This is a genomic window from Curtobacterium sp. AC273 (assembly GCF_979253735.1).
The window spans coordinates 220,736-274,615 of the sequence record NZ_CEEDDU010000009.1 but is presented as its reverse complement, the minus strand read 5'-3'; the positions used below and the strand labels follow the sequence as shown (position 1 = coordinate 274,615).

63 protein-coding genes and 13 pseudogenes (1 of these 76 running past the window's edge) are annotated in these 53,880 nt (G+C 71.9%); 34 read left to right on the top strand and 42 right to left on the bottom strand.

Annotation, left to right across the window (positions count from 1 at the left end):
* Window positions 1-47 precede the first annotated feature (47 nt).
* Together ACZ8AI_RS16535 and ACZ8AI_RS16530 are read right to left on the bottom strand one after the other, a co-directional pair.
* On the bottom strand, window positions 48-275 hold the full coding sequence (locus ACZ8AI_RS16535; RefSeq protein WP_464859056.1) for a hypothetical protein: 228 nt from the start codon (window positions 273-275) through the stop codon (window positions 48-50).
* A complete protein-coding gene (locus ACZ8AI_RS16530) occupies window positions 272-712 on the bottom strand; it encodes a hypothetical protein (protein WP_464859055.1) in 441 nt (146 codons plus the stop codon). Before ACZ8AI_RS16530 ends, ACZ8AI_RS16535 begins: the two co-directional genes overlap by 4 nt.
* A gap of 206 nt (window positions 713-918) precedes the next feature.
* Between ACZ8AI_RS16530 and ACZ8AI_RS16525 the strand changes: the two genes are divergently transcribed.
* Window positions 919-1,290: a hypothetical protein gene (locus tag ACZ8AI_RS16525; RefSeq protein WP_464859054.1), complete on the top strand. Its 372-nt coding sequence runs from the start codon at window positions 919-921 to the stop codon at window positions 1,288-1,290.
* Complete coding sequence (locus tag ACZ8AI_RS16520) at window positions 1,248-2,192, top strand: hypothetical protein (RefSeq protein ID WP_464859053.1); 945 nt, start codon at window positions 1,248-1,250, stop codon at window positions 2,190-2,192. Before ACZ8AI_RS16525 ends, ACZ8AI_RS16520 begins: the two co-directional genes overlap by 43 nt.
* Before the next feature lie 60 nt (window positions 2,193-2,252).
* Here the strand turns inward: ACZ8AI_RS16520 and ACZ8AI_RS16515 are convergent, their stop codons facing one another.
* Window positions 2,253-2,777, bottom strand: coding sequence for a hypothetical protein (locus ACZ8AI_RS16515; protein ID WP_464859052.1), 525 nt, complete (start codon window positions 2,775-2,777; stop codon window positions 2,253-2,255).
* 134 nt (window positions 2,778-2,911) lie between these two features.
* On the opposite strand from ACZ8AI_RS16515, the pseudogene ACZ8AI_RS16510 reads away from it, so the two are divergent.
* From ACZ8AI_RS16510 to ACZ8AI_RS16450, 13 genes and pseudogenes are all read left to right on the top strand, one after another.
* A pseudogene (locus ACZ8AI_RS16510) lies at window positions 2,912-3,473 on the top strand (6-phosphofructokinase); the annotation flags it as partial.
* A 151-nt stretch (window positions 3,474-3,624) separates the two neighbouring features.
* Window positions 3,625-3,882 carry a 6-phosphofructokinase gene (locus tag ACZ8AI_RS16505; RefSeq protein ID WP_464859241.1) on the top strand — a complete coding sequence of 86 codons (258 nt, stop codon included), beginning with the start codon at window positions 3,625-3,627 and terminating at the stop codon, window positions 3,880-3,882.
* A 258-nt stretch (window positions 3,883-4,140) separates the two neighbouring features.
* Entirely contained in the window at window positions 4,141-4,356 is a 216-nt protein-coding gene (locus ACZ8AI_RS16500; RefSeq protein ID WP_464859240.1) for an alcohol dehydrogenase catalytic domain-containing protein, read from the top strand.
* Window positions 4,328-4,603 (top strand): hypothetical protein, encoded by a 276-nt coding sequence (locus ACZ8AI_RS16495; RefSeq protein WP_464859051.1) that lies wholly within the window; start codon window positions 4,328-4,330, stop codon window positions 4,601-4,603. The genes ACZ8AI_RS16500 and ACZ8AI_RS16495 overlap by 29 nt, the downstream gene beginning before the upstream one ends.
* A 685-nt stretch (window positions 4,604-5,288) precedes the next feature.
* Window positions 5,289-7,229 carry a hypothetical protein gene (locus ACZ8AI_RS16490; RefSeq protein WP_464859050.1) on the top strand — a complete coding sequence of 647 codons (1,941 nt, stop codon included), beginning with the start codon at window positions 5,289-5,291 and terminating at the stop codon, window positions 7,227-7,229.
* A gap of 67 nt (window positions 7,230-7,296) precedes the next feature.
* A complete protein-coding gene (locus tag ACZ8AI_RS16485) occupies window positions 7,297-7,617 on the top strand; it encodes an ATP-binding cassette domain-containing protein (RefSeq protein WP_464859049.1) in 321 nt (106 codons plus the stop codon).
* Window positions 7,599-7,670, top strand: a pseudogene (locus ACZ8AI_RS16480) (hypothetical protein); the annotation flags it as partial. The gene ACZ8AI_RS16485 and the pseudogene ACZ8AI_RS16480, both read left to right, overlap by 19 nt.
* Window positions 7,671-7,691: 21 nt before the next feature.
* The gene (locus ACZ8AI_RS16475; RefSeq protein WP_464859048.1) at window positions 7,692-7,820 is read left to right on the top strand and encodes a hypothetical protein; all 129 of its coding nucleotides are present in this window, start codon (window positions 7,692-7,694) and stop codon (window positions 7,818-7,820) included.
* Between the two features lie 448 nt (window positions 7,821-8,268).
* Window positions 8,269-8,391, top strand: a complete 123-nt coding sequence (locus tag ACZ8AI_RS16470; protein WP_464859047.1) for a hypothetical protein — start codon at window positions 8,269-8,271, stop codon at window positions 8,389-8,391.
* Window positions 8,373-8,915, top strand: coding sequence for a hypothetical protein (locus ACZ8AI_RS16465; RefSeq protein ID WP_464859046.1), 543 nt, complete (start codon window positions 8,373-8,375; stop codon window positions 8,913-8,915). The genes ACZ8AI_RS16470 and ACZ8AI_RS16465 overlap by 19 nt, the downstream gene beginning before the upstream one ends.
* The gene (locus ACZ8AI_RS16460) at window positions 8,894-9,250 is read left to right on the top strand and encodes a hypothetical protein (protein WP_464859045.1); all 357 of its coding nucleotides are present in this window, start codon (window positions 8,894-8,896) and stop codon (window positions 9,248-9,250) included. The genes ACZ8AI_RS16465 and ACZ8AI_RS16460 overlap by 22 nt, the downstream gene beginning before the upstream one ends.
* Window positions 9,190-9,507 (top strand): hypothetical protein, encoded by a 318-nt coding sequence (locus ACZ8AI_RS16455; protein ID WP_464859044.1) that lies wholly within the window; start codon window positions 9,190-9,192, stop codon window positions 9,505-9,507. Before ACZ8AI_RS16460 ends, ACZ8AI_RS16455 begins: the two co-directional genes overlap by 61 nt.
* A gap of 382 nt (window positions 9,508-9,889) precedes the next feature.
* Window positions 9,890-10,309, top strand: a complete 420-nt coding sequence (locus ACZ8AI_RS16450; RefSeq protein WP_464859043.1) for a hypothetical protein — start codon at window positions 9,890-9,892, stop codon at window positions 10,307-10,309.
* A 210-nt stretch (window positions 10,310-10,519) separates the two neighbouring features.
* Here ACZ8AI_RS16450 and ACZ8AI_RS16445 read toward each other — a convergent pair whose 3' ends face one another.
* The 16 genes and pseudogenes from ACZ8AI_RS16445 to ACZ8AI_RS16370 form a co-directional block, all read right to left on the bottom strand.
* Window positions 10,520-11,395 (bottom strand): aminotransferase class III-fold pyridoxal phosphate-dependent enzyme, encoded by an 876-nt coding sequence (locus ACZ8AI_RS16445; RefSeq protein ID WP_464859042.1) that lies wholly within the window; start codon window positions 11,393-11,395, stop codon window positions 10,520-10,522.
* Window positions 11,396-11,936: 541 nt separating this feature from the next.
* A pseudogene (locus ACZ8AI_RS16440) lies at window positions 11,937-12,002 on the bottom strand (hypothetical protein); the annotation flags it as partial.
* A 230-nt stretch (window positions 12,003-12,232) separates the two neighbouring features.
* Window positions 12,233-12,310, bottom strand: a pseudogene (locus ACZ8AI_RS16435) (hypothetical protein); the annotation flags it as partial.
* Window positions 12,311-12,368: 58 nt separating this feature from the next.
* A pseudogene (locus ACZ8AI_RS16430) lies at window positions 12,369-12,449 on the bottom strand (hypothetical protein); the annotation flags it as partial.
* Window positions 12,450-12,559: 110 nt separating this feature from the next.
* Window positions 12,560-12,745 (bottom strand): annotated as a pseudogene (locus tag ACZ8AI_RS16425) (hypothetical protein); the annotation flags it as partial.
* A gap of 323 nt (window positions 12,746-13,068) precedes the next feature.
* The gene (locus ACZ8AI_RS16420) at window positions 13,069-13,371 is read right to left on the bottom strand and encodes a uroporphyrinogen-III synthase (RefSeq protein ID WP_464859041.1); all 303 of its coding nucleotides are present in this window, start codon (window positions 13,369-13,371) and stop codon (window positions 13,069-13,071) included.
* Window positions 13,372-13,765: 394 nt separating this feature from the next.
* Window positions 13,766-14,717, bottom strand: a pseudogene (hemC, locus tag ACZ8AI_RS16415) (hydroxymethylbilane synthase); the annotation flags it as partial.
* Window positions 14,714-15,947, bottom strand: a pseudogene (locus tag ACZ8AI_RS16410) (ferrochelatase). The pseudogenes ACZ8AI_RS16410 and hemC, both read right to left, overlap by 4 nt.
* On the bottom strand, window positions 15,944-16,687 hold the full coding sequence (gene hemQ / locus ACZ8AI_RS16405; RefSeq protein ID WP_464859040.1) for a hydrogen peroxide-dependent heme synthase: 744 nt from the start codon (window positions 16,685-16,687) through the stop codon (window positions 15,944-15,946). The pseudogene ACZ8AI_RS16410 and the gene hemQ overlap by 4 nt, the downstream one beginning before the upstream one ends.
* Before the next feature lie 95 nt (window positions 16,688-16,782).
* Window positions 16,783-17,013, bottom strand: coding sequence for a DUF3618 domain-containing protein (locus ACZ8AI_RS16400; RefSeq protein ID WP_071291573.1), 231 nt, complete (start codon window positions 17,011-17,013; stop codon window positions 16,783-16,785).
* Between the two features lie 127 nt (window positions 17,014-17,140).
* Window positions 17,141-17,524, bottom strand: a complete 384-nt coding sequence (locus tag ACZ8AI_RS16395; RefSeq protein WP_464859039.1) for a phage holin family protein — start codon at window positions 17,522-17,524, stop codon at window positions 17,141-17,143.
* Window positions 17,521-17,775: a hypothetical protein gene (locus ACZ8AI_RS16390; protein WP_071291575.1), complete on the bottom strand. Its 255-nt coding sequence runs from the start codon at window positions 17,773-17,775 to the stop codon at window positions 17,521-17,523. The genes ACZ8AI_RS16395 and ACZ8AI_RS16390 overlap by 4 nt, the downstream gene beginning before the upstream one ends.
* A 544-nt stretch (window positions 17,776-18,319) precedes the next feature.
* On the bottom strand, window positions 18,320-18,622 hold the full coding sequence (locus ACZ8AI_RS16385) for a hypothetical protein (RefSeq protein ID WP_464859038.1): 303 nt from the start codon (window positions 18,620-18,622) through the stop codon (window positions 18,320-18,322).
* A 335-nt stretch (window positions 18,623-18,957) separates the two neighbouring features.
* Entirely contained in the window at window positions 18,958-19,323 is a 366-nt protein-coding gene (locus ACZ8AI_RS16380) for an FAD-dependent oxidoreductase (RefSeq protein ID WP_464859037.1), read from the bottom strand.
* Between the two features lie 185 nt (window positions 19,324-19,508).
* Window positions 19,509-19,652 (bottom strand): annotated as a pseudogene (locus ACZ8AI_RS16375) (uroporphyrinogen decarboxylase); the annotation flags it as partial.
* A 94-nt stretch (window positions 19,653-19,746) separates the two neighbouring features.
* Entirely contained in the window at window positions 19,747-20,076 is a 330-nt protein-coding gene (locus tag ACZ8AI_RS16370; protein ID WP_464859036.1) for a uroporphyrinogen decarboxylase family protein, read from the bottom strand.
* Between the two features lie 392 nt (window positions 20,077-20,468).
* Between ACZ8AI_RS16370 and ACZ8AI_RS16365 the strand changes: the two genes are divergently transcribed.
* The 4 genes and pseudogenes from ACZ8AI_RS16365 to ACZ8AI_RS16350 form a co-directional block, all read left to right on the top strand.
* The gene (locus ACZ8AI_RS16365) at window positions 20,469-21,395 is read left to right on the top strand and encodes a hypothetical protein (RefSeq protein ID WP_464859035.1); all 927 of its coding nucleotides are present in this window, start codon (window positions 20,469-20,471) and stop codon (window positions 21,393-21,395) included.
* A gap of 24 nt (window positions 21,396-21,419) precedes the next feature.
* Window positions 21,420-21,554, top strand: coding sequence for a hypothetical protein (locus ACZ8AI_RS16360; RefSeq protein WP_464859034.1), 135 nt, complete (start codon window positions 21,420-21,422; stop codon window positions 21,552-21,554).
* On the top strand, window positions 21,547-21,870 hold the full coding sequence (locus ACZ8AI_RS16355; protein WP_464859033.1) for a hypothetical protein: 324 nt from the start codon (window positions 21,547-21,549) through the stop codon (window positions 21,868-21,870). The genes ACZ8AI_RS16360 and ACZ8AI_RS16355 overlap by 8 nt, the downstream gene beginning before the upstream one ends.
* Before the next feature lie 13 nt (window positions 21,871-21,883).
* A pseudogene (locus ACZ8AI_RS16350) lies at window positions 21,884-21,952 on the top strand (NTP pyrophosphohydrolase); the annotation flags it as partial.
* Window positions 21,953-22,247: 295 nt separating this feature from the next.
* Here ACZ8AI_RS16350 and ACZ8AI_RS16345 read toward each other — a convergent pair.
* Together ACZ8AI_RS16345 and ACZ8AI_RS16340 are read right to left on the bottom strand one after the other, a co-directional pair.
* On the bottom strand, window positions 22,248-22,631 hold the full coding sequence (locus tag ACZ8AI_RS16345) for a hypothetical protein (RefSeq protein WP_464859276.1): 384 nt from the start codon (window positions 22,629-22,631) through the stop codon (window positions 22,248-22,250).
* Window positions 22,628-22,966 carry a hypothetical protein gene (locus ACZ8AI_RS16340; protein WP_464859032.1) on the bottom strand — a complete coding sequence of 113 codons (339 nt, stop codon included), beginning with the start codon at window positions 22,964-22,966 and terminating at the stop codon, window positions 22,628-22,630. The genes ACZ8AI_RS16345 and ACZ8AI_RS16340 overlap by 4 nt, the downstream gene beginning before the upstream one ends.
* On the opposite strand from ACZ8AI_RS16340, the gene ACZ8AI_RS16335 reads away from it, so the two are divergent.
* From ACZ8AI_RS16335 to ACZ8AI_RS16325, 3 genes are read left to right on the top strand one after another with little or no spacing between them, the layout of a single operon-like run.
* Complete coding sequence (locus tag ACZ8AI_RS16335) at window positions 22,951-23,883, top strand: DUF4232 domain-containing protein (RefSeq protein WP_464859031.1); 933 nt, start codon at window positions 22,951-22,953, stop codon at window positions 23,881-23,883. The genes ACZ8AI_RS16340 and ACZ8AI_RS16335 overlap by 16 nt on opposite strands.
* Window positions 23,867-23,941 (top strand): phosphotransferase, encoded by a 75-nt coding sequence (locus ACZ8AI_RS16330; protein WP_464859239.1) that lies wholly within the window; start codon window positions 23,867-23,869, stop codon window positions 23,939-23,941. Before ACZ8AI_RS16335 ends, ACZ8AI_RS16330 begins: the two co-directional genes overlap by 17 nt.
* A gap of 27 nt (window positions 23,942-23,968) precedes the next feature.
* Complete coding sequence (locus ACZ8AI_RS16325) at window positions 23,969-24,325, top strand: hypothetical protein (RefSeq protein ID WP_464859030.1); 357 nt, start codon at window positions 23,969-23,971, stop codon at window positions 24,323-24,325.
* A 131-nt stretch (window positions 24,326-24,456) separates the two neighbouring features.
* Here ACZ8AI_RS16325 and ACZ8AI_RS16320 read toward each other — a convergent pair whose 3' ends face one another.
* The 4 genes and pseudogenes from ACZ8AI_RS16320 to ACZ8AI_RS16305 all read right to left on the bottom strand — a co-directional run bounded on the left by ACZ8AI_RS16320 (window position 24,457) and on the right by ACZ8AI_RS16305 (window position 27,179).
* Window positions 24,457-24,723, bottom strand: a complete 267-nt coding sequence (locus tag ACZ8AI_RS16320) for a hypothetical protein (RefSeq protein ID WP_464859275.1) — start codon at window positions 24,721-24,723, stop codon at window positions 24,457-24,459.
* A 1-nt stretch (window position 24,724) separates the two neighbouring features.
* A pseudogene (locus ACZ8AI_RS16315) lies at window positions 24,725-24,823 on the bottom strand (serine hydrolase); the annotation flags it as partial.
* Window positions 24,824-24,844: 21 nt separating this feature from the next.
* Window positions 24,845-25,216 (bottom strand): hypothetical protein, encoded by a 372-nt coding sequence (locus tag ACZ8AI_RS16310; protein ID WP_464859029.1) that lies wholly within the window; start codon window positions 25,214-25,216, stop codon window positions 24,845-24,847.
* A pseudogene (locus ACZ8AI_RS16305) lies at window positions 25,216-27,179 on the bottom strand (M13 family metallopeptidase). Before ACZ8AI_RS16305 ends, ACZ8AI_RS16310 begins: the two are co-directional and overlap by 1 nt.
* 1,587 nt (window positions 27,180-28,766) lie before the next feature.
* On the opposite strand from ACZ8AI_RS16305, the gene ACZ8AI_RS16300 reads away from it, so the two are divergent.
* Together ACZ8AI_RS16300 and ACZ8AI_RS16295 are read left to right on the top strand one after the other, a co-directional pair.
* On the top strand, window positions 28,767-30,104 hold the full coding sequence (locus tag ACZ8AI_RS16300; protein WP_464859028.1) for a uracil-xanthine permease family protein: 1,338 nt from the start codon (window positions 28,767-28,769) through the stop codon (window positions 30,102-30,104).
* 178 nt (window positions 30,105-30,282) lie between these two features.
* Window positions 30,283-31,594: pseudogene (locus tag ACZ8AI_RS16295) on the top strand (MATE family efflux transporter).
* 159 nt (window positions 31,595-31,753) lie between these two features.
* Here the strand turns inward: ACZ8AI_RS16295 and ACZ8AI_RS16290 are convergent.
* The 3 genes from ACZ8AI_RS16290 to ACZ8AI_RS16280 form a co-directional block, all read right to left on the bottom strand.
* Window positions 31,754-32,011, bottom strand: coding sequence for a hypothetical protein (locus ACZ8AI_RS16290; protein ID WP_464859027.1), 258 nt, complete (start codon window positions 32,009-32,011; stop codon window positions 31,754-31,756).
* Window positions 32,008-32,535, bottom strand: coding sequence for a hypothetical protein (locus ACZ8AI_RS16285; RefSeq protein WP_464859026.1), 528 nt, complete (start codon window positions 32,533-32,535; stop codon window positions 32,008-32,010). Before ACZ8AI_RS16285 ends, ACZ8AI_RS16290 begins: the two co-directional genes overlap by 4 nt.
* Before the next feature lie 131 nt (window positions 32,536-32,666).
* Window positions 32,667-33,800, bottom strand: coding sequence for a substrate-binding domain-containing protein (locus ACZ8AI_RS16280; RefSeq protein ID WP_464859025.1), 1,134 nt, complete (start codon window positions 33,798-33,800; stop codon window positions 32,667-32,669).
* A gap of 77 nt (window positions 33,801-33,877) precedes the next feature.
* Between ACZ8AI_RS16280 and ACZ8AI_RS16275 the strand changes: the two genes are divergently transcribed.
* The 4 genes from ACZ8AI_RS16275 to ACZ8AI_RS16260 all read left to right on the top strand — a co-directional run bounded on the left by ACZ8AI_RS16275 (window position 33,878) and on the right by ACZ8AI_RS16260 (window position 37,997).
* Entirely contained in the window at window positions 33,878-35,173 is a 1,296-nt protein-coding gene (locus tag ACZ8AI_RS16275) for an MFS transporter (RefSeq protein ID WP_464859024.1), read from the top strand.
* A gap of 10 nt (window positions 35,174-35,183) precedes the next feature.
* Window positions 35,184-35,879 carry an endonuclease NucS gene (gene nucS / locus ACZ8AI_RS16270; protein ID WP_071291590.1) on the top strand — a complete coding sequence of 232 codons (696 nt, stop codon included), beginning with the start codon at window positions 35,184-35,186 and terminating at the stop codon, window positions 35,877-35,879.
* A gap of 70 nt (window positions 35,880-35,949) precedes the next feature.
* On the top strand, window positions 35,950-36,606 hold the full coding sequence (locus ACZ8AI_RS16265) for an HAD hydrolase-like protein (protein ID WP_071291591.1): 657 nt from the start codon (window positions 35,950-35,952) through the stop codon (window positions 36,604-36,606).
* Window positions 36,603-37,997, top strand: a complete 1,395-nt coding sequence (locus tag ACZ8AI_RS16260) for an MFS transporter (RefSeq protein WP_464859023.1) — start codon at window positions 36,603-36,605, stop codon at window positions 37,995-37,997. The genes ACZ8AI_RS16265 and ACZ8AI_RS16260 overlap by 4 nt, the downstream gene beginning before the upstream one ends.
* Here ACZ8AI_RS16260 and ACZ8AI_RS16255 read toward each other — a convergent pair.
* From ACZ8AI_RS16255 to ACZ8AI_RS16230, 6 genes are all read right to left on the bottom strand, one after another.
* Complete coding sequence (locus ACZ8AI_RS16255) at window positions 37,892-38,725, bottom strand: SDR family oxidoreductase (RefSeq protein WP_464859022.1); 834 nt, start codon at window positions 38,723-38,725, stop codon at window positions 37,892-37,894. The genes ACZ8AI_RS16260 and ACZ8AI_RS16255 overlap by 106 nt on opposite strands.
* A complete protein-coding gene (locus tag ACZ8AI_RS16250) occupies window positions 38,722-39,435 on the bottom strand; it encodes a nucleoside/nucleotide kinase family protein (RefSeq protein WP_464859021.1) in 714 nt (237 codons plus the stop codon). Before ACZ8AI_RS16250 ends, ACZ8AI_RS16255 begins: the two co-directional genes overlap by 4 nt.
* A gap of 251 nt (window positions 39,436-39,686) precedes the next feature.
* Complete coding sequence (locus ACZ8AI_RS16245) at window positions 39,687-40,064, bottom strand: NUDIX hydrolase (protein ID WP_464859020.1); 378 nt, start codon at window positions 40,062-40,064, stop codon at window positions 39,687-39,689.
* Between the two features lie 137 nt (window positions 40,065-40,201).
* The gene (locus ACZ8AI_RS16240; RefSeq protein WP_464859019.1) at window positions 40,202-42,214 is read right to left on the bottom strand and encodes a carboxylesterase family protein; all 2,013 of its coding nucleotides are present in this window, start codon (window positions 42,212-42,214) and stop codon (window positions 40,202-40,204) included.
* A 76-nt stretch (window positions 42,215-42,290) separates the two neighbouring features.
* Complete coding sequence (locus ACZ8AI_RS16235) at window positions 42,291-42,836, bottom strand: MFS transporter (protein ID WP_464859018.1); 546 nt, start codon at window positions 42,834-42,836, stop codon at window positions 42,291-42,293.
* Window positions 42,787-43,479 (bottom strand): MFS transporter, encoded by a 693-nt coding sequence (locus ACZ8AI_RS16230; protein ID WP_464859017.1) that lies wholly within the window; start codon window positions 43,477-43,479, stop codon window positions 42,787-42,789. Before ACZ8AI_RS16230 ends, ACZ8AI_RS16235 begins: the two co-directional genes overlap by 50 nt.
* A gap of 137 nt (window positions 43,480-43,616) precedes the next feature.
* Between ACZ8AI_RS16230 and ACZ8AI_RS16225 the strand changes: the two genes are divergently transcribed.
* Together ACZ8AI_RS16225 and ACZ8AI_RS16220 are read left to right on the top strand one after the other, a co-directional pair.
* Window positions 43,617-44,192, top strand: coding sequence for a sugar phosphate isomerase/epimerase family protein (locus tag ACZ8AI_RS16225; protein WP_464859016.1), 576 nt, complete (start codon window positions 43,617-43,619; stop codon window positions 44,190-44,192).
* 222 nt (window positions 44,193-44,414) lie between these two features.
* Window positions 44,415-45,518 carry a Gfo/Idh/MocA family protein gene (locus ACZ8AI_RS16220; protein WP_464859015.1) on the top strand — a complete coding sequence of 368 codons (1,104 nt, stop codon included), beginning with the start codon at window positions 44,415-44,417 and terminating at the stop codon, window positions 45,516-45,518.
* Here ACZ8AI_RS16220 and ACZ8AI_RS16215 read toward each other — a convergent pair.
* The 6 genes from ACZ8AI_RS16215 to ACZ8AI_RS16190 form a co-directional block, all read right to left on the bottom strand.
* Window positions 45,508-46,194, bottom strand: coding sequence for a TetR/AcrR family transcriptional regulator (locus ACZ8AI_RS16215; protein WP_464859014.1), 687 nt, complete (start codon window positions 46,192-46,194; stop codon window positions 45,508-45,510). The genes ACZ8AI_RS16220 and ACZ8AI_RS16215 overlap by 11 nt on opposite strands.
* A gap of 113 nt (window positions 46,195-46,307) precedes the next feature.
* Window positions 46,308-46,865 carry a MarR family winged helix-turn-helix transcriptional regulator gene (locus ACZ8AI_RS16210; RefSeq protein WP_071291601.1) on the bottom strand — a complete coding sequence of 186 codons (558 nt, stop codon included), beginning with the start codon at window positions 46,863-46,865 and terminating at the stop codon, window positions 46,308-46,310.
* A gap of 47 nt (window positions 46,866-46,912) precedes the next feature.
* Window positions 46,913-47,095, bottom strand: coding sequence for a hypothetical protein (locus ACZ8AI_RS16205; protein ID WP_071291602.1), 183 nt, complete (start codon window positions 47,093-47,095; stop codon window positions 46,913-46,915).
* A 155-nt stretch (window positions 47,096-47,250) separates the two neighbouring features.
* Window positions 47,251-47,472: a glycoside hydrolase family 6 protein gene (locus tag ACZ8AI_RS16200; RefSeq protein WP_464859013.1), complete on the bottom strand. Its 222-nt coding sequence runs from the start codon at window positions 47,470-47,472 to the stop codon at window positions 47,251-47,253.
* Window positions 47,473-47,486: 14 nt separating this feature from the next.
* Window positions 47,487-48,224 (bottom strand): glycoside hydrolase family 6 protein, encoded by a 738-nt coding sequence (locus tag ACZ8AI_RS16195; RefSeq protein ID WP_464859012.1) that lies wholly within the window; start codon window positions 48,222-48,224, stop codon window positions 47,487-47,489.
* Window positions 48,225-48,400: 176 nt separating this feature from the next.
* Complete coding sequence (locus ACZ8AI_RS16190; protein WP_464859011.1) at window positions 48,401-48,724, bottom strand: PIN domain-containing protein; 324 nt, start codon at window positions 48,722-48,724, stop codon at window positions 48,401-48,403.
* Between the two features lie 585 nt (window positions 48,725-49,309).
* Between ACZ8AI_RS16190 and ACZ8AI_RS16185 the strand changes: the two genes are divergently transcribed.
* Window positions 49,310-49,750, top strand: coding sequence for an Hsp20/alpha crystallin family protein (locus ACZ8AI_RS16185; protein WP_464859010.1), 441 nt, complete (start codon window positions 49,310-49,312; stop codon window positions 49,748-49,750).
* Between the two features lie 11 nt (window positions 49,751-49,761).
* Entirely contained in the window at window positions 49,762-50,130 is a 369-nt protein-coding gene (locus ACZ8AI_RS16180) for a hypothetical protein (RefSeq protein ID WP_464859009.1), read from the top strand.
* On the opposite strand, the gene ACZ8AI_RS16175 is transcribed toward ACZ8AI_RS16180, so the two are convergent.
* Both ACZ8AI_RS16175 and ACZ8AI_RS16170 read right to left on the bottom strand, forming a co-directional pair.
* Window positions 50,117-50,998 carry a manganese catalase gene (locus ACZ8AI_RS16175; protein WP_464859008.1) on the bottom strand — a complete coding sequence of 294 codons (882 nt, stop codon included), beginning with the start codon at window positions 50,996-50,998 and terminating at the stop codon, window positions 50,117-50,119. The two genes, ACZ8AI_RS16180 and ACZ8AI_RS16175, sit on opposite strands and share 14 nt — an antisense overlap.
* A 54-nt stretch (window positions 50,999-51,052) precedes the next feature.
* Window positions 51,053-51,862 (bottom strand): SDR family oxidoreductase, encoded by an 810-nt coding sequence (locus ACZ8AI_RS16170; protein ID WP_464859007.1) that lies wholly within the window; start codon window positions 51,860-51,862, stop codon window positions 51,053-51,055.
* A gap of 167 nt (window positions 51,863-52,029) precedes the next feature.
* Between ACZ8AI_RS16170 and ACZ8AI_RS16165 the strand changes: the two genes are divergently transcribed.
* Window positions 52,030-53,403, top strand: coding sequence for an SDR family NAD(P)-dependent oxidoreductase (locus tag ACZ8AI_RS16165; protein WP_464859006.1), 1,374 nt, complete (start codon window positions 52,030-52,032; stop codon window positions 53,401-53,403).
* Between the two features lie 229 nt (window positions 53,404-53,632).
* On the top strand, window positions 53,633-53,880 hold the 5' portion of the coding sequence (locus ACZ8AI_RS16160) for a sensor histidine kinase (protein WP_175477465.1). Its footprint extends 979 nt past the window's final position; the window shows 248 of its 1,227 coding nt (coding positions 1-248); the start codon lies at window positions 53,633-53,635; its stop codon lies beyond the right edge, outside the window.

The following is a 53,880-nucleotide window of genomic DNA, read 5'->3' as shown; positions in this document are numbered from 1 at the left end:
ACGAATGGCGCCACCCCGCGGGGCGGCGCCGTGTCGTCGGATGGGTGTTACTTGATCTGTGCGGTGATGGTCGCGACGCCCACGAGGAGGTTGGCCTTGACGGCGTCGGTCTTGAAGGTGCTGTTGAGCAGCTTCGCGGCGTCGGCGGAGACGTGGACCGTGGTGCCGGTCAGGATCGCGTTGTCGCCCTCGAGTTGCAGCGGCTTGAGGGTGCCACCGTGCAGGGAGAACAGGTACGTTCGCGACGGCGACCTTGCCGTTGACCAGGACGTCACCGTAGAGCTTGGACGAAGCCCGGGTTCACGACGAAGTTCTCCAGCGTCACCGTGGTGTCACCGGCGGAGAGGGTCAGCCCCGAGTCGTCGTGGTTCAGCAGGCCCTGCACGTACGGGCGGTAGTTGCCGTCCGGCGACCAGTGTACGTCACCGAACCCGAGGTGATCGGGAACGGTGACCGAACCGTCGGCGAGCTTGGCGTTGCCCGAGACACCCGGGGTCAGCTTCAGCGCGGTGAGCGCGCCGGTAGCTCTTGTCGAGCGCCACGGCGGTGTTGCTGTCGACCTCGGGACCGAGGCCACCGGGCCGGGGATCTTCGGAGAGCTGGAGGACACGGTGTCGTCGGCCTGCGCGGCCGAGACACCGAACGCTGCGCCGCCGAGGACGAGCGCGCCGGTCGTGGCGAGGGTGATCGAGGTCTTGAGTGACTTGCGCATGAGGTTCATTCCTTTGCTGGGCCGCGCTCGGCGCGATTTCCCCTGTGGACACGCCGAACACACCCCGTGCGAGGGTGGAGAACCAGCAACGTGCGGTTGGAAAGGCCCGGGTGTTTCCCGGTTGATGCAGGTGACTGGCACTCGGCAAAGGGTTTGGAGCAGTTCTGCGTCGTTATCGTTCTGTTATCGAAGCGGGGGACGACCACGTGCCAGGCTCGTGGGATGCAGCACCAGCAGTCCGTCCTCATCGCCGGGTGCGGCGACCTCGGCACCGAGACCGCCTCCGCTTCGCCGCGGAGGGGTACGCCGTCACCGGGCTCCGTCGGAACGCCGACCGCATCCCGGCACCCATCGTCGGGCGGAGCGTCGACCTGCGGCGCGAGGTCCCCGAGGTCGCTCCGGACACCGCCGTGGTGGTCGTGGCGTTCGCCGCCGGTAGCCGCGACGTCGACGAGTACCGCGCCACCTACGTCGACGGGCTCCGCAACGTGCTGGACGGCACGACGCCTCGGCCGCCTCCCTGCGCCTGCTCGTCGTGTCCTCCACGGCGGTGTACGACGTCGACGGCAGCACGGTGACCGAGGAGACCCTGGTCCGCGGTGGGACCCTGACCGCTCAGGTGCTGGTCGAGGCCGAGGCGCTGCTGCGTGCACGTGCTCCCGACGCGGTGCTCGTCCGGCTCTCCGGCATCCACGGCCCCGGTCGCGAACGGCTCGTCGACCAGGTGCGGTCCGGCGCCGCCCGACTCGCGCCGGGCCCCTCACCGCACACGAACCGGATCCACCGCGACGAGTGGCCGCGGCCCTCGTGCACCTCGCGGGCGTCGGGACCCCGCCCTCCACGTACCCGGTACCGACGACGAACCCGCCCGGCTCGACGACGTGCTCCGGTTCCTGGGCCGACGAGCTCGGGATGCCCGAACCGGCGCGGGGCGAGGGCGGCGGGCGCCAGGCCGGTGGCGACAAGCGGCTGTCGAACGCGCTGCTGCGGTCCACCGGCTGGGGACCGGTTGCACCCGACGTTCCGCGAGGGCTACCGCGCCGTCCTCGCCGGCACCGGGACGCGCCACCCTGACCCGCCGCCGCTGACCTGCCGCGCGACCCCGCCTAGTGGTGGCGGTGGTCCTGGACGTCATCCGCGGCCCGAACGACGGCTTCCGGAACCCCGAGCCGCCGATGAGCCGCACGATGCGCCCCCGGTGTCCCCGCCACGGTTCGAGCAGTTCGAGCATCCCGTCGTCGTCGACCGGGCCGCCCGTGAGCGCCCACCCGACGAGGGCCGGCACGTGGTAGTCGCCGACGCTCGGGGAGTCCGGGTCGCCGTGGGAGCGCTGCGCGGTCTCGGCAGCCGTCCACCCGATGCCCGGCACCGACTGCAGGCGCGCGGACACGACGGCTCCACCGCGGCCGAGCGACAGCGTGCGCTCGAGCGCCGGGGCGACGCGGACCGCCCGCATCACCGTCGCCGACCGGCCGACTGACGCCACAGCGCGGTGCCACTCCCAGCTCGGATCCGCCCCACTCCTCGGACGTGGCGACCGTCATCCCCGCGGTGCCGGGCCGGGCGCCGGTGTGTCGTGGCGACGCAGCAGGTACCGCCACGCACGCCAGGCCTGCCGCGAGGTGACCTTCTGCTCCATGATCGCCGGCACGAGCATCGCGAACACGGTGTTCGTCCGCAGCAGCCGCAGGCCGAAGCCGGTGCCGGGCTGCCGCCAGAACGCGTGGCCGGACACGTCGAGGTCGGACCAGTCGTCGCCACGGCCGAGCAGGTCGGCGGCGTGCTGGACAGCCCAGGACGCCCCGCTCCCATGCCGACACCTCGATCGTGTCGCCGCTCGGCCGGATCGCCACGGAAGCGGGGGCCGGCGCGGCGTCCGGAGCGCGAGCCAGACGGAGCCGACCACCGCGAAGGCCGGGTCGCCGGAGCCGCGCTGCAGGGGCCGCAGGGTCGACGGACCTCGCGCCTCCAGGCCGCAGACCGTGTCGACGCGGGTCGCCTCGCCGGACGCACCCGCATCGCCGGCGGGCGGCGTCGGGGACGAGGCGGAAGCGAGCAGGGACACACCGGGATGGTAATGCGCAACCACCGTCAGTCATGATGGGGGCTGTCACACCACTACCCGACGACGGAGTTCCCATGCGCATCGGCATCCTCACCTCCGAGGCGACTGCCCTGGCCTGAAACGCGGTCATCCGCGTGATCGTGCTGAAGGGCATCGCGATCTACGGCCACGACTTCGTCGGGTTCCGCGACGGCTGGCGCGGCGTCGTCGACGGCGACATCGTCCCCCTCGGCCGCAAGGACATCCAGGGCATCGCGAAGCAGGGCGGCACGATCCTCGACGAGCTGCACGAACCCGTTCGAGGGACCCGAACGGCGGCGTCGAGAACATCTCCGGCGATCGCTGGAGCGGCATGGCATCGACGCCATCACCGTCGCGATCGGCGGCGAGGGCACCCTGGCCGCGGCGAAGCGCCTGACCGACGCGGCCTGCAGATCGTCGGCGTCCTGAAGATCATCGACAACGACCTCGGCGCGACCGACTACACGTTCGGCTTCGACACCGCCGTCGCGATCGCGACCGAGGCGATGGACCGCCTCCTGCACCACGGTGAGTCGCACCTGCTGCATGGTCGCCGAGGTGATGGGCCGGCACGTCGGCTGGATCGCCCTGCACTCCGGCATGGCCGCGGGCGTGCACGCGATCCTCATCCCCGAGCAGAAGACGAGCATGGAGCAGATCGCCGCGGTGCGGGCCGCCTACGACCGCGGACGTGCGCCGCTGGTCGTCGTCGCGGAGGGCTTCGTCCCGAACGAGGACAACGCGCACACCGAGCGCGGACTCGACGCCTTCGGCCGACCCCTGGCTCGGCGGCATCGGCGAGCGCCTCGCGCTGTTCATCGAGGAGATGACGGGCATCGAGACGCGTGCCACCACCCTCGGCCACATCCAGCGCGGTGGCACGCCGACCGCGTACGACCGCGTGTCGACGCGGCTCGGCCTGGCGGCCATCGACGCCGTGGTCGAGGAGCGGTGGGGACGGATGGTCGCGCTGAAGGGGACGGACATCGAGCCGCGTCAGTACGTTGCGCGGACGCGCTCGGCGAGGCTGAAGACGGTGCCGCAGGCGCAGGCACGACGAAGGCCGCCATCATGTTCGAGGTAGGCGGAGAGCGGGGCGTGGTCGGGGTCGGGGTCGGAGTCGGGTCGTGGGCCGGGTCGAATCGGGCGTACTCGGTCGAAACGGGCGTAGCTGGATCCGGAACTTCACGCCGAGTACGCCCGGTTCCACCGACCATCGCGACCGTTCTGGGGAAAGAACCGACGGCAGCCTGGAGGCGCGGGTAGCGTCCGGACCGCGTGACCCGCGCAGTCCTCGTCTCCAGTTCCACCGCCCCCGCCGTCACCGAGATCGACGTCCCCGATCCCGGGGAGGGCGAGGGCGCTCGTCGACGTCGCCTACTCGAGCGTCAACTACAAGGACGGTCTCGCCCTGGCGGGCGACCCCGGCGTCGCCCGTGTCGACCCGCTGGTGCCCGGCATCGACGTCGTCGGGACCGTGGCCGCGCTCGGGCCCCGCCCGTGTGCACGACGTCCGCATCGGCGACTGGGTGACGCTCAACGGCGCCGGACTGGGTGAGACCCGGCACGGTGGGTGGGCCGCCCACGCGGTGGTGCCGTCCGCCCTGCTCGTCGTGCTGCCCGAATCGGTGCCCGAGGACTTCGCGGCCGCGATCGGCACCGCGGGCTTCACCGCGGCGTTGAGCGTGCTGGCGCTCTCGCGCTTCGTCGAGCCGGGCGACGGACCCGTTCTGGTGACCGGGTCCTCCGGGCGGGGTCGGCTCGGTACGCGATCCCCCTCCTCGCCGGCCGCGGCCACCAGGTGACCGCGTCGACCGGTCGGACCGCCAACGCCGAGTCCCTCCGGGTGCTCGGAGCGGCCGAGGTCGTGGACCGCGGAGCCTTCGCCGAGCGCGGGAAGCCGATGCAGAAGGCGACGTGGGCGGAGCGGTGGACAGCGTCGGCGGTGCAACCCTGGCGAACGTCCTCGCTGCGACGGTGGGGGGGTGCCGTGACGGCGTGCGGGCCTGGCGCAGGACGGCAGGCATCCCCACGACGGTGCTCCCGTTATCCTGCGCGGCGTCTCCCTGCTCGGGATCAACTCGGTGGACGCGCCGCTCGATGTCCGTCGTCGAGCGTGGGAGCTGCTCGCCGACGAACTCGACCCGTCCCTGCTCGCCGGGGTGACGCGCACGGTCGGACTCGAGGAAGCGATCACGCTCGGTCCGGAGATCGTCGCCGGACGCGTGCACGGCCGGACCATCGTCGACACCTCCGCACGTGAAACACTGATGTACTGTTATTCCACAAACGCTTGCATATTGACACAGTTAGGGGTCGGCATTCCGCACGTCCGACTTGTGAGGCGTACTGCATGCCGGTCCGAAGTCCACCGTCGAGAACTCCCCCCGCAAGCTGCTGCGCGACGTCGTCTACGACAAGATCACTCGCCGAGGCCCGCGACGGCTTGCTGCAGCACGGCGAACGGCTCAACGACGACGAGCTCGTCGAGTGGCTCGGCGTCAGTCACTTACCCCCATCCGCGAGGCGATCGCGAAGCTCGTCGACATCGGCCTCGCCGTCGAGATGGAGGCGAACCGGTACACCCGCGTCGCCACCCCGACCCTCGACGACTGGGTCATCGCCACCCGTGCCATGACCGGGTTCTTCGAGCTCAGCCTGCGCTGGGGCGTCCCAGTACAGCGACGCCGACGTCACCGCGCTCGAGAAGCTCCTCGACCGAGCCGACGGGCTGCGCCGGGTGCGCGACCACGGGTTCAGCGGAGCCGTGACCGAGATCTTCGAGTTCGCCATCGCCCACTCCGGCAACCTCGCTCGTGCAGGTCGCCGCCGAGGGAGCGCTCGAGCGCGTGCGGTTCACGCTCAACCCGACGCCCGCGTTCGAGCAGTACGAGTCGGAGGCGTTCTTCTCGATCCTCCGCGAGGCAGCTCGAGGAACGCGACGGCGAAGACCGCGGCCAGGCCGGCCGGGCACTCACCCGGAACTTGAGCAGCACATCGAGGCCGTCCGCAACCGGCCCGGAGCTGACCGTGGCGGACGAGCAGTCGAACGGCGGCACACGCCCTCTGCTCGACGAGACCTTCGCCGACGTCCTCGGCAGCGTGCGGGACGGCACCCTCGCCGAGGACACGGACGGCCACGACGTGCTCGCCCTCTGCGAGCGGTACCACGTGGGCCCGGCCGCGCTCAACGGTGTGCTCCGTCGGCTCCGCGAGATGGGGCTCGCCACTCGCTCCGACGGGGGCGACGGTCCGCTTCACCCACCTCGACCCCGTCACCTGGGCCGAGGGGGAGCTGGATGCTCGTCGGCCTGGTCGAGGTCGCCATGCAGTACGCCCCGGTGGCGTCCGACGACGACCTGCAGCACTACGAAGACGTCGTCGCGCGCGCGCCCTCGCCGCGCTGCGTCCGAGCGCGGGGACGAGGCCGACCCCGCGGTGTTCGCGACGATCCGAGTTCTCCAGGCGGAACGCACGCCGGACCTGCTGGTCGCGCACCTCCTCCGCCAGGCCCTGGCCCAGGTGCGGTACGGGCTGGCCATCGCGGCACCGTGGCAGGTGACTCTGGCCATCGAGTCGTGGGTCGCCTCGTCGCTCCAGGCCCTCCGCTTGCGCGACCGAAGCAGTGCCGAACGCGCAGCCCATCTTCGCCCGGCTGTGGGCACACCACCTCGAACACTCACGACGACGTGGGGGCTGGAGCCGCAGGCACTACAGAGCCCGACCGGGGCCAGTTCGTCGGACAAGCACTGGTCCGACTGGCAACCGGACGACCCGTGGTTCGAACTGCTCGGCTCCCTCCGGGACGGCTCACTCGGAACCCGGACAACAGTACACCGCCCGGGGGCTGTCCGCCCGGTTCCGGATCCCGGTGCCGCGCCTGCTCCCGATGCTCCGATCGACTCCGAGGTCATCGGGGCTCCTGTCCGGCCCGGGGACGGTCTCGACGGCAGCGTCTCCGTGACGACGCCGACGCTGACCGACTGGTCCGAGACGCTCGCGCTCCTGCTCGGGCTGCAGGGAGATGTGCGCGCGGACGAGCGTCGCCCGCCTGACGGACGACGATCGGGAGCAGCTCGGCGGCGATCACCCTCCGCATCCGCCGTCAGGCCCGCACGAAGGACTACGCCTACACGAGCACGCTGCTCGAGGCTCAACCCTTCTTCGCGGCGCACAGCCCGAACCGGGCGATGCGCCACCTACCACCACGGTCGTCATCTCCCGGCTGGCCTACATCCTCCCTCGAGCCGCCCCCGTTCCGGCAGTGGGGAGATCGAGGACTTCCTGCAGCTGATCGAGGAGGCCGTGCGCAACGGCGAGCCCGACATCGCCTCGGAGGCGTGCCACGCCCTCGCGGTAGCCCACTTCGACGCGCACATCGCCGACGTCACCGCCCGGTACGAGAGCATGGAGTCAGGAACACGGTCCTGATCGAGCGCCACCGCGTCCGGAGTGACCCGGTCCGGCCGAGAGCCTCCTGCACGACATCGACCTGACGGTGCGGCGCGGGGAGCACTGGGCGCTGCTCGGCCCGAACGGCGCCGGCAAGTCGACGCTGCTCGCGATCCTCGGCGCGAACGGGCACCCCACCGCCGGCGAGGTCGAGGTCCTCGGCCGACGACTCGAGCGTGTCGACGTGCAGGAAGCTCCGCACGCACAATATCGGACACGTCGATCCCCGGCACTTTACGTCATCGCTCCTCACCGTGCTCGAGACGGTCCTCACCGGGCTGACGGGCACCACCGACCTCATGATGCGGTGGGAGCCCACGGCCGCGCAGGTCGCGAGCGCGGAACGGCATCGCCGACGTCGGGCTGAGCCTCCGGCGCGACGCCCGCTGGCCGGTCCTGTCGCAGGGCGAGCGGGGCCGCGCGCTCATCGCCCGGGCGCTCATGTCCGAGCCGCAGCTGCTGTTGCTCGACGAGCCGGCGACCGGGCTCGACGTCGCCGCACGGGAGCACCTGGCTCGAGACGGTCGACGCGCACTCCGGCACCGGCACCCGAGCTCGGCAGTGTGGTGATGACACCACCTCGAGGACCTCCCCGCTTCCACGTCGCACGCGATACTCCTCCGCGAGGGCGCGGCCGTCGCGCAGGGCACCTCGGACGAGGTCATCACGTCGTCGGCCGTCTCCCCCACGCGTTCGACTTCCCGCTCGCCATCCTGCGCGCGGAGAGCGCCTGGCCGCACGCCGCGCGTCCTGGGCCGACCCGCGCCTCCAGGCGCGCACATCCCGGTCTCGGCCGTTCTCCACAGGTTGCAGAAGGCACGACTTCTGTACGGGCCCTCAGGCGGGTTTATCCTCGCCGCGTGACCGAAGCGGAGACCACCGAAGCCGGACCGACCGACGCGCGTCGGCTCCGCGCCTTCCACCAGGTCCTCGTGGAACACGGCAGTGGCGAACAAGCCACACGAGCTTCCTTCTGGTTCGGTCTGACGTTCTGGGCCTACCTCGAGACGCGGTCCTCGTGCTGGCGACCGGCATCATCGGCGGCACGTACATGCTGTTCGTCGCGTTCTTCGGCATCTTGTTCGGATCTGATCGTTGGACCGGCACCGCAAGCACCGTGCGATGGTGCTCTCCGGCGTGATCACCCTCGTCGCGTTCTCCGTCGCCGCGGTCGTCTACCTGTATGCCCGGGCAGGACGACGTCGCCGACCTCGGTCGCCCCTGGTTCTGGGTGTTCGCCGCCGTGGTGCTCGCCGGCTCCGTGGTCGAGAACCTGCCAACATCGCCCTGTCGACCACGGTGACGCTCCTGGTTCCGGTCGAACGGCACGCGAACGCGAACGGCCTGGTCGGCACCGTGCAGGGCGTCGCGTTCATCGTCACGAGCGTGTTCTCCGGGCTCGCGATCGGTCTGCTCGGCATGGGCGGCACGCTACTCACTCGCCCTCGTGCTGACCGTCGCCGCCTTTGTGCACCTGCTGACGATCCGCATACCCGAGGGGCCGAACCTGCCCGCGAGCCCGGTCGGGTGCGGGTGTTCGACCTCGCCGGCAACCTGCGCACCGTCCGGGCAGTCCCCGCCCTGTTCGCGCTGATCGTGTTCTCGTCGTTAACAACCTCATCGGCGGCGTCTACATCGCCCCGATGGACCCGTACCTGGCCCTGACCGCTCTTCTCGGTCGAGGTGTGGGGCATCGTGTTCGGGGTCGCGTCGATGGGGTTCATCGTGGCGGCCTGCTCATCGCGAGGGCTTCGGACCTCGGGCGGAACCCGATCCGGACGATGCTGTTCCTCGTCATGGTGATGGGTGCCCTCGGCAGTCTGTTCACCGTCCGCGAGCAGTGGTGGTGGCTGTACGCCGTCGGCATCTTCCTGTACCTCGTGCTCATCCCCGCGGTCGGAGGCAGCGGAGCAGACCGTCATCGAGGAGGTCGTGCCAGTTGGAACGCCAGGGCCGCGCGTTCTGGCTTCGCGCAGGCGTTGAGTCGGCGGTCGGCCTGATCACCGCGTTCCTGATCGCCCCGCTCGCCGAGTTCTGGATCATCCCGACCGCTCCGGTCCGACTCCGGGGCGCGGCGTGGAGCCCCTACTACGGCACCGGCGAGGCGCGAGGCATCGCGGTGGTGTTCTTCTTCGCCGGGATCGTCATATTCGTCGCGGCGGCGCTGGCGTTCGCGAGCCGGTCGTACCGCACGTTGTCGCGGGAGTACGGCACGGCGGTCCCGTCGGAGCCTGGCCACCGTCCTGAGGCGCCGTGACCCCATGCGAACCTGGTTGAATGGCGCGCCAGGTGTCCGCGGCTGTTGTCGGGGAGGGCTCCGGCACCGCACACCGGTGCCCCCGCCGCGGACCGCAACGAGGGGGAACCACCGATGACGAACACACCGCCGCCGTACCCGGGCCAGGGGCCCGACCAGCAGCCGGGCGGGCAGCAGCCGACCGGGCCGGCGCCGGGGCAGCCGGGCGGGCCCACCCGGGACAGCCTCTCGTACGACCAGGCCGCCGCCGGCCAGCAGCCGTACGCACAGCCCGCGCCCGGCCAGCAGCCGTACGGCACAGCCCGCACCTCGGTCAGCAGCCGTTACGCCCAGTCGGCCCCCGCCGGCATGCCGGCACGCCCTGCCGCCGAAGCAGTCGCGCGTGAAGCGGGTCCTCATCAGCATCCTCAGCATCGTCGTCGCCCTGGTCGTCGCGTTCTTCGTCCGCCAGGCGATCACCGCGGCGTTCGGCGGCTCGACGGAGGACAAGGTCTCGAAGGCCGTCGAGCAGATCCGCGACGAGAGCGACCTGCCGAAGCAGGTCGACTCCGTGACCACGGGACGGGCATCGAGGCCGAGGGCACCCCGCGATCCACTACGACTACACGGTGTCGTCGAACGTCGACCCGGCGCGGTCGATCACCACGGCTGCACGTCCGCGACGCCGTCGGCCCCACGCTGTGCTCGACGAAGGAGACGAAGCGGCTGCTCGACGACGGTGTGGACATGCGGTACACCTACGCGTTCGACGACTCGTCGAAGACGCTCGACGTCACGTTCACGAAGTCCGGACTGCTCCTGAGCGGAACGGCCCCGGTCCGACGCGTCCGACCCCCGTCCGACGCGGCCGGCCCCGTCGAGCGTCAGGACGGGGGCTGGCCGGAGCCGACCGGCTCGGGTCCGACGCGGGCTACTCCGTCGCGGAGGCCGCAGCCTGCCCGGCAGCCGGCAGCGCGTCGAGCACCCGCCCGACAAGCGCGCTTCCGTCGTGCCGCCGTCGACGAACCACGCCTCAAAACACACTCGGCGGCAGGGTCACCCCGGCGTCGAGCATCGCGTGGAAGAACGGCGCGTACCCGGAACGCCTGCTGCGCCCCGGGCGTCGTCGTAGTCGCGCGGCGCGGTGATGTCGGTGAACGCGAAGGAGAACAGGTTGCCGGCGTGCTGCACGGTGTGGGCGACGCCCTCGGCCGGACAGCGCCTCGCTCGTCGCGGCGGCGATCGTCGCGGCGGTCCGGTCGAGGTGGGCGTACAGCGCGTCGGCGGTCGCGGCCCGGAGCGTCGCGATGCCCGCGGCGACCGCGAGCGGGTTCCCGGACAGCGTGCCGGCCTGGTACACGGGGCCGAGCGGGGCGAGGAAGTCCATCACCTCGCGGCGGCCGCCGACGCGCGGCGAGGCCATGCCGCCGCCGATGACCTTGCCGAACGTGACCAGGTCGGGCTTCCTGCCGGCGCCGTCGGGGACGACAGCGGACGCCTGAGCCCCCACCAGCCGGCCGGTCCGACACGGAACCCGGTCAGGACCTCGTCGACGATGAGCAGTGCGGCCGTGCGACTGGGTGATCTGCGCGAGGGTCCGGTTGAACCCGCGCTCGGGGGCGAGGACGCCCATGTTCGCCGCGGCGGCCTCGACGATGACGGCGGCGATGCGCTCGAGCATGCTCGTCGAACGCGCGGCGGACGGCGTCGAGGTCGTTGTACGGCAGCACGAGGGTCTTGCGCGGCGGTCTCGGCGGTGATGCCGGCACTGCCGGGGAGCGCCAGCGTGGCGACGCCCGAGCCGGCCTCGGCGAGCAGGGAGTCGGAGTGGCCGTGGTAGTACCCGGCGAACTTCGTCGAGCAGGTCGCGGCCAGCGGTGAACCCACGGGCGAGACGGATCGCCGTCATCGATGGCCAGCCTCGGTACCGGTGGAGACCATGCGGATCTTCCTCGATCCGGCCCGTCCCCGTCGACCGACACCCGCTGCTTCACGAGTTCGGCCAGCTCGGTCTCGCCGGGGGTCGACGCCTCGAACGAAGAGGCCGCGCGCGGCCGTTGCCTGCTGCACGGCCTCAACCGTGGCGGGGTGCGCGTGGCCGAGGATCGCGCGTTTCCAGGACGCGACCAGGTCGACGTACTCGCGGCCCTCGCGCGTCGGTGACGTAGGCACCCTTCGCCGTGGGTCCAGGAAGCGCGGCGTGCCACCGACGGAGCCGTAGGCCCGGACCGGCGAGTTGACGCCGCCGGGGATGCTCTTCTTCGCCCGGCCGAACAGCTGGTCGTTGTGGTGGTCGCGGTCAGTCGGTCGGGAGGCCTTCCCGGTCGAGGGATGCCGGCGACGCCCGCCGTGCTGCCGGAGGTGCGGAGTCCCGCTTCCTCGTTGAGCTTCCGGGCGATGTCGACGGCGAAGTAGGTCAGGATGGCGTCTGACGCCGGCGCGCTTGATGCCGACGAGCGACTCCATCGCGGCGGCGTCGCGATCGTCCACCCGTTCTGCGCTGCCGCGGTGATCATCGCGTACTCGCCGGAGATCTGGTACGCCCAGACCGGCACGGGCGAGGTCGCCGCGGGTCTCGGCGAGCACGTCGAGGTAGCTCATCGCGGGCTTCACCATCACGATGTCGGCGCCCTCGTCGACGTCGAGCGCGACCTCGCCCAGCCCCTTGTCGACCGTTCGCGGCGTCGATCTGGTACGTGCGGCGGTCGCCGACGAGCAGCGACGACACCGCCTCGCGGAAGGGACCGTAGAACGCCGAGGCGTACCCGGCGGCGTAGGCGAGCAGCGCGATCCCGCTGTGCCCGGCGCCGTCGAGCGCGGTCACGTGCGGCGGCGATCTGGCCGTCCATCATCCCGCTCATGCAGATGAGCTCGGCGCCGGCCTCGGCCTGCGCGACCGCCATGTCGCGGTAGCGCAGCAGGGTGGCGTCGTTGTCGATGGAGCCGTCCGGCGGCGAGGACACCGCAGTGCCGAAGTGGTCGGTGAACTCGTCGAGGCACAGGTCGGACGCTGCACGACGAGGGCATCCCCCACCTCCTGCCGAGCGACGCGGATCGCCACGTTGAGGATGCCGTCCGAGGTCGGTGGCTCCGGAGCCCTCGGGGTCCTTCGTGGTCGGTTGCCGGACAGGTTCAGCACCGCCGACCCCGACCTCCTGGCAGCCGACACCAGCGCGCGGCGGAACGAGTCGAGCGAGTACTGCACACCCGGCATGCTCGAGATGTCCACGGCGTCGGTCGCGCCCTCGCGGATGAACATCGGCAGCACGAGCTCGGCCGGGTGCAGCCGGGTCTTCATCGACGAAGTCGTCGCATCGCGGGGGTGGCACGGAGTCGACGGGGGCGGACCTGGGGGAAGCGGCCGGTCAGCGAGTGGCGCCTTCCTGTTCGGGGGCCGGATGGTGCGAGGGTCTCGACGACGGCGTCGAGCAGGGCTCAGCGGATCGCGCGCCGGCGACCACGTGGACGGGCAGTCCGGCGGCACGGGCGTCGTCGGCGGTCCCGGGGCCGATGCAGGCCACGACGGTCCGGGGGTCGAGCGGGCCATGCGGCGCGCCACCTGACGAGCGACGCTGCCGCTCGTCACGAGCACGGCATCGGGCGGGGGTCGAGGCTGATCGGCTCGTCGCCGGTCCCCACGGTACGGTACGCGACGACGTCGTCGACGTCGATCCCCCGGGCGACGAGGCCCCGCGCGAGCGTCGGTGCGGCGATCTCGGAACGCGGGAACAGGACGGTCCGGGTGGTGTCCGGCAGCGCCGAGGCGAGCGCCGCCGCGGACGCGTCGTCGGGCACGAGGTCGACGCCCCAGCCCGCAGCACGCACGGCGCGGGCGGTCGGCTCACCGACCGCCGCCACCCGCAGGTCGGACGGGAGGCGCGCCACCGCGTTCCGCCAGGACCCGCACGGCCGTCGCACTGGTCACCACCAACCACCCGTACCCGGCCACCCCGGTGCCGTCACCGGTGTCGGGTGGCGAGTCGCGCCTCCCGGCACCGCCCTGGGCGACCAGCCGACGGACCGCAGCGTCGAGGGCTGACGCGTCCGTCGGTGCCGCGTCCGCGATGAGCGGGACGACGACGGGGGCGAGGCCACGGTCTCGCGCGGCCGACGACCCGTTCGCCCCACGCGCCACCACGCGGGACGAGGACGACCGGAGCCGGTCGTTCGTCCGCGCTGGTGGCGACGGCGTCCGTGGCGACCTACTCCCCGCGGGCGTCGCGAGGCCCGGACCGGCGGTGTGCGGTCCGTCCGTGGTGTCCTCGGCGACGGACGTCGCGAGGTCGGCGAGGTCCGCGGCGCCGTTCTCGAGGAGCTCCGCGGCGACACGGCCGCCGACCTCGAGCGCTTCGTCGAGCCGGTCCTGCGCCGAGCCGTCGAGCACGGCGGCGTGCGACGCCGTGCGGGTACTCCGAGCCGTCGGGCCGGTAGACCGTGGCGGAGACGAGCAGCATCTCGGCGTCGACGATGGCGGTCGCACCGATCGGTGCCGAGCAGCCGGCCTCGAGCTTGGCGAGCACCTCGCGCTCGGCGGTCACGGTCAGCCGGGTCGGCGCGTGCTCGATCTTCTTCAGGGCCGCGACCAGGTTCCGGTCCGTCTCGTCCGCTCGAGTCTCGATCGCGAGCGCACCCTGACCGGGGGCACTCGGCCAGAAGCCGAGGTCGAGCATCTCGGTCGCGGCGTCGAGCCGCTCGATCCGCCCGAGACCCGCGGCGGCGAGCACGACGGCGTCGAGGTCGTCGTCCACGCGACCGAGGCGGGTGTCGATGTTGCCCCGGATGTCCACGACCTCGAGGTCGGGCCGCTTCGCCTTGAGCTGGGCGACACGACGAGGCGATCCGGTGCCGACCTTCGCCCCCTCGGGGAGGGTCTCGATCGTGGCGGCGTTCCGGGCGACCAGGACGTCGCGGGCGTCGGCGCGCTTCGGCACCGCGGCGATCGTGAGCCCCGGGTACGGCGCGGTCGGCAGGTCCTTCAGCGAGTGCACGAGGACGTCGACCTCACCGGCGACCAGGGCTTCGCGGAGCGCACTGGCGAACACCCCCGTGCCGCCGAGGCTCGCCAGCGACGCGCGGTTCGTGTCGCCCTCGCTCGTGACGGTGACGAGCTCGACCGGTCGACCGGCAGCCTTCGCCAGGCGGTCCGCGACGTCCTGCGACTGTGCCACCGCGAGCCGACTGGCACGGGTGCCGAGCCGGATCGGAGCGGGGGTCGCGCCGGCGTCGGTCACGGTGCCAGCCCGGCCGCGGCCGGCTTGAACCCCGCGCGCACGTTCTCGCAGCACCCCGGACGGCAGACGTCGTACCAGGGGCCGATGTCGGTCAGCGCCGGGCGCTCCGCGGTCGGCGTGCCGTTGACGCGCTCGAGCACGAGGTCGACCAGGCCGGACACGTACGCGGGGTCGACGCCCGGCGTCTGCGTGCGGAGCGACCAGAAGCCGAGCTCACCGGCGGTCTCCGTCGCTTCTTCGTCGAGGTCCCACATGACCTCCATGTGGTCGCTGACGAAGCCGAGCGGGACGATGAGCACCGCGCGGGTCGAGGCCGCCCGCGAGCTCCTCGTTCATGTAGTCGTTGATGTCGGGCTCGAGCCACGGCTGCGAGGGCGGCCCCGACCGCGACTGGTAGACGAGCTTCCACGGGGGCGTCGACGTGCCACGGAGGGACTCGTGCTCCGGCTGCTCGAGCAGCTCGGCCCACGCCTGGTCGAGGACGACCTGGGCGACGGCGAGGTGCTGCGCCTCGTACGCGCCGTGCTCGTCGAAGCCGCGGTAGTCCGGCCCGGACTTGGCGGCGTCCGTCGACGGGATCGAGTGCGTCGAGAAGAGGATGTGCAGCTCGGTCGAGACGTCGAGGCCGTCGTTCTCGGCGATCGCGCGGGCGATGCCGTCGCGGACGCCGTCGACGAACGGGCGGACGAACCCGGGGTGGTCGAAGAACTGCCGGACCTTGTCGATCTGGATGGTGTCGACCAGGCCGGTCTCGGTCAGCACGCGGGCGTAGTCCTCGCGGTACTGCCGGCAGCTGGAGAACGACGAGTACGCGCTCGTGGCGATCGCGATGAGCTTGTTGTAGCCCTTGTCGGCCGCCTCGGTGAAGGCCTCTTCGAGGTAGGGCGCCCAGTTCCGGTTGCCCCAGAGCACCGGCAGGTCGATGCCGCGCGATGCGAGTTCGCCCTCGAGCGCCGCCTTGAGCGCACGGTTCTGCGCGTTGATCGGGCTGACGCCGCCGAAGTGGCGGTAGTGGTGCGCGACCTCTTCGAGGCGCTCGTCCGGGATGCCACGGCCGCGGGTGACGTTCCGGAGGAAGGGGATGACGTCGTCCTGGCCCTCGGGTCCGCCGAAGCCGGCGAGCAGGATCGCGTCGTACGCGGTCGGGACCTCGACGTGCTCCGGACCGGACGCGGCAGCGGGCGTGGCCGCGAGGACCTGGCCGTTCGTGATCATGCTGGTATCGGTCATGACAGCACCTCCGGGAGTTCGGCGGTCGTCACCCGACGACCGGTGAAGAACGGCACTTCTTCGCGCACGTGCATGCGCGCCTCGGTGTAGCGCAGGTCGCGCATCAGGTCGACGAGGTCCACCAGGTCCGGGCTCTCGAGCGGCAGGATCCACTCGTAGTCGCTCAGGGCGAAGGTGGCGATCGTGTTGGTCAGGACACGGCGGTACTTCGCGCCGGCGATGCCGTGGTCGCGGAGCATCGCCGAGCGCTCTTCCTCGGGCAGCAGGTACCACTCGTAGGACCGGACGAACGGGTAGACCGTGATCCAGGCCTCGGGGTCCTTGCCGCGCAGGAACGCGGGGGTGTGCCGCTTGTTGAACTCGGCCTCGCGGTGCATCGCCATCGCGTGCCACACGGGTTCGGCGTCCTGGAAGAGGCCGGTCCGGCGGATCTCGCGGAGCACTGCCTGGATCGCCTGTGCGTCGTCCCCGTGCAGCCAGACCATGACGTCGGCGTCGGCCCGGAAGCCGGAGACGTCGTAGAAACCGCGGATCGTGACGCCGCGGTCGGCGGCGGCGGCCAGGACCGCGTCCAGCTCGGCCACGGCGTCGTCGCCGACGCGGTGGATCGGCCCGAGCGGCCGGCGGAACACCGCCCAGAGGGCGTACGCGGTCAGCAGGTTCGGGTCGATGCCCGAGGACGGGTCCGTCTCGTGGACGGGCGACGACGACGCGGGTGAGGACGACGCGGTGGAGCTCATGGAATCCATTGTCCTATCGGTTGCCAGGGGAAAGGCTTCGACCCCCTCAGCCGAGGGAGCTCGCACTCCTCACCGGCGACCACCGATCGGGCGGTCTACCGCCGTCGGAGCACCGTCACGACGATACCCCCGACCACCGCCACACCCGCTGCGAGCCCGGCCAGGTACGGCACCGGCTTCTCGTCGATCCCACGCTTGACCTTCGACGCCGCGATGCCGATCTGCTTCGGCACGTTGAGCTTGTCCTCGATCGCGTCGAGGGTGTCGAACAGCTGGGCTCGGGTCGCCGCGACGCGGTCGGCCAGGTCGTCGTGCTGATCGGTCACGTGGTTCCTCCGGAGGTGGTGGGGTTCGGGCGCCGCGGGGAGGCGGTCGACGGCTAGAAACGGCCGCCGACGTCCGGCTTGCGCGAACCGTACTGCGTCGGTGGGGTCGGCTTCTTGCCGAGGCCCTTCACCGCGTTGACGTCGCTCTTGACGCTGTCGATCGTGCGCTTCGGCGTGAGCGGGAGCCCTTCTTCAGGCGCTTCCAGCCGAGCAACCCGAGGATGCCGGCGACGATGAGCATCAGCACGGCGATGAGGATCGCGGCGAGCCACGCGGGCATCACGGTCGCGAGGCCCATCACGGCGGCGGTGAGCAGGACGCCGATGGCGTACAGGACGATGACGAGCGCGCCCACGAGCAGACCCGCGGCGAGGCCGAAGATCTTCGCCTTCGTCAGCATCTCGGCCTTGAGCAGGTTCAGTTCCCCCCTGACCAGCTCCTTGACGAGCTTGGGGACGTCACCGACCAGGCCGAACAGCGAACGCGGCTTGCGGTCGCGGGTGTCCGTCATGAGGTTGCGTTGTCCTTCTTCTGCCCGACCTTGCGGACGACCTTCTTGGTCTGCTCACCGACGAACTCGGCGACGTCCGGGGTCTTGTCGGCGACGAATTCCTCGGCGACGTGGACGCCCTTCTGGACGCCGTTGCTGTTCCAGATCTTGCCGCTGACGGTCTTGATCTGCTCGTACCGCGCCCGTCCGGCTCGCGATCCCAGGACGTACCCGAGTGCTGCGCCGGCGACGAACAGGAGCTTGCCTCGCATGTGCGAATCCTCCGTTGGGTCAGTGTGCGTGGTCATGCGCCGAACGGAATACGTCCGGCGTTCCTGCAACAGTAGCCCTCCACCACGGTGCGGTCCGCTCCGGGAATCCAGGATGCGTCCAGCGGCCGTGCGCGATGGCCGCCACGATGCTCCGCCAGACCCTGCCCCGACGAGGCCTCGCCGATGCCGACGACCCCCTCGGCCAGGCCGGCGGCGGTCGCGTCCGGACCGTTCCAGCGGACGCTGGCCGCGCTCAACACGACGGCGCTCGGTGCGACCGGGGACGCCGAGCAGGGTGGACGCGTCGCGGGTGGCGCGCAGGTCCCGGTGGCGTCCGTGGGGTCGACCGAGAGGCTCGTGGCAGGCTCCGCTTCCGATCGCTCGCCACCGTCGTGTAGCTGAGTCGCAGACGACGTGTCGGCCCGCGGCCGCCTCGGCCAGCCACGGCCACTTCACGGTCGCGTGCGTGATCGCCTTCGCGGCGACGCCCTCGGCGTCGGGGTGCACGAAGCATCCCCAGTGCCCGCGGTGCGGCGCGTCCAGCTCAGGCTGGTCGACCACGAGCGTGACGAGGCTCGATCCCCGTACGCGCGGCAGCGGTGCCGCGGGCCGGGTCGGGCGCGTCGAGGGCGAGGACGTGGTCGGCGTGCAGGCGGCTTCGGGCTCGCCAGTCGGCGCCGACGACCGACCGACGTGCTCCTCGATCGCGGTCGCCCGGGTGTGCAGCCGGACGTCGACACGTGGGTCTCCATGTCGGCCACGAAGTTCGTCCACCAGCCGCACGGTGCCGCCGCGGATGCCCTGCACGGCGGACCCGGCGGGTGGCCAGGGCACTGAGGGCGAGCACGGCCCGCGCCAGCGAACCGTCGCGGAGCAGGGCTGCGCGCAGGCCCCGGCGCCACCTCGGTCCGGGTCGAGGTGGTCGCGGTCGTCAGTACCGCGCCCGCGACGATCGGCACGACCAGGTCGTCGAGGACCCCGGTCCCCCATGCGCTTCCGGACGAGCGCACCGAGGCCGAGGTCGCCTTCGCCGACGAGCGAGGGCAGCAGCGAGGAGTCCATCTGCGCCTCGGGCGCGGCCTGCTGCTTCACGACCGCGATCACGTCCGCCGCCATCGGGCTGCAGGGGATGCCGAGCAGGCCGGTCTGCGGGATCAGGTGGACCCCGCCGGTCAGGGTCCATCAGCCAGGCGCCCCGCGGGTCCGGGGTGGTGATGTCGTTGCCCAGCTCAGAGATTCGATCGCCAGGCGCCCCACGGCGTTGTTGCGGGTCGCGAACAGGTCGGCCGCCATGTCGAGGTCGAGCCCCGCCACGTATGTGCCGGCGGACCATCCCGCCGAGCACGCCGGAGCCCTCGACCGAGACACCACGTGGGCGCCGCCCTTCGCCAGGTCCCGCGCGGCGACGAGTCCGGCGACCCCGCCACCGACCACGACGACGTCGAGGTCGCGCTGCGGCCCGGGCGCACCGTCCAACCCGCTCCGCCGAGCCCGTGCAGCAGGCTCGACGATGCGGGTGAGGACCGCGGGGTCGGTCTCCGGCGGCACCACCGTGGCCGAGGTTCACGACGTGGGCACGGGCGGCTCCGCCCACGGACGACGTCGCGCACGTAGGACCGAGCACGTCCCACGGGGCGGCGAGCATCGCCGGGTCGATGTTGCCCTGCACGGTAGACGGCGGTGCCGACGCGGCGGACGGCCTCGTCCAGCGGCAGGCGCCAGTCCACGCCCACCGCGTCGACGCCGACCGTATCGGTGCCGAACGTGGTCATGTAGTACAGCACCTCGCCGCTGCCGACGCCGAAGTGGATGCGCGGGACGTCGAGGTCGGCGACGAGTGCGAGGGCCGCGGCGGAGTGCGGGGCGACGGACTGCACGTAGTCGGCGCGGGAGAGAGCACCCCCACCCACGAGTCGAAGAGCTGCACGGCCGAGGCACCGGCCAGCACCTGGGCCCGGAGGAACGCCCGGATCACCTCGGCAGCCCAGCCAGCGCAGGCGCGACCAGGTCTCCGAGGTCGGCGTGCATCAGGGTGCGGCGCGCGGATGTGGCCTTCGAGGGGCCGCCCTCGACCAGGTACGCGGCTTGAGGGTGAACGGCGCCCCGGCGAACGCCGATGAGCGGGGTGTCCCCGAGCTGCTCGACGGTGCGCGCGACGGCCTCGCTGATCAGGGCGAGCGCGGCCGGGTCGAGCGTCGCGAGGGCGTCCACGTCATTGGCCGCCGAGCGGATCGGGGAGCCGAGCACCGGCCCGCGGCCGGGGACGATCTCGACGTCGACGCCCGCGAGCTTGATCGGCACGACGATGTCGCTGAAGAAGATGCCGGCGTCGACCCCGTGCCGACGGACCGGCCGGTAGCGTGATCTCCGGAGCGCGCCATCGCCGGGTCGAGGCAGGCGTCGAGCATGGCCGTGCCGACCCGCAGTTCGCGGTACTCCGGCAGGGACCGTCCGGCCTGCCGCATGAACCAGACCGGCAGTGTCTCCGGGCGGTCGAGGCCGCGGGCAGCGCCCGGACGAGCGGCGACCACGACGTGCATGCCCGAGACGAGAAAGGCAGGTGCGAGGCGGGCAGGGCGGTAGTCGGTGCGTCGATCACGGGACGATTCTACCGCATCGGCAAACAGAGACGTATCCCGAGCACGCACGATGCGAACGTGAGTCGGAGCCAGATGCGAGTTACCATGGAAGACGTGCTCGGTCAGTCTCACGGCGTCGCACCGCAACGCCAAGCTTCGGACCTCCTGGAGCGACTGAGCATCGGCGCACCGACCGCCGCGAGCTCGTCTCGTGACGGACTCCGACAAGTTGGACGGAGCCGGCCGTCCTCGCCACGTGCAACCGTCTTCGAGGCCTACCTCGACATCGCGGGCGACGACCGCGACTCCGCCGTCTCGGCCACCGTCGATGCCGTCGCCGCCGCCAGCGACCTCGACCCACGCCGAGGTCATCGACTCCGTGCGAGGTGCTCGACGGCGAGGACCTCGTGCAGCACCTCTTTCGCCGTGTCGAGCGGCCTCGAGTCCCTGTCGTCGTCGGCGAGACCGAGATCTCCGGGCAGGTCCGGCCGTTCCCTCGAGGACGCCCGCTCCAACGGCACCACCACCTCCGACCTCGAGCGCTCTCTTCCAAGAGGCAGCGCACACCCTCCGCGGCGTGAAGACCTCGCACCTCGGATCGGTGCCGCCGGCCGCCCGCTCGTGCGCCTCGGCCTTCGAGCTCGCGTCGTCCCGCATCACCGACTGGGGCCAGGCCCGCGTGCTCCTCGTCGGCACCGGCGGCTACGCCGGCCACCGACGATCGCCGCCCTCCGCGACCGCGGCGCCGCGCACATCCAGGTCTTCTCCCCTCCGGGCCGCGCGCCCTGGTTCGCCGCGAAGCACGACCTCGTCGCCGCACGCGACCTCCGTCAGGCGATCGCGACGAGCGACGTCGTCATCACCTGCACGTCGAGCGAGGTCCCCGTCGTCGGACCTCGCCGACCTCGACGACGGCGTCCGTCGCATCGTCATCGACCTCGGCCTCCCCCGCAACGTCGCGCCGGACGCCGCCGACATCGACGTGCGTCGAGCTGCTCGACCTCGAGACCATCAGCATCCACGCGCCGGTCGCCGAGCTGAACGCCGAGTCCGAAGCTCGCCGCGATGGTCGACGACGCGGTCTCCCGGTTCCGCGCCCAGGCCCTCGAGCAGTCCACCACCCCGGCGCTCGTGGCCTTCCGCAAGCACGTCTTCGACATCCTCGACGACGAGATCGACCGGGCGAAGCGCCGTGGGTGACGCCGACGGCGAGTCCGTCGAGCAGACCGAGCGTGCGCTCCGGCACCTGGTCGGCGTCCTGCTGCACCGACCGTCCGTCCGCGCTCGTGAGCTCGGCCGTGCGGGTCGCGGCGAGGAGTTCGTCGGCGCGCTCGACGCGGTCTTCGGCGTGCGTCCCGAGCTGGAGGCTGAGCTGCCCGCGCCCGTCGTGCCGTGCTCGCGGAGCGCACCGCGCCCGAACGGTCCGTCACGGACCGGGCCGACGAGGCGGACGCGAGCTGAGCCTCCCGGCCGTCCCACCCACCCTGCGCGTCAGCGCGCTGCTGCTGGTGCGTGACCGACGTGTCCTGATGGTGCGCGCGCGAGCACGTGACGTCCTCTACCTGCCCGGCGGCAAGGCGGAGCCGCACGAGACCGACGTCGAGGCCGCGATCCGCGAGGCCCACGAGGAGACCGGGCTGCAGGCTGACGGCCGACGACGTCGACGCGTTCGGCACGGTCACCGAGCCCGCCCACGGGCAGGCCCCCGGAACGATGGTCGCGATGGCGCTGTTCCTGGTCCGGCCTGGAGGCACGCTGGACTCCGCCACGCCCGTCGCCTCGGCCGAGGTGGACGAGGTCGAGTGGGTCACCTCCGCGGATGCGGACCGGTGCCCGCCGGCGGGCGTGGAGACCGCCCGCCGCCTGGTGGCGGCGGAGCTCATCGACTAGCGATCAGGCCTGGTCGCGGTCCGTGTAGTGGCCGACCTCGCCGTCGGGGGTGGGTTCCACCTCGCCCGGGATGTCCGACTCGACGTACTCGCCCTCGCCGTCGCCGCCGTCCGGACGGACCTCACCGGGGATGTCGCTCGAGACGAACTCACCGGCGGGCTCGTTCGTACCCGCAGGGGTCTCGCCGGGGATCTCGCTGTCCGTGAAGGCTCCGGCGCGGGGCTCGACGCCGTCCGACCGGCCCTCGTCGCCGCGTGCCTGTTCGTGCTTGCTCTGCCGTGTCGACCTCGCTGCCCGAGCGCCTCGCGCGCGTGCACCGGAGTGTGCTCGTGACGGCTGGACGTCGGCCGAGTCGTGTACCCCGGGGCGGTGATTGCGTTGGATCATGCAACAACGCACGGCGGATCTCCGTCCTGCTCGGCACCGGCATCGTCGCCGCGGCCCTGCTCGCCGGCTGTTCGTCGGGTGCGGACGGCACCCCGACCGCGACGGCGACGGCGACGGCCACCGAGACGGTCACGGCATCGCCCTCGTCCGAGGCGTCCTCCACGGCGTCGAGCCCGGCAGCCCCCCCCCCCCCCCCCCCCCCCCCCCCCCCCCCCCCCGTCGGCGTCGTCACCCGCCAGCGCGCCCTCGGCCTCCGGCGGTGGCGGCAGCACGTGCGCCGCGACGTCGCTCGCGGGCAGCATCGAGGCCGGCAGCGGCGGTGCCGCCGGGAGCACGTACGTCCACCTCGTCCTGCGGAACACCGGCAGGCGACCTGCACGCTGCAGGGCTGGCCGGGGTCTCCTTCGTCGGGGACACCGACGGCACCCAGCTCGGCAACGCGGCGAAGCAGGACCGGGCCTCGGCACACCCCACCGTGACGCTCGCCGCCGGGCAGCAGGCCGTCGCGCCGCTGCAGATCACGAACGCGCAGAACTACCCGGCCGGGCAGTGCGACCCGGTCTCCCCCGACGGGTTCCGCGTCTACCCGCCCGGGTCGAAGCAGTCGCTGTTCGTGGCCGCCACCGAGTACACGGCCTGCCGCTCGACGGACGTGTCCGCGCTGACGGTGCAGGGGTTCGTGCCCGAGGGTCAGGCTGCCGACTCGACATCGCCGGCGGCGTCGGGTCAGGACTCAGGGTCGCCGGTGACAGTACCGCTCGTCGCCGTGTCCCAGCCCACCACCCCGGACCTCGTCGACGCCGCCGCACGCCTGCTCGGACGGCCGCTGACCCTGGTCCGCGAACTCACCGGCGGACAGCACGCCCGGACGCTGCTCGCCGCCGCCGACGCCGAGCGCGTCGTGGTGCGGATGTTCCCGCGCGGCGACGACTCGGTCGCCCGCGAACTGGCGGTGCTCGCCCGGCTCGGTCCCCTCGGTCGACTCGCACCGGCCGAGCTGGCTCTACGGCGACCTGGACGGTCACGGGGTCATCGTGACCGAGGCCGTCCCCGGCGCGGCACCCGCACCGACCCTCGACCCGGTCGTCATCGGCGAACAGCTCGGTGTCGCCCTCGCGGCGATCCACCGGCCGGACCCGGCCGGGCTGCCGGACGAGGACCGCGAGCCGACGAACCGCGCCGGTCGCCTGGCTGCCGTCGCGCAGGAGGCGTGGCGCGAGGCCGACCTCGACCGCGTGCTCACCCACGGTGACTTCTGGAGCGGGAACACCGTCTGGGACGGCGACCGGCTCACCGGCGTCGTGGACTAGTCGGGCGCCCGCTCGGCACCGCGTGGCGTGGACCTCGCCTGGTGCCGGCAGGACCTCGTGCTCCTCGGGGCTCCCGAGGCCGCCGAGCGGTTCCTCGCGGCCTACGAGGGAGCATCCGGCCGCCGGGTCCGTGACGTGCACGCCTGGGACGTCGTCGCCGCGGCCCGTGCCGACACGTACGTGGAGACGTGGGCGCCGAACTACGCCGGGATCGGACGCCCGGAGATCGACCGCGCGGCTGCTCCGCGAGCGCTTCGACGCGTGGGTGGACACCCTGATCGGTGGTCGGGTCGCCCGCTGACGCAGCGCTCTCGACTCAGCGTCGGGCGGGAGCGTGCACGGCCTCGAGCACCTCGGTGCCCATGGTCCGCAGCGCTTCGATGACCGCGAGCCGGCGCTGCAGCGAGGCGTCGTCGAACGTCACCGTCACCGCGTAGCTCACGGACGACCCAGGCCCCCGGAGGATGCCCGCCTCGGCTCGCCACGCCCGTGCTCGACCCCGTCACCGAGACGACCTAGCAGCCCGTGGTCGAGCGCGCGGTGCGCCAGCGGTCGAGCCCGAAGGCACCGGCGACGAGGCTCAGGTCACTCGCGAGCGACAGCCAGCCGAGCACCCGGTTCGAGACCGCCTCGTCGACGACCTCGCCGAGCGCGAGCCCGCGCATCAGCCAGCTGAGCTCGCCCGTCGGCGCGACCGACGTGTCCGGCGCGTCGTCCGGCCCGCGGCGGTCGCGCACCCGGTCGATGAGGGCGAGTGCGCTCGATCCCCAGCGACTCGGCACGCTCGCGGACCGCGTCGATCCCGACCGTCGACAGCAGCGCGTTGGTCGCCCAGGCGTCGGCGTTCGCCCCGACCAGCGTCGCGAGGTCGGGCACCTGCATCGTCGGTTCCTGCAGGAACTGCTACAGCCCGGCACCGGTCGCGGTGTCCCGGGCCATCCGCCTGGCAGCCGATCGCCGTGCAGGCCACCGTCCTCCAGTCGCGCGGCGACCTCGACGAGCAGCAGCACCCGTCCGAGGCTCGCCACGGGCTGGACGAGGGTGTCGTCGACGGCGAGCAGGGCCTTGCCGGTCGAGGTGTCGATGACGGAGGCACTGACGGACGCACCGTCCCTCGGCCAGCGTGCCCAGCGCCTCCAGGGTGGCGGCGAAGTGGTCGTCCGCACCTCCGCGGTGGCGACCGTGCGGACGACCGCCGGCGCCGCCGGCGTGCTGTCGTCGACGCGACCGTCGAGCCGCTCCCGGCTCCGACGGAGCCGCGTCGGGCTCGGTCATCACCAGATCGCGACGCGCTCGGCCGGGTCGAGGTACATCGCGTCCCCCTCGGTCACGCTGAAGGTGTCGTAGAAGCCGTCGATGTTGCGGACCACCTGGTTGCAGCGGAACTCGTTCGGCGAGTGCGGGTCGATGCTGAGCAGGCGCGCGGCTTCCTCCGGACGGATCGCCATCCGCCAGGCCTGTGCCCAGCTCAGGAAGAACCGCTCGGCACCGGTCAGGCCGTCGACCACCGGCGGCTCCTGGCCCTCGAGCGAGAGCAGGTACGCCTTCCAGGCGATCGAGAGGCCGCCGAGGTCGCCGATGTTCTCACCGATGGTGAGGGCACCGTTCACGTGGCCGTCCGGCACCTCCGTCGGCACGAGCGCGTCGTACTGGGCGATGAGGGCCTTGGTGCGCTCCTCGAACGCGGCACGGTCCGCCTCGGTCCACCAGTTCTGCAGCCGGCCGTCGCCGTCGTACTGCGAACCCTGGTCGTCGAAGCCGTGCCCGATCTCGTGCCCGATGACGGCGCCGATCGCCCCGTAGTTCGCGGCGGCGTCACGGCCGGCGTCGAAGAACGGGAACTGGCAGGATGGCCGCGGGGAACACGATCTCGTTGAACCCCGGGTTGTAGTACGCGTTGATCGTCTGCGGGGTCATGAACCACTCGTCGCGGTCGATCGGCTTGCCGATCTTGCCGAGCTCGCGGTCGACCTGGAAGCTCGCGACGGCCCGGACGTTGCCGATGAGGTCGTCCGGGGACACCGGCAGCGCCGAGTAGTCGCGCCACTTCACCGGGTAGCCGATCTTCGGCGTGAACTTGTCGAGCTTGTCGAGCGCACGCGCACGGGTCTCGTCGGTCATCCAGTCGAGCGCGGTGATGCTCTGCCGGTACGCCTCGACGAGGTTGGCGACGAGGTCGTCCATCGTCGCCTTCGAGGTCTCGTCGAAGTGCTCCTGCACGTAGATGCGCCCGACGGCCTCGCCCATCGCACCCTCGACGAGGGAGACGCCGCGCTTCCAGCGCTCGCGCTGCTTGGGCGCACCGGTGAGGGCGGTGCCGTAGAACGAGAAGTTGGTGGCCGAGAACGTGCTCGTCAGGTAGGCCGCGGATCCGCGGATGACCTGCCAGCGGAGCCAGTCCTTCCACATCTCGAGCGGTTCGCCGTGGAGCAGCTCGGACAGCCCGGTGATGAAGGACGGCTCGCGCACGACGACCGTCTGGAAGGCACCAGCGGGGCGTCGATCGACTCCCACCAGTGCTGCAGGTGGACGTCCACGGCGAGCGCCGCCACCTCGGCCCAGGACAGCTTGTTGTAGGTCTTCTGGCTGTCGCGGGTCGTACGTTGTCCCAGTGCCGGGCGGCGAGCGCGGTCTCGAGGGCGATCACGTTGTCGGTGCGCTCACCGCCGTCGGCGAACCCGGCGAGCGGGAACATCGCGGCGACGAACTCGCGGTACTTCGTCCGGATGTCGGCGAAGCGCTCCTCGCGGTAGTACGACTCGTCGGGCAGGCCGAGGCCGGACTGCTCGAGGAAGACGACGTAGGACTCCGGGTCGCCCGGGTCGTTGTCGACGAAGAGTTGCAGGAAGCTCGGCAGGCCGATGCGCTCGAAGCGGCCGACCATCCGGACGACCTCGTCGACGGACTCGATCGCGGTGATGTCGGCGAGCAGGGGCTCGATCGGCGCGGTGCCGAGGGCCTCGAGCCGTTCCTCGTCGGTGAACGAGGTGAAGAGGTCGCCGACCTTCCGCTCCTCGGTCCCCGGGGCCGCCTGCTGCGAGCGCTCGATGATGTCCTGCACGGCGAGCTCGGCGGCCTCGGCCAGCACCGTGAACGAGCCGTACCGCGCCTTGTCGTCCGGGATCGGTGTGGCGTCGATCCAGGAGCCGTTCACGTGGCGGTACAGGTCGTCCTGCGGGCGGACCTCGGCGTCCAGCTCGTCGGTGTGGATGCCGGAGGTGCGTGCGACGTCGGTCATGCGGTCCACGATAGCCACCGCCACCCTGATCGAGGGTGTCAGCGGCGGTGCGCTCCGCGGCGTCGGAGGAACCGGGCTGCGCCGAGCCCGGTGAGCCCGAGCGCGAGGAGCGTGGCGCCGACGCCGAGCGGCAGGCTGGGGTCGTCGCCGGTGTACGCGAGCTGCTTCGTCGCCCCGACACTGATCCGTCCGGCGGCGATGTGCTGCGCGGCCGGGTGCGTGCCGACGGACACCCCCGCGTCCGGGACGTCGACGGGGTCGGGCGCGGGACGGACCGGCAGCTTCGGCAGCACCAGGCGGACGGCTCCCTGCTCGACGCCGTCGATCCGCTGCCGTGCGACCACGACGTCGGCGGGCAGGACCCGCGCGCGGGACGACGAGCTCCCAACCGTGCGTGGTCGTGGTGGCGATCGGGTGGCCGTCCGCGCCCGTGACCGGATCACCGTGGTCGTCCTCGAGTGCGACCACGCCGCCGGCCTCGCCGGTGCCGGAGAGCTTCACGGAGCCGTCCGGGAGGGTCTCGGCGTGCCCGGTGAGCGCGATCGGCACCGTCACCCGTGCCTGGGTCGTGCCGAGCGCGACGGAACCGTCGTACGTCGTGACGGTGATCTCGTGGAACCGCGCGGTGAGCGGGAACGGCACCTGCGCGTGCCAGTGGGTGTCCGGCCCGGCGGTGACCGCCAGCGGGTGTCCGTCGGCGTCCAGCACCGGGCCGTCCTGGTCGGAGAAGCGCAGGGTCGTGCCGGCGGGGGCACGGCCGGCGAGCGCCACGCGTTCGGTCTCGCGCGATGCCGCCGCTTCCGTGACGACCGCCGCGCCGGAGATCGTGTAGACCTCGTCGACGCCGCCGTTCTGCGTGCCGTCGAAGTACTGGAAGGCCTCGACGTGGTGCTGCCCGAACGAGAGTGCGCGGAGCGAGACGGACCACCGTCCGTCGGCGTCCGCGTCGGTCTCGCCCACGGTCGTGCCGTTGTCCTTGACGACGAGGTGCGCCTTCGGGTGCCCGTCGCCGTCGATGCGGATCGTGCGTCCGATGCCGTCGACGGTGGCCCGCATGCTCGGCGGCGTCAGCGTCAGGAGCTCCACCGGCAGGTCGATCACGGATCCGGAGACCTGCGACGTCACGCGCACGACCCGTTCACCCCGCCCGACGCGGATCGCAGCCGTCCACGAGCCGCCCGGACCGGCCTCGGTCCACGTCGTCTCCACACCGTCACCGGCGATGCCGATGCTCCCGCCGACCGGGCCGGTGCCGCCCACGGTGACGATGCCCAGACCGTGGTCGATCGAGCGCACCCCCGCGGTGAAGTCGGCGGTGGGGTTCGCCTTCCCCGGCGCGGACGTCGCCGACGAGGATGCCACCGACGAGGACGGAGGTGCCGCCACGGCGACAGAGGCCGCGGCGAGTGGCGACAGTGCGACGGGCGGCGACCGCGACGGTCGCCAGGGCGCGACGGCCCGATCGGACGGGGTGGGACGGCTCGCGCATGGGACTCCTCCGGTAGCACTCCACACACCGTATACCAGTGTCGGAAGCCGTGTCACCAGGTGCCGTCACCCGCGCTGGTGTGCCGGTACGGTCGTCGCATGGGACTTCCGTGGAAGCTGCACGGGGACGGCAAGACCGTCTCGGCGACGACGATCGTGGCACCGGACGAACGGCTCACCTGGCCGCGGACGATCGGGCTCGGCGTGCAGCACGTGGTCGCGATGTTCGGCGCCACGTTCCTGGTGCCGCTGCTGACCGGGTTCCCGCCGTCGACGACGCTGCTGTTCAGCGGCATCGGCACGATCCTGTTCCTGCTCATCACGGGCAACCGCCTGCCGAGCTACCTCGGCTCGTCGTTCGCGTTCATCGCCCCGATCGGTGCGGCGACCAAGATCGGCGGCATCCCGCTCGCCCTGTCCGGCATCATCGTCGTCGGCGCACTGCTCGCGATCGTCGGACTCGTCGTGCACCTGGCGGGCGCCGGGTGGATCGACCGGTTGATGCCCCCGGTGGTCTCCGGCGCGATCGTGGCCCTGATCGGCTTCAACCCCGCGCCGGCCGCGCGGGACAACTTCACGAAGGCCCCCGTCGTCGCGGTGATCACCCTGGCGGCGATCATCCTCGTCACCGTCCTGTTCAAGGGGCTGATCGGTCGGCTGTCGATCGTCATCGGCGTGCTGATCGGGTACGTCGCGGCACTCATCGGCGGGCAGGTGGACTTCTCGAAGGTCGGCGAGGCGAAGTGGATCGGTCTGCCCGAGTTCACCGCCCCTGCCTTCGATCCGGGTCAGATCGCGATCTACCTGGCCTTCGTGCCGGTGGTCCTCGCGCTCGTCGCCGAGAACGTCGGCCACGTCAAGGGCGTCGGGCAACTCACCGGTCGTGACCTCACGCCGCTCACCGGCCGGGCCCTCTTCGCCGACGGCGTCTCGACCGTGCTGGCCGGTGTCGGCGGCGGGTCCGCCACCACCACCTACGGCGAGAACATCGGCGTGATGGCGGCCACCCGCGTCTTCTCGACCGCCGCCTACTGGGTCGCCGCCATCGCGGCCGTCCTGCTCGGCCTGTCGCCGAAGATCGGCGCCGTCATCTCCTCGGTGCCGGCCGGCGTGCTCGGCGGCGCCACCACTGCGCTGTACGGCCTGATCGGCGTCATCGGCATCCGGATCTGGGTCGAGAACCGCGTCGACTTCTCGAAGCCGAAGAACCAGCTGACGGCCGGCATCGCCCTGATCATCGGCATCGCGGACTTCACGTTCACGTTCGGCCAGGCGAGCTTCGGCGGCATCATCGTCGGCACGATCGCCGCGATCGTCGTCTTCCACGTGATGGATGTCATCGGCCGGGCACGCGGCACCGACGAGCCCTCGACCGAGGTCGCCGACCCCGCACACGCCGCCACCGGCGCCGTCCCCGCGGAACCGCGCGCCGACTGACGCGACCGGTCGGGCGAACGCGCGTCCGGCCTGACGACGTGGGACCACCGGACTGGAGGCCCGCGGCGGCGCCGCCACGGGCCTCCAGTCCGTCACGAGGTCGCGCCCACCCCGCCCGGCGACGACGGGTCGGCATCGCCGACAGAATGGGTCGGTGCACCGACCGACGCGACCCGCTGTGACCGCTGAGCGGCGCGCGGTCGACCGCGACATCGTGCGGCTGGCGGTGCCCGCGCTCGGAGCGCTCGTGGTCGAGCCGCTGTTCCTGCTGACCGACACCGCGCTCGTCGGGCACCTCGGGGCGACGCCGCTGGCGGCCGTCGGGCTCGCGAGCGCCGTGCTGTCGACGGTGACCGGGCTGCTGGTGTTCCTGGCGTACTCGACGACCCCGGCCGTGGCACGGGCGCTCGGTGGTGGCGACCGTCGCGGAGCCGTGCACGCGGGCATCGACGGGATGTGGCTCGCGCTCGTGCTGGGGGTGGTGCTGGCGCTGGTCGGGTGGCCGCTCGCCGGGCCGCTCGTCGACCTGTTCGGCGCCTCGGCCGAGGTGTCGGCCGCGGCCACCGCGTACCTGACCATCTCGCTGATCGGGCTGCCCGGCATCCTGGTGGTGACCGCCTCGACCGGACTGCTGCGTGGGCTGCAGGACACGAAGACCCCGCTCGTCGTCGCGACCATCGGGTTCGTCGCGAACGGGTTGCTCAACGCCGTCCTGATCTACGGCGCCGGCTGGGGCGTCGAGGGATCTCGCCGCCGGCACCGTCATCGTGCAGTGGGCGATGGCCGTCGTCTACGTGCGCATCGCGGTGCGGGCCGCTCGGTCGTCGGGGGCGCCGCTGCGACCCGGCGCCTCGGGCGTCGCCGGGGCCCTGCGGTCGGGGGCCTGGCTGTTCCTGCGGACCGCGTCGCTGCGGATCGCGATGCTCGCGACCGTCGGGGCCGCTGCCGGGCTGGGGACCACCGGGCTGGCGACGACGCAGGTCGGGCTGACGGTGTTCTCGACGCTGGCGTTCGCGCTCGACGCCCTGGCGATCGCCGGGCAGGCGCTCGTCGGACACGGACTCGGCGGACGTGACCCGGAGCGGGTGCGACTGGTGACGCGACGGCTCGTGCTGCTCGGGATCGCCGGCGGTGTGCTGCTCGGGGTGCTGACCCTGGCCGTGAGCGGGGTGCTCGGGCCGGTGTTCTCGGACTCGCAGGCAGTGCGGGACGCCCTGCCCGTCGTGCTGGTGCTCATCGCCGTCGGGATGCCGGTCGCCGGGTACGTCTTCGTGCTCGACGGAGTGCTGATCGGTGCCGGGGACGCGCGGTACCTGGCCATCGCCGGCGGTGTGAACCTCGTCGTCTACCTACCGCTGCTCTGGTGGGCCGGTGGGACGCTCGCGGGGCTGTGGGCGGCGTTCGCCCTCGGGTACATCGGGGTCCGGGCGGTGACGCTCGGGGTGCGGGCGCACCGGCGCGGGTGGGTGGAACAGGCGTTGGCGCGGTGACGGAAGTGGAACAGGCGTTGGTGCGGTGACGGAACCGGTCGGCGAATCGTCGAGCCCACGTGCACCGAGAGCCACACCTTCGGAGCGGAACCCCGGAAACGCTTCTCGATCGGCACGAGCGATTCCGGGGTCCCGGGTTGTCGGTCAGCTCAGGACGGCCTACCGACGGGCGACACTGACGATCCCTTCGGTGATGGTCGCTCCGGGGTGCTCTTCGCGGTAGCGCCGGACCTCCGTGGTGTCCACATCGCCGACCGCTCCGATCGACGCGTTCCCGATGATCCTGGTGTCGAAGGCGACAGAGCAGAGCGTCGCCAGGGCGATGATCCCCGCGTAGACCGGACCGAACAGGCCGAAGGCGACGATGGCTGCCGTCAGCCCGCAGATCGTCACGATCGCGGGGCGGTACGGCTTCACGAGAAGCACTTCTGCTTGACTGCGGCGATGCCGAGCAGCTCCGCGCCCAGGGCCGCCGCAGCCCCGCCCAGCGCCTGGATCTTCTCCCATTTGAAGGACGCACCCCAGAACAGCTTCACGGCCTTGGCCACTCCGCCGAGGCCGTCGATCAGCTTCTTGATCTTCAGGATCTTCGCCGCCGGGATCGCCGTCGACGCGATGAGCCAAGCGATTGCGCCGGCGCACCCGACAAGGTCTGCTCTGGACTCCCGCAGGACCTCCGGGTGGTTCGCCACGAGCCACGCTCGCAACGCCGCGTCCCCGGCGAGCAGGACGGATTCGGGGATCCGGTCGATGAACTCGAGACCCTGCGCCAGCTCTGTGGCGTGCAGACCCAGGTCCTCAGCGATGTGCGCCGTTGCTGCTGGCGGCGGCGCGGACGCTGCCCGCGCCGGCGCTGCAGCGAGCATCGAAGCGAGCATGCCGGCCGCGAGAACGGCGGCGATCGAAGTCCTCGTGATCGGAAGAGCGGTGAACAACGTCATTGTGATCTCCTTCGGCATCCGACGCCCCTCGCCGGATGACCAACATCTTGTCGTTGACCGCTGAAATACACAATACCGGTGAGCGAGTTCCGGTCCTGCCCACCCAGGTCGATGTCTCGCAAGCCCAGGAGTCAGCGGGACTCCGCGTCGCGCACCGGCCCCGTCGTGTCCCCGATCCGCAGCTCGGACCGGAACGCCGCAGGCACCGGCTCGTCCCCCTCGAGCATTGCGAGCGCGGCACGAGCGGCAGCGCGGCCCTTCTGCTCGAACGGCTGCACCAGCGTCGTGAGCTGCCGGATCGGCGTCCGGTGGAGCAGGCTGCCGTCCACCGTGATGCCGTCGAACCCGACGACGCTCACGTCCTCGGGTACCCGCAGCCCGGCGTCGAGCGCGGCCGAGATCACCCCGACGGCGATCAGGTCGCTCTGCGCGATGACGGCGGTGGGGCGCGGGCCGTCCGGTGCGAAGAGCTCCGTGCCGGCGAGACGACCCTCTTCCACCGAACTCCCCGCGGTCTCGATCGCGACGGCGTCCGGGTAGACGCCGCGCACGCCACGAAGGCGTTCGAGCGTGGTGTGGGCGACACCGGCGGCTTCACGTTCGGCGTCGACCGGCCCCGAGCGCCGCGCGGCATCGAACGGGAGCGCGACGATGATCACCGCGGTGTGCCCGAGGTCGCGCAGGTAGGCGGCGGCTCGGCGCGAGGCCTCGCGGTTGTCGAGGTGGATCGGCACGGCGCCCTCGATCTCGTCCGCCTCGATCGCGACGACCGGGATCTGCCGACGTCGGAGGACAGCGACAGCGGGGTCGATCCGGACGTTGCACCCGACGAGCACGACGGCGTCCATCGGGGCGTCGACGATGGGACCGGCGCCGTGCTCGTCGTCGAGCGGACTGCGGACGAGCAGCAACGAGACACCGGCAGCACCGGCGACCTCGGCGATGCCGTCGAGCGTCAGGACGTTGACCGGGTCACGGAAGGCGTCACTCAGACGCTCGTCCATCACCACACCGATGACGCCGGAGCGACCGCGGCGCAGGGAACGAGCACGGGGATCGGGGCCGCCGTACCCGAGCTCGGCGGCGGCGGCGAGGACTCGGGCCTTGGCGTCCTCGGACACCGGGCCGAGACCGCTGAAGGCGAGCGAGGCCGTCGACGGCGCGACACCAGCAGCACGGGCGACCGCGGCCAGGGTCGGGCGCGACGGACGTGCGACGCCGCCGCGGGAAGGCGACGCGCCGGGTCCTGTTGCCGGTTCGTCCATCGCCCGTTAGCGTAACCGGAACGAACGGTCGAATCGATTCGACCACCGAACGACACGCACAGCACGATGGGATCAGCATGACGACGACGTCCGCCCGCACCACCCCGAGGACACGGGCCTGGATCATCGCGGTGTTCGTCGTGTTCACGCTCTCCGGGCTCGACATCGCGACCTGGCTCGGCCGGATCCCGAGCGTCCGCGACGCCCTCGGTGCGAGCACCTTCGAGATGGGCCTGCTCGTGCTCGGCATGGCGGTCGGCTCCATCGGCGGGCTGACCTTCGCCGGGCACATCGTCGCGAAGCTCGGCGCCCGTCGGGGCGTGCAGGTGGCTGCCGCATGCCTGGCGGTCGGCATGGTGTTCGCCGGCATCGCGGTGACGCTCGGCTGGGGCTTCGCAGCCATCTGGATCGCCCTCATCGCGTTCGGGTTCGGCAATGGCCTGTGCGATGTGTCGATGAACGTCTCCGGCGCCGCGGCGGAGAAGGCCGGCGGGCGCACGATCATGCCCCTGTTCCACGCCGCGTTCAGCCTCGGCACGCTCGCCGGGGCCGGCCTGGGAGCCCTGGCGGAGGCCCTCGAGATCCCGGTGGCGTGGCACTTCATCGTCCTCGTGGTCGTCACCAGCGCCGCCATGCTCGTCGCCGTCCGAGCGTTCCAGGACGAGCACCGCTTCGCCGATGCCGAGCACATCGCCACGGACACCAGCCCGGTGCCGACGCAGGTCACCCGCTGGCAGGTGTGGGCGCAGCCGTCCACGATCCTCATCGGCGTGATCGTGCTCGGCATGGCGCTGGCCGAGGGCTCCGCGAACGACTGGCTGCCGCTCGCGATGATCGACGGCCACGGGCTCGACAACGCCGCGGGCGCCGCCGTGCTCACCGTCTTCCTGGCGGCGATGACCGTCGGTCGCGTCGCCGGCAGCCCGCTCATCGACAAGTTCGGCCGGGTCCCGATCCTGCGGATCAGCGCCGCCGTCGCGGTGGTCGGCCTCGGCATGCTCATCTTCATCGACAACGTGCCGCTCGCGATCGTGGGCGTCGTGCTCTGGGGCCTCGGCGCCAGCCTCGGGTTCCCGATGGGGATGTCCGCCGCGGCCGACGACCCGCGCACCGCCGCGCTGAAGGTCAGCGCGGTCGCGACGATCGGCTACGTGGCGTTCCTCGCCGGCCCGCCGATCATCGGGTTCCTCGGGGAGCAGATCGGGCTCCTCGGTGCACTGCTCGTCGTGTTCGTCTTCATCATCGCGGCCGGACTGGCGTCCGGAGCCGCTCGTGAGACCGGCGCCGCCGCCAGGCCGACCCGACGGGGACGCGACACGGGTGCCGGAGGCGAGCCGCGCCTCCAGGCCGACCGCGCCGCCGACCGCAGGTAGGCTTCCCGGCGTGCGTCTCGTCATCGCCCGCTGCTCCGTCGACTACGCCGGTCGGCTGTCGGCCCATCTGCCGCTCGCCACCCGTCTCCTCATGCTGAAGGCCGACGGTTCGCTGCTCGTGCACTCCGACGGCGGCAGCTACAAGCCGCTCAACTGGATGAGCCCGCCGTGCTCGATCGAGATCACCGAGCCGGACGACGAGCAGTCGAGCGCCGGCATCACGCAGGTGTGGACGGTCACGCAGAAGAAGACGCAGGACAAGCTCATCGTGTCGCTGTACGAGGTGGTGTCCGACGAGACCCACGACCTCGGCGTCGACCCGGGCCTGGTCAAGGACGGGGTCGAGGCGCACCTGCAGCAGCTCCTGGCCGAGCAGATCGAGCTGCTCGGCGACGGGCACACCCTGGTGCGCCGCGAGTACATGACGGCCATCGGTCCGGTCGACATCCTGGCGCGCGACGACGCCGGGGCGAGCGTCGCGGTCGAGATGAAGCGCAACGCCAACATCGACGCGGTCGAGCAGCTGACCCGGTACCTCGAGCTGATGAACCGCGACCCCCTGCTCCGTCCGGTGCAGGGCGTGCTGGCCGCGCAGACGGTCGCGCCGCAGGCGCGCACCCTCGCCGAGGACCGCGGCATCCGCGTCCTGGTGCTCGACTACGACGCGATGCGCGGCATCGAGGGCGGACACACCCGCCTGTTCTGAGGGCGGGCCTGGAGGCGCGGGTCGACTCCGCCACGTCGGCTCGGCACCGCGCAGATAGGGTGGGGAGGACATGACCAGCCCGTTCAGCGCCATCCTCTTCGACCTCGACGGCACCATCAGCGATTCCGCTCCGGGCATCCTCGAGAGCCTCACGTACACGTTCCGCAAGGTCGGCGTGCCGGTGCCCGACCACGACACCCTGATGTCGTTCGTCGGTCCGCCGATCATGGACACGTTCAAGACGGCCATGGGCATGGACGAGCAGCAGGCCGAGCACACCCTCGCCGTCTACCGCGAGCACTACTTCTCGCACGGTGCGCTCGACTCCGAGATGTTCCCGGGGATCGACGTCGTGCTGCGGACGCTGCACCAGGCCGGTCTGCCGATCTCCACCGCGACGAGCAAGCCCGAGACCCCGGCGACGTACATCCTCGAGCACTACGGGCTCACCGGCGACATCGACATCATCACCGGGGCGAGCGACGACGAGGTCCGGAGCTCGAAGGCCGACGTCGTCGAAGAGGCCCTGAAGCGCCTCGACGCCCGCGGTTTCGACATCTCGCGTCCGGTCCTCGTCGGGGACCGGCTGCACGACGTCGAGGGCGCCACGGTGCACGGCGTGCCGGTCGTCTTCGCCGAGTGGGGCTACGGCTCCCCGGCCGAGGCAGCGGGCACGATCGCCACCGCGGCGACACCGCTCGACCTGCTGCCGATCCTGCTGCCGTGACCCGCACCGTCTCGACGGGCCTGCGCGGTGCCGCGTGGTTCCTGCCCGCCGCCATCGTCCTCATCGCGCTGAACTTCCGCGGGCCGATCGTCGCGACGGCTCCGGTGATCGGCGACGTCCGGGCCGACCTCGGTCTGACCGCCACGATCGCCGGCCTGCTGACGACCATCCCCGTGCTGTGCTTCGCCCTCGCGACGCCGTTCGCCAGCTGGGTGATCGCGAAGGCCGACCCCGAACGCGCCGTCTCCCTGTCGCTCGTCATCGTGCTCGTCGGCACGGTCGTCCGGTCGATGCCCTCGGCCGCCGCGCTGCTGATCGGCACCGCGGTCATCGGCATCGGCATCACGATCGGCAACGTGGTGATCCCGGTGGTGATCCGCCGGGACACCTCGCCGGAACGCGTCGGCCTGGTCACCGGCGTCTACACGTCGGCGCTCAACGTCGGGTCGATGATCACCTCGCTCGGCACCGCACCGATCGCCGCCGCGTGGGGCTGGCCGGTCGCGATCGCGGTCTGGGCGGTGTTCGCCCTCATCGCCGGCGTCGCGTGGACGTCCGCGGTCGGAGCACGAGCCGCCTGGATGCGCCCGAGCCGCGCCGCCGCCGAGGAACCGCTCCCCGTGACCGGACCGATCGACCAGGTGCTCGACACCGGAGCGATCCGGACCGTCCGTGCCGCGCAGGCCGCGCAGGTCGCATCGGAGCCCGTTCGTCCGGCACGCCGCCTCATCACCTGGGGCCTCACGCTGGCGTTCGGCGGGCAGGCCTTCTCGTACTACGCGCTCACCGCGTGGATCCCGACGCTCCTGCACGACGAGATCGGCTTCTCGAAGGCGTCGTCCGGCGCGAGCTCGTCGGTGTTCCAGATCCTCGCCGTCGTCGGGGCGCTCGGGGTGCCGATCCTGGCCGCGAAGTGGCGCCCACGCGCGATCATCGCCCTCGTCGCGTTCCTCTGGCTCGCGATGCCGCTCGGACTGCTCTTCGCCCCGCAGCTCTGGCTCCTGTGGTCGGTGCTCGGCGGAGCAGCCCAGGGCGGCGGCATCACGGTGATCTTCATCGTGATCGTCCGGATCGTCTCGAGCGACGCGGACGCACGGCGGATGTCGGCGTTCGTGCAGGGCGGCGGCTACCTGCTCGGCTCGGCGGGACCGCTCGTCGCCGGGTCGCTGCACGGAGCGACCGGGGGACTGGACGGCGCCGCTGCTCGTCGTCCTCGGCGCGGTGCTGGTCCTCGGCGTCGTCGGCACGTTCGCCGCGCGTCGGGTGTCGTAGCGCCGGTCGCTCGTCAGCCCTGCTCGAGCACCTCGCGCAGGGACAGCGGCCGACGCCCGGTCACCCGCTCGACGTCGCCGGAGACCCGCGCGAGCGCACCTTCGGCGATCGCCGTGTAGGTGCTCACCCACGCGTCCGCCTGCCACGGTTCGGGGTTCCACTGCGCGCGCGACGCGTACGCCTCGTCGAGGGTCTCCGGGTGGTAGGTGACGGTCCGGCCGCGCACCTCGGACACGATCGCCGCCGCCTGCTCGAGGGTGATCGCCGCGGGGCCGGTCAGCTCGTACGTCCGGTCGAGGTGGGCTGTCGGGTTCCGGAGCACCTCGGTCGCGACGCGCGCGACGTCGGCGCGCGCGACCGCCGCCATCGCCCCGTCGCCCGCCGGTCCGCGGATGACCCCGTCCTCGCCGACCAGGTCCTCGACGAAGTCCAGGTAGAAGGCGTCCCGCAGGAACGTGTGCGCCATCGACGTGGCGCGGATCGCCTCCTCCGTCGCCCAGTGGTCGCGGCCGAGCGTGAAGGTCGCGTCGGCCGCGGCGCCCGTGAAGGACGTGTACACGACGTGCTGCACGCCGGCGGTGGCCGCCGCGCCGACGAAGGTGCGGTGCTGCGCGAGACGGTCCTCGGCCTCGGCGCCGGAGACCATCAGCAGCACGTCGACACCCTCGAGCGCCGCCCGGCTCGCCTCGGCGTCGGCGAAGGTCGCCACCGCGACCTCCGTTCCGGGGAGCTCCGGAGCGCGCGACGCGTCCCGCACGATCATGCGGAACGGCACGCCGTCCGCGGCGAGCGCGCGTGCGACGGCCCCGCCGATGTTGCCGGTCGCGCCGGTGAGTGCGATGGTCATGGTCGCTCCTGATCTGTCGGGTCCACCGGACGTGTGGTCACGTCCGGACCGTCCTGGAGGCACGGATCACCGTGCGCGCGACCCTCGCCGCGTTCCACGCCGTCGACCTCCACCGCCCAGCGGCGGGCCGCCTCGTGGTCGCGTCCGTGTCGCATGTGGCGGCCGACGAGTCGGTCGACGCGGATCGTGTCGTCGACGGCGCAGAACCACGTCTCGGTGAAGAGGTCCGGGAGCGCCGACCACGGGGCCGTCTCGTCGAGCAGGTAGTTGCCCTCGGACACGACCAACCGGGCCGACGGCGGGACGGGGATACTGCCGGCGACGGGCTCGTCGACGCGGCGGTCGAAGTCGGGCGCCCAGACGACCGGCCCGTGGGGTGCTCCGTCGACCGGCCCGTCGGGTGCTCCGTCGACGAGCCGGCGCACCAGGGCGACGTAGCCGTCGGCGTCGAAGGTGTCGATCGCGCCCTTGCGGTCGTGGCGGCCGAGCGCGTCGAGGGCGGCGTTCGACAGGTGGAAGCCGTCCATCGGCACCTGCACCGCCGTCCCGGCGCCGAGGGCGTCGTCCACCGCGACCACGATCCGTCGGGCGAGGGTGGACTTGCCGGCGCCCGGTGCTCCGAGGATGCCGAGCACGACGCGACGGCCGCTGCCGGCGAGTCCGACCGCGCGGGCGACCGCTTCGTCGACGGACATCTCGGGCGCGGTCACGCCTTCATCCTGGCAGAGCCGACCGACGGGGCTCCCGGCACCGGACGTCACGGGCGACGACAGCACTTCGTCGCGATGTCGGATCCGGACCGCGATCCCCGGCTTCTGCCGTCCGGATCCGACATCGCGGGAAACCGGAGCTCCGGAGCTCCGACGATGCCGAGCACGACGCAACGGCCGCTGCCGACCAGGTCGACCGCGCGCACGCACTCCTCCCGGCGCCGTTCGTGGGTCTGCTCGCCGGGTGAGCGTCAGCGGGTGAGCGCGCCAGCCCAGCCGAGGGCGATCGGGACGATCAGACCGTGCCGGTGGTGGGGCAGGTCCGGGATGGGCATCCAGGCGGCCTCGTCCGTCGACCCGTCGAGCTCCGACCGCAGCGATCCGCCGGTGATGGCAGCCCGGAAGACGACCTGCACCGCCTTCATCGGGCGCCCGTTGGCGTGGATGCGACGCTCGGCGGGCACGATGTGGTGGCGGACGCCGAGGAGCGCACCGACCGAGGCCTCGAAGCCGGTCTCCTCCCGGATCTCGCGCACCACGGCCTGCTCGACGGACTCGTCGAACTCGACACCGCCGCCCGGCAGCGTCCAGGTGCCCGCCTCGGGGAACCGGAGCTTCGCGAGGAGCACGCGGTCACCCTCGAGTGATCACGCCGTAGGCGGCGAGCCGGGTGTCGTAGTCCGTGTACTCCATCCGCCGACCATGCCAGCAAGGCCGTCCCGAACGACTCAGCCGCGCCGGACACGCCCGGTCGCTGCGGCCGTGGTCAGGACAGCGTCGTGACGGATCCCGTCGTGGGCGTTGCGGCAGCGGCAGCCGCCCAGCCGACGCGCATCCGCGTGACGGCGCGGTCGAAGCCGGCCAGCGGGTCGGTGTCGTCGCGGACCATCGACTGCAGCTGGAGTCCCTCGTACAGGGCGACGAGCTGCTCGGCCGCGTGCCGGGGTGAGGTCCCCCGGGGCTCCCGTCCGGCGACCACGTCCCGCACGAGCGCGAGGGTGATGTCGTCGAACGAGCTCGTGTACTGGCCGCGGAACCACCCGGCGGCGGGGTGCTCGGGGTTCGACGCGGCGCTGAGCAGCGCGGTCCGGAGCCGGACGAGCGCCGGTTCGTCGAGGCCCGCCTCGAGCCGGGCGCGCAGGTACGCGACGGTGCCGGAGCGTTCGGCCACGACCCACAGGGCTCGTCGGCTGCCGTTGTTCCACCGGTCCATCACGGCCACGACGAGGAGCTCCCACGACGGGTACGCCCGGTGGACGTCGGCCTCGGTGACCTCCGCGTGCGCGGCGACCTCGGCCGGACCGACGGTGTGGAAGTCGGATGCGCGGTACGCCTCGATGGCGCCCGTGACGACGCGGGCGCGCAGATCGGCATCGGACTCGGACATGCCGTCGATTCTCCGGCCCGCACGCCCGCCCCGCGAGCCGCCTGTTCTGGGGCGTCCGGGCCGGACCGTCAGCCGCGGTCGAACGCCAGCGTCTCGTCGTCCTCGGCGGTGACCCGGCCGGTGCGCGCGAACTCGGCCCAGATCGCGCGGAAGGCCCGGCCGCGCCGTTCGACCTCGGGCCAGTCCCGCTCCGGCACGAACCGGGTGCCGGCCCAGGCCTCGCGGCCGCCGAGCAGCAGCGGCAGGTCGCTCATGTGCACGGCTCCGGTCGGCTTCGTCGTGACGCCCCGGTGCAGTCGGTACGCGGTCGCCCGACCACCCGCCGCACGGTAGTCGCTCCGCGAACCGTCGGGCGTCGCGTCCGTAGATCACCTCGGACAACGGGCGGACGACCAGCCAGCGCAGGAGCGGGCGCACCGCGCGGAGCTTGGCGACCGAACGGAGGACCGGGACGAGCGGGACGTACATCCCCGTCTCGTCGGAGCCGGAGCCGATCAGGACGTCGACGTCCGGCGCGACCGCGCTCCACGCACGGTCGAGGTCGCGTTCCGCGGGCAGCGGCGCGTGGCCGTACTGCGTGCCGAACGGCATCCCGCCGGCCAGGCCGTACGGAGCGGCCGCCTTCGTGGCGACGGCCTGTCGTTCGAGCAGCTCGTCGAGCGGGGTGGCCGGGTGCACGACCCCGATCGCCTTCGTCATCGCCCGGTTCATCCGCGCCCGACCCCGCGAGAGTCCGAGCGGTGCGCTCTGGATGATCGCGCGGCGGAAGAGCCCGGCCGTCCCCTCGCTGATCATGAGGTGCGCGGCCGCGTCCCCGCCGGCGGACTGTCCGAACACGGTGACGAGGTCCGGGTCGCCGCCGAACGCCGCGATGTTCCGCTGCACCCAGCGGAGGGACTCCGCCAGGTCGAGCAGTCCGAGGTTCGCGGGGACGGACTCCCCGTCGCCGAGGAACCCGAGGATGCCGAGCCGGAAGGTCACCGACACGAACACGACGCGCTGTTCGGTCACGAGGTCGCGCGCATCGTAGATCGGCAGGTCGCCGCCGCCGATGACGTACGAGCCGCCGTGGATCCAGACCATGACGGGCAGGCGTTCGCCGGGCTGCACGTCGGCCGGCGCGGTGATCGACAGCTGCTGGCAGTGCTCGTCGACGACGAGGCCCTCGACCGGCCGGAGCAGCTGGTCGACGAACAGCGCCGTCGGCTGCGGCGCGACGGGCGACGGCGAGGTCGCCGGGTACGGCTCGGTGAACGTCGGCATCGGCTCCGGTGGCGCGAACCGATCGGCGCGCGCGTACGGGATCCCGAGGGCGCGGACGACGCTCCCGTCGACGACGCCGGTGACGGGTCCGGCGGGTGGTTCGAAGGTCAGCGAGGCGGCGTCGAGCATCTGCTCACGCTACCGAGGTGACCACACGGCAGCCTGGAGGCGCGGGGCGGGCCGGTCACGCGCCTCCAGGCCGTCGTCAGTCCCGTCCGGTGACCGGACGCAGCGAACCCGACGCCGCGAAGGCCGCGACGAACAGGACGGCGACCAGCCAGAGCGCGCTCAGTGCGCCGACGTGTTCGGCGATCGCGCCGACGACGGGAGGACCTGCGAAGTTCGCGAAGTAGCCGATCGACGCCACCACGCTCACGCGCGCGGCCGGGTTCGGGCCGCTCTGGGCCGCGGCCGACATGCCGAGGGGGAAGCCCATCGAGACCCCGACCGCCCAGAGCACCACACCGATCAGCGTCAGCCACCAGCTGTCCCCGACGATGAAGAGGACCACACCGACGATGCCGAGGGCGGTCGTCCAGCGGATGGTGGCGACCCGGCCGAGTCGGTCGACGACCGGTCCGGCGAACACGCGCGTGGCCGCTTCGGAGACCGCGAAGGCGGTGAAGAACAGCGCGCCCACCGCCGCGGTCTGCCCGTGGCCGTCGGTGGCCGCGAGGGCGAGCCAGTTGTTCGCGGAGCCCTCACCGAGTTCGACGCCGAGCATCACGACGCCGATGAGCAGGAGTCGCACGTCCGCCCACCCGCGTGCCCACTGTCGCGAGGCGCTGCCCGCGGCTGAGCGTGGTGTCGGGCGCCTCGGCACGGCTGCCGTCCGGGATGCCGCGCATCGCGACGACCCCGACCACGAGGATGACGACGGCCTCCCCGAGGAGCTGGGCCGACGGGGTGATGCCCAGCCACGCGCAGAGGGCGGCGATCCCGGCGCCGAGGGCCGCGCCTCCCGACCAGGCGGCGTGCATGAGCGGGAGCAGCGTGCGTCCCGCGAGCACCTCGATGGCCGTGCCCTCGACGTTCGCCATCACGTCCAGCGCACCGATGCCGGCGCCGGCGATCACGAACCCGACCGACGCCAGCGGCGCGGAGTGCAGGGCGGCCGCGGTGCCGATGACGCTGATCGCTGCGGGCACCAGCACGACGACCGCGGTGAGCGCGCGTCGGCTGCCGAGCCGGCGGAGGAGCGGTGCCGCGCTGAGCAGACCACCGATCGACCCGATCGTGACCAGGCCGAGCATGAGCCCGATCGTTCCGACGTCCACGCCGAGTTCGACGCGGAGCTCGGGGAGACGTGGGCCCCAGGCAGCCAGGCTCACCCCGCCGATCGCGAAGGCGGTGATGACGGCGTTCCGCCATCCGGCGAGCTGGCTGCGGTCCACGTCGACCGACGGAGTCGTCATGTGACTAAAACTACACACCGGGTGGCTTCGGGGGTAGCGTCGTACCCGATCTCGCCGCGGAGCATCGCTCCTCGACGGGCCGCGACACCCAGTCAGGACCGAAGGAGCCTCTCGCAATGCCCACCACCTCTGTGCAGCTGTACTCGCTGCGCGACGCCGTCGCCGAAGACCTCGACAAGGCCATCGCCCGCGTCCGTGAGATCGGCTACGAGAACGTCGAGCCCTACGCGTTCGTCGAGCGTGCAGCCGACCTCGAGCGCGCCTTCGCCGCCACCGGCCTGAAGGCCCCGTCCGGCCACGTCGCCGTGATCGACGCCGACGACACCGCCCCGATCTGGGACGCCGCCGAGCGACTCCGGATCCAGACCGTCATCGACCCGTTCATCCCGACCGACCGCTGGCAGACCGCCGACGACGTCGCGAAGATCGCCGAGCGCGTCAACGAGCTCACCGCCGAGGCCGCCTCGCGCGGGCTGAAGTTCGGGTACCACAACCACCAGTGTGGAGTTCACGAACAAGGTCGACGGCCGTACCGTCTACGACCTGTTCGTGTCGCAGCTCTCACCCGAGACCGTCCTCGAGGTCGACACCTTCTGGGCGACCGTCGGCGGCGCCGACGCTCCCGCGGTCCTGAAGGGCCTCGGCGACCGGGTCGTCGCGATCCACGTCAAGGACGGCAAGGTCGACGGTGACATCCGCACCGCGCTGCCCTCGTCCGAGAGCGCCCTCATCGTGCCCGAGGCACTCCAGCGTGCCTTCGAGAACCAGACCCCGGCCGGCCAGGGCGACGTCGACGTGGCCGCGATCCTCGCCGCGGCGCCGCAGGCCATCCGCGTCGTCGAGTTCGACGCGTACAAGGGCGACGTCTTCGAGGGCATCACCGAGTCGCTCGAGTGGCTGAAGGCCAACGACAAGTGAGCCGCGTCGGGATCGGCATCATCGGTGCCGGCAACATCTCCACGCAGTACCTGGAGAACCTGACGAAGTTCGCCGACGTCGAGGTCCGCTTCGTCGCCGACGTGCTGCTCGACCGTGCGGCCGCCCAGGCGTCCGCCTACGGCGTCGGTGCGTCGGGCAGCGTCGAGGAGCTCCTCGCCCGTGACGACGTCCAGATCGTGATCAACCTGACGATCCCGGCCGCACACGCCGAGGTCGACCAGCAGATCATCGACGCGGGCAAGCACGTCTGGAGCGAGAAGCCGATCGCGACCGACCACGAGTCGGCCGCCGCGGTGCTCGAGTCGGCGAAGGCGAAGGGGCTCCGCGTGGCGACCGCCCCGGACACCGTGCTCGGTGCGGGCATCCAGACGGCGCTCCGGGCCATCGCCCGCGGTGACATCGGCGAGCCGCTCTCCGCGACGACGCTGTTCCACGTCCCCGGACCCGAGGCGTGGCACCCGAACCCGGACTTCCTGTTCGCGAAGGGCGCCGGGCCGCTGTTCGACATGGGCCCGTACTACGTGACGACCCTCGTGCACGCGTTCGGCACCGCCTCGCGCGTGCAGGCCGTGTCCTCGAAGTCGCTCGAGCGCCGGACCATCGCGTCCGGTCCTCGCGCGGGTGAGACGTTCCCGGTCGAGGTCCCCACGCACCACGCCGCCCTGATCGAGTTCGCCGGCGGGCAGTCCGCCCAGTCGACGTTCTCGTTCCAGCACGCGCTGCCGCGGATGGGCTTCGTCGAGATCAACGGCACGCTCGGCACGATCTCGCTGCCGGACCCGAACACCTTCGAGGGCTCGTCGCAGCTCTGGCGGTACGGGCAGGACGAGCCCGAGACACTCGAGGCCGTGGGCTCCACCTGGGGTCAGGGCACCGGTGTCGTCGAGCTCGCCCGCGCGATCGCCGAAGGCCGTCCGGAGCGCGCGTCCGGTGCGGTCGCGCTGCACGTGCTCGACGTGCTGCTCGGCATCCGGGATGCCGCCGAGTCCGGTTCCGCCGTCGACATCACGTCGACCGTGGACCGGGTCCCACCGCTGCCGGAGGACTTCGACCCGGCCGCCGCGGTGCTCACCGCGTAGGGGTCACGCCCCGCGTACCGGAACGGCCGGGTCCCGATCGGGACCCGGCCGTTCCGTGCACGCGGATCAGGCCGGCGGCACGATCTGCTCGAGCAGCCGTAGGACCTTCTCGCCGTCGACGGCCTCCGGGTCGAGCAGCCACTGCACCTGCAACCCGTCCGATGCGGCGATGCTCAGCGACGCCAGGTCGACCGGGTCCAGGTCGGCCCGGATGCGTCCCGCCGCCTGGTCCGCCTCGATCAGCACCGCCAGGTCGGCCCGGAGCCGGGTGAACCGCTCCCGCATGAACTCCCGGGTCGCCGGGTTGGCCCTCCTGCACGGCATCGGCCGCGAGGGTCGTGTAGAGCTGCACGAGCCCCGGGACCTCGCGGTTCCGCGAGGCACTCTCGCGCATGTCGCCGATCGCGGACTTCATCCGGTCGGGGGCGCCCTGCTCGCGCACCTCGTGCTCGCGGTACACGGCGAGCAGGAGTTCGTCGCGGTTCGGGAAGTAGTGGCGCAGGGCCGCGTGGGTGATCCCGAGCGCGTCGGCGACGGACCGCAACGACGAAGCGTCCACACCGTGGTCGGCGACCATCCGGATCATCTCGTCGAGGATCTGCGTCCGGCGCTCGGCACCCTTGCGGTACCCGCCGCGTCGCGGCGGGGCCGCTTCGTCGTCGGCCGGGTGGGTCATCCCCCCCAACCTACCGCTGGAAGTTACCGCTGGAAGGTTTTTTCCGGGAGGCGCGTGGGGACCGGTGCGGACCGGTCCGGCCCACGGGACGCCCGGCTCGGCGACCGTCCGGTTCAGGAGTCGTTGGGCTCCGCGTCGCCGTCCGGGTCGACCACGTACTCGTCGACCGGGGCAGGGGCGCCGCCGACGAGGGCCTCGGTGATCTGCGCCAGGCAGCGGGCGAGGACGTCGTTCTCCTCGGTGGACAGGTGGTCCATGACCTCGACGACGGCTTCGTGGAAGGGCGCGTACGAGGCGTCGATCTTGTGCGCTGCCTGGACGGTGGGCTCGAGGACCTGCGCTCGGCGGTCGGTGGGGTGCGGGACACGGCGCAGGTACCCCTTGTCGGCCAGCCCGTCGACGATCTTCGTCACGGAGGCGTTCGACACGTTGAGCATGACCGCGAGGTCCTTCGGGCCCATCGCCCGGCCGTCTCGGTGGGCCTGGAGCATGTACCGGACGGCGAGGAACTCGTTCTTCGTCAGGCCGCTCTCGGACCGGGCCTGTTCGAGCTGCTGCTCCTCGGCGTGCTGCAGCCGGAGGAGAGCATCGACGGCGACCTTCGCGGCACGCGACCGGGGCTCCCGGGCGTAGAGGTGCATGTGCTCACGGCGGACGACGGTCAACGGCATGTGTCGGGGGTTCTCTCTGCCTGGTGGAGGTGCTGCGCGGCGCGGTCTTACGCAGCCGGCACGTTGAAGAAGTCCGCGTAGGACGGCTCGGAACGACCCGACAGGAGCGACGGGTCCTGGATGCGTCGTTCGATGTAGGCGTCGATGACGGCGGGGTCGGTCAGGCCGACGCGGGTGTGGGTCCCGCCGAGCCGTGCCTGGCGCGGCATCCCGGTGTACGTGCTGTGCATTGCGATCCCGCCTTCCTGCGTCGTGCTGTCCCCTGCGGACGATCAGAACTATTTCACGACGTGAACGATCAGTGCAACGAACCTTTTCGGTTCTGTACGGTTCGCGCATCGAACAGTTCCGTGTGCATGAACTACCGGGCTCGTCGTCATCGGCGTCAGCGGTTCCGGAGGAGCGAGGCGGCCGCGGCGGGGAACCACTGCCCGGCCGCCGGTCCGCCGTTGCACGTGCCGTCGCTCTCGCCGGGCAGCTTCACCCAGAGCAGCGCGTCGAGGCCGGTCGAGTCGTCCACCACCGTGGGGTCCTGCCCGAGCCCAGCGGTCAGGGAGTTGCACCAGACGCCCGTCGCTCCCCGGCCGTTCCGTGAAACGTCGATCACGAAGTGCCCACCGATCAGGCGCCGCAGCTGCTCGCCGTATGACCGCTCCCCGCCGTCGCGTACGAGTTTGAGACGTTCAGCGCGAAGCCCCGCGCCTCGGCGACCCCGGCGTCGCGCAACAGCGTCGCCATCGTGGCCGGCGGGATCCAACCCTCGTGCCCGGCGTCGATGTAGACCGCGACGCCGGCAGCCGCGAGCCCGTGCACCGCGGTGCGGATGAGCCGGGTCCGCTGCGTCGCGTCGGCACCCGGGCAGGACGACAGCTGGGCGAGGGCGTCCGGCTCCACGATGACGGCGGCACGTTGTCCGCGGAGCGTCTCGGCCAACACGCGGTTCCACGTGCCGTACGCGCCCGGTGTCAGCCCCCCGGCGGAGAAGCTCCCGCAGTCGCGCCCGGGGATGGCGTAGGTGACGAACACCGGGGTGCGGCCCTGAGCCGACGCGGCGGTGAGGTGGCGCTGCACGGTGGTCCGCAGGGCGGCGGGCGACAGTCGGTCACCGAGCCAGACGCTCGACGGTCGGGCGGCGATCGTCCGGGCGACCGCCGCGTCCGAAGTCCGGCCGGCCGCGGCGAGCGCCGTCGCCTGCCGGGACGCGGTCGTGTCGGCGGGGCGGTACAGCCCGCCGGCGAACACCTCGGAGCCGCGGGCGCTGGCGGACGGCACCGGCCCCACGGCGGTCACGGCGACGGTGGCCAGCAGCACGGCGATCGGCAGTGCGAGGGTGGAGAGGCGGGTGCGGAGGTGCGACATGGCGGCCTCGGTTCCTGGTCCGTGGGCGAGCGTGGTGAGTGCTACCCGTCGAGGGTCCCTCCTGCTCCCCGGAGCCCGTCACCGTTTCCCAGCCACGACGGAGGTTCGCAGGTGTCGCCCGGCGGCTCCGGAAAGGAAAACTCGGCCCCAGAGGGGCCGAGCGGTATCCACGAAGACTACCAGTGCGGTGGGCGCCGGATGTGCTCGATCTGTTCGGGGAGTTGCGCGCCACGGATGTCAGCGTCAGTCAGCCGGTACCACCAGTGGCTGCCGACACCGTCGGAACCGTCCCCGTTCAGCTTCCCGGCTGGGTATCCAGGCGTCGGGTTCACGAGACCCACGGGCACGATCGTCCGTACGTGGCGCACCGGGAACTCCAGGTCGCTGTCGTTGCTGACGATGATCGCGCCGTCGACCTCACCGGTCAGGACGTCGATGAGCAGGTGTGACGCGACGTTGACGTCCGATCCCTTCTCCTCGCGCCGCGCCACCGAAGCCATGAAGGACGCTCCGGGGACATCCGACCCGGTGTCGTCCCGGACCTGGAGGGCCAGCTCGCGGTGGTCAGACGGGGTCGACCCCGGCGGTCGGGCGTCGCCAGCGGTGCAGTGGCAACCCGAGCGACGTCGTTGCCCAGCGCGATCTCGTCAACCGTCCCGTGACGCCGCAACGCTCGGAGGTACGTGTCCTGGTCCCGCTGACCAGCTGGGTTGTCTGCGCCGCTGACGCGGGCTGTGCAGTAGACGACGCGGGTGATCTCGGCGCCCTGCCAAGCGCCTCCGGGCTCGCCCAGCAAGGCGGTGGCGAGTGCCCGCAGGTCGAGCCACCGCCAGCCCGGGGTCGAGCGTCCGCAGATGCCCCGAGCCCCGTAGTAGAGGTTGAAGCCGTCGATGTAGACCCCGATTCTCATGCCGAGCACCGTACCGACGACCGCGACGGAGACCGGATCACCTGTGGAGAACCCCCGCCCCGTCGGTTCCGAGCGTCTTCTGAGCGTTCTCTTGGCACTCCCAAGGGTCGAGTGCTAAAACATGTGCCAGTTGAGTCGAGGGGACTCAACAGCAGACACGAAGGAGTTGATTCCGATGACGATGAACTTCGACCCGTTCCGCGAGCTCGACCGTCTCGCTGGTTCCCTCCTCGGGGCCACCGGGCCGCGCTCGATGCCGATGGACCTGTACCGCACCGGAGACCACTACGTCCTCGACGTCGACCTGCCGGGCATCGACCCGGGCTCGGTCGACATCGACGTGGACGGCTCGCTCCTGACCATCCGTGCCGAGCGCACCCTCGGTGCTCCGGAGGGCTCGCAGTGGCTCACCAGGGAGCGGCAGCCGGGCACGTACGTCCGCCAGCTCACGCTGGGCGACGGACTCGACGCCGAGCGGATCACGGCCGGCTACGACAACGGGGTGCTCAGCGTCACCATCCCGGTCAAGGAGTCCGCGAAGCCGCGCAAGATCGCGGTCACCGTGGGCGGCGGTCGCGAGCAGCTCGCCGTCGGGGCGGGCAGCGCCGGCGAGTAGGAGCGACGTCGGTGCTCGAGCTCCTCAACGCACTCGCCGCGGTCCTCGCCGTGACGGTGGCCCTCACCCTGACGAGCCTGGACCGACCGGTCGCCATGCTGCTCGGCCTGACGGGCAGCTTGACCGGCAGCTTCCTCGGCGTGGGTGTCGGCGCCCGCGGCGTGGGACCACTCCGTCGTCCTGCCGTGGGGCGCGAGCGTCGTCGGCACGGTGGCAGTCGTGGCCGGTTGGGCCGCGGTGCGCGCCTACTCGGGGTTGTTCACCGCTCCGGACGGCTCCGCGGACGACGCGGCCAGGAGGCACTGACCCGGACACCGCGACGGCGGGCGGACGGACGGAGGTCCGACCGCCCGCCGTCGTTCGTCGTCACTCCTTGTTGAGCTTGTCCTGCACCGCGCCGGCCGTCTTCTCGACGATGTTCGGCAGCTCGGTCGTGCCGTAGAAGCGCGAGTCCGGGTGGGTGGGCGGCGGCATCGGCACCGACGAGGTGGGGCCGTCGTGGTACGAGTACTCGCCCTTGCCGTCGAACGAGGGGCCGCTCGCCCAGGGCCCGTTTCCGGCCTCGGCGCCGTCGGAGAAGTTCAGGTACTGGTAGCTGAACTCGGTGTGCTCCTTCGACTGCGGGAACTTGTTCGGCACCGGGAAGTCCTCGATGCCCTTCTCGCGCAGCTCGGCAGCGGCGGACGCCCACATGTTCTGGTGCATGGTGTCCCGGGCGATGAGGAAGCCGAGCAGGTCCCGGACGCCCTTGTCGTCGGTCATGTGGTACAGCCGAGCAGCCTGCACGCGGCCCTGCATCTCGGCGTTCTCGTTGGCCGTGAAGTCGGCGAGCAGGTTGCCGCTCGCGGTGATGTACGAGCCCTGCCACGGGTTGCCGTTGCTGTCGACGGGACGCGCACCGGCGCCGGCGACGATGGCGTGCTGGACGTCGGTCCCACCGACGATCGCCGCGACCGTGGGGTCGTCCTGCAGGGCGTCCTCGGTGATCCCGAGGGGGCTCTTCTCGAGCAGCTGCGCGATCATCGTCGCGAGCATCTCGACGTGCCCCATCTCCTCGGCACCGATGCCGAAGACCAGGTCGCGGTACTTGCCGGGCATGTGCATGTTCCACGCCTGGAACTGGTACTGCAAGGCGACCGAGATCTCGCCGTACTGGCCGCCGAGCACCTCCTGCAGCTTGCGGGCGTAGACGGCGTCCGGCTTCTCGGGCGTCGCCTTGAACTGGAGTTCTTGCTTGTGGAAGTACAAATCGTGCTCCTTCGTTCGTTCGGTCTTCGGGTCAGAGGATCGGGGTGCCGCCGGTCACGGCGACACGAGCACCCGAGACGTAGCTGCCGTCGTCGCTGGCGAGCAGGACGTAGACCGGCGCGAGCTCGGCGGGCTGGCCGGGTCGGCCGAGGGCGACTGCTTGCCGAACTCCTCGACCTGTTCCGCCGGCATCGTCGACGGGATGAGCGGCGTCCAGATCGGCCCCGGTGCCACGCTGTTCACGCGGATGCCACGCTCGCCGAGCATCTGTGCGAGCGCTGCCGACAGGTTCGCAACGCCGGCCTTCGTGACGTCGTACGGCGCCAGGGTCGGCTTCGGGTTGTCCGAGTTCACCGAACTCGAGCCGATGATCGACGAGCCCGGGCCGAGGTGCCGCAGCGCCGCCTTGACGAGGTGGAAGTACGCGCTGAGGTTCGTCGCGAGGGTGTGGTCCCACTCCTCGTCGCTGATCTCCTCGAGCGTCTCGTGCGTCATCTGGAACGCCGCGTTGTTGACCAGGACGTCGATGCCGCCGAGTTCGGAGACCGCCTGGTCGATCACGGACCGGCAGTACGCGGGGTCGCTGAGGTCCCCGGGGAACAGGACTGCCTTCCGGCCGGCTTCCTCGACCCACCGCTTCGTGTCCTGGGCGTCCGCTTCCTCGTCGGGCAGGTAGCTGATGAGGACGTCGGCACCCTCGCGGGCGAAGGCGATCGCGACGGCCTTGCCGATGCCGCTGTCGCCGCCGGTGATGACGGCCCGCTTGCCGGTCAGCTTGCCGGAACCCCGGTAGGACTCCTCGCCGTGGTCGGCCTTCGGCGTCAGTTCCTGGTCGCTCCCCGGTGGCTGCTGCTGGTCCGTCATGTCGCTCCCTTCGTGGCGGTTCTCGACGTGCAGGGGCGATGGTCGGCGCGCGGCTCTGAGTGCCCGTCCGGACTGGACGAATGACGCGGTCACCGTGGCCGGATCGCGCGGTGCACCGATCGCGACCGCGGCGGACGCGCGCACCACGACCGGCATAGCGTGGGCGCGTGGACCTCGAACTCAAGAACCGTGTCGCGCTCGTCGTCGGAGGGAAGGGGTACATCGGCGCAGCCGTCGCCGATCGGCTCCGTGCCGAGGGGGCGACCGTCGTCGTCGCCTCCCGCAGCGCGGACGCCGCCGACGGCGTCGCCATGGACACCGCGGACCAGGCATCGGTCGACGCCGGTGTCGCCCGGGTGCTCGAGCAGCACGGCCGCATCGACGTGCTCGTCGTGACCGCCGCACCGAGTGCCGGCACGCTCGACCCCGCGCGGAAGTCCGACCCGGCGCAGGTGCTGTCGGCGATCGACGGCAAGGCGCTCGGGTTCCTCCGCGTCGCGAACGCCGTCCTGCCGGCACAGCGCGAGGCCGGCCACGGCCGGGTCGTCGTGGTCAGCGGGCAGAACGCCTACCTGTCCGGCAACATCACCGCGTCGCTGCGGAACACGGCGGTGAGCGTCATCGCGAAGAACCTCGCCGACGAGCTCGCCGGCTCCGGCGTCACGGTGAACGTCGTCAACCTCGGGGACGGTCACGGACACCCCCGCCGCCGAGGTCCAGCGTGGTGCGGGCGGCGAGTCCAGCCCGCAGCAGATCGCGGACCTGGTCGCGTTCCTCGCCTCGCCGCTGTCCGCGGTGTCCGGCGAGTCGATCTCGATCGCGCACCGGGTGCTCGGCCAACTCACGATCTGACGGCTTCGGCCTTCCGGGCGACCACGTTCGGTCGTGCGGGTGATGTACCGAACGCTGATGTACCACATTCTTTTGGTATGCAGCGTTCACGACTCCACATCCTCGCCACGACCATCGCCTGTGCGGCCACCCTGACCATCGCCGGATGCGCCACCGCGGCGATCCCCGGTGGCACCGCGGCCCCACGCACGACCGCGGTCTCCTCGGACACGTCGAGTGGTGACAGCGGTGAGGTCGCCGGGGTCGCGGTGACCGGCGCGGACGGGTACGCCGAGCGGAGCCTCCCCATCGACGAGATCGCCGACACACCCGCCGTCGCCAACCTCGTACCTGAGCTCCGCAGCGCGGTCACACACGCCACGGAAGCCGCGCGTGCCGACGGGGTGACCGTCCTGATCAACTCCGGCTGGCGGAGCGCGCGGTACCAGCAGGCGCTCCTCGACCAGGGCATCGAGGAGCACGGATCGCTCCAGGCAGCACGCCGTTGGGTGAACACGGCGGAACGGTCCACGCACGTGACGGGGAACGCAGTCGACGTCGGAGCGTGGGACGCCGCGGCCTGGATGCAGGAGCACGGACCGGAGTTCGGGCTCTGCCAGACCTACGCGAACGAGTCGTGGCACTACGAGTTGTCGACCGAACCCGGTGGCGAGTGCCCCGCGATGCTCGATGACAGCTCCGAGGGATGACCGACACGCAGCGTCGGCTTTCACCCGGTGGGATGAACCCCTTCCACCCCCTGGTCCGATGTGCCGACCCCCGCGTTTCCCGATGCTGGTGTCATGGAGACCTCGACCAAGCACACGATCGCCACCCTGTTGCTCTGCGCCGCGATCGTCGTCGTCACGGCCGTCGCCCTCGTCGCGATGTCGCCGATGCCGTGACCGCCGTTCCGCGCCCTCGTGCGATGATCGAGCCGTGACGGACCGGCGCACGTTCATCCGGCCGCTCGCCACCCGATCGATCGTCGTCGACGTGGCCTGGGCGGCGCTCGCTGCGCTCGTCTTCCTGCTGCCCATCGACCTCGAGCTGCAGCACGCGAGCCTCCTCGCGGTCCTCGCGGCGGCCGTCGCGATCGCGCTGCGGCGGGTCTCGCCGACCGCGGCGATGGCGATGATCGTCGTGCTCGGGGTCGTGCAGGTCGGTGGCGGGGAACGCCCGTCGCT

Coding starts and splice junctions, on each gene's coding strand:
- ACZ8AI_RS16530 (WP_464859055.1), bottom strand. CDS start 712: ATGCGCAAGTCACTCAAGACCTCGATCACCCTCGCCACGACCGGCGCG.
- ACZ8AI_RS16505 (WP_464859241.1), top strand. CDS start 3,625: ATGACGGGCATCGAGACGCGTGCCACCACCCTCGGCCACATCCAGCGC.
- ACZ8AI_RS16475 (WP_464859048.1), top strand. CDS start 7,692: ATGTCCGAGCCGCAGCTGCTGTTGCTCGACGAGCCGGCGACCGGGCTC.
- ACZ8AI_RS16465 (WP_464859046.1), top strand. CDS start 8,373: ATGGTGCTCTCCGGCGTGATCACCCTCGTCGCGTTCTCCGTCGCCGCG.
- ACZ8AI_RS16460 (WP_464859045.1), top strand. CDS start 8,894: ATGGACCCGTACCTGGCCCTGACCGCTCTTCTCGGTCGAGGTGTGGGG.
- ACZ8AI_RS16445 (WP_464859042.1), bottom strand. CDS start 11,395: ATGACGGCGATCCGTCTCGCCCGTGGGTTCACCGCTGGCCGCGACCTG.
- hemQ (WP_464859040.1), bottom strand. CDS start 16,687: ATGAGCTCCACCGCGTCGTCCTCACCCGCGTCGTCGTCGCCCGTCCAC.
- ACZ8AI_RS16395 (WP_464859039.1), bottom strand. CDS start 17,524: ATGACGGACACCCGCGACCGCAAGCCGCGTTCGCTGTTCGGCCTGGTC.
- ACZ8AI_RS16390 (WP_071291575.1), bottom strand. CDS start 17,775: ATGCGAGGCAAGCTCCTGTTCGTCGCCGGCGCAGCACTCGGGTACGTC.
- ACZ8AI_RS16360 (WP_464859034.1), top strand. CDS start 21,420: ATGGTCGACGACGCGGTCTCCCGGTTCCGCGCCCAGGCCCTCGAGCAG.
- ACZ8AI_RS16345 (WP_464859276.1), bottom strand. CDS start 22,631: ATGATCCAACGCAATCACCGCCCCGGGGTACACGACTCGGCCGACGTC.
- ACZ8AI_RS16310 (WP_464859029.1), bottom strand. CDS start 25,216: ATGACCGAGCCCGACGCGGCTCCGTCGGAGCCGGGAGCGGCTCGACGG.
- ACZ8AI_RS16300 (WP_464859028.1), top strand. CDS start 28,767: ATGGGACTTCCGTGGAAGCTGCACGGGGACGGCAAGACCGTCTCGGCG.
- ACZ8AI_RS16285 (WP_464859026.1), bottom strand. CDS start 32,535: ATGACGTTGTTCACCGCTCTTCCGATCACGAGGACTTCGATCGCCGCC.
- ACZ8AI_RS16280 (WP_464859025.1), bottom strand. CDS start 33,800: ATGGACGAACCGGCAACAGGACCCGGCGCGTCGCCTTCCCGCGGCGGC.
- ACZ8AI_RS16275 (WP_464859024.1), top strand. CDS start 33,878: ATGACGACGACGTCCGCCCGCACCACCCCGAGGACACGGGCCTGGATC.
- ACZ8AI_RS16265 (WP_071291591.1), top strand. CDS start 35,950: ATGACCAGCCCGTTCAGCGCCATCCTCTTCGACCTCGACGGCACCATC.
- ACZ8AI_RS16255 (WP_464859022.1), bottom strand. CDS start 38,725: ATGACCATCGCACTCACCGGCGCGACCGGCAACATCGGCGGGGCCGTC.
- ACZ8AI_RS16240 (WP_464859019.1), bottom strand. CDS start 42,214: ATGCTCGACGCCGCCTCGCTGACCTTCGAACCACCCGCCGGACCCGTC.
- ACZ8AI_RS16225 (WP_464859016.1), top strand. CDS start 43,617: ATGCCCACCACCTCTGTGCAGCTGTACTCGCTGCGCGACGCCGTCGCC.
- ACZ8AI_RS16215 (WP_464859014.1), bottom strand. CDS start 46,194: ATGACCCACCCGGCCGACGACGAAGCGGCCCCGCCGCGACGCGGCGGG.
- ACZ8AI_RS16210 (WP_071291601.1), bottom strand. CDS start 46,865: ATGCCGTTGACCGTCGTCCGCCGTGAGCACATGCACCTCTACGCCCGG.
- ACZ8AI_RS16205 (WP_071291602.1), bottom strand. CDS start 47,095: ATGCACAGCACGTACACCGGGATGCCGCGCCAGGCACGGCTCGGCGGG.
- ACZ8AI_RS16195 (WP_464859012.1), bottom strand. CDS start 48,224: ATGTCGCACCTCCGCACCCGCCTCTCCACCCTCGCACTGCCGATCGCC.
- ACZ8AI_RS16190 (WP_464859011.1), bottom strand. CDS start 48,724: ATGGCTTCGGTGGCGCGGCGCGAGGAGAAGGGATCGGACGTCAACGTC.
- ACZ8AI_RS16185 (WP_464859010.1), top strand. CDS start 49,310: ATGACGATGAACTTCGACCCGTTCCGCGAGCTCGACCGTCTCGCTGGT.
- ACZ8AI_RS16170 (WP_464859007.1), bottom strand. CDS start 51,862: ATGACGGACCAGCAGCAGCCACCGGGGAGCGACCAGGAACTGACGCCG.